Consider the following 55,004-nt stretch of genomic DNA (forward strand, 5'->3'; position numbering starts at 1 on the left):
TGGCCATATAAACTGGTAACGGCAGATGCCTGAATGGGCAAGCGAGATTGTCATTCAGGGGTCATACAATGAAACCACCGTCATTCGCAGTGGCAACGCCGTTCGTGCCGGTAGCGCCAGCAGTCAGGCAGGACTGTCGCGCCCACCACGAATCCGCAAAGCCAGCAAGCCCGACACGCCAGCCTCCTGCAAGGATCGCTTTCTTTTGGTTACTTTTCTTTACGAGTAAAGAAAAGTGACACCTCCATGTGCCCGAGGGCCTGACACCACTCCGCCTTTAGGCCCTGCAGACCAACATCAGGCCCCCACAAACGCAAAAATCCCCAACAAAAATCCCAAAAACAAACACAGCGCTACAATCAACTAATGCGTATCCTCGGCATCGACCCCGGCCTCCGCACCACCGGCTTCGGCGTGCTGGAGAAGCACGGCAACAAGCTGACCTACATCGCCTCCGGCACCATCAAGAGCGACGGTGAGACCGGCCTGCCGGCAAGGCTGAAAACCCTCTTCGACGGCATCAGCGAAGTCACCCGCACCTACGCTCCCGATTGCGCCGCGATCGAGAAGGTGTTCGTCAACGTCAACCCGCAATCCACGCTCCTGCTGGGCCAGGCCCGCGGCGCCGCGATCTGCGGGCTGATGGGCTATGGCTTGCCGGTGTTCGAGTACACCGCGCTGCAGTTGAAGGTGGCGGTGGTCGGCTATGGCCGTGCCAACAAGGAGCAGGTGCAGGAGATGGTGATGCGCCTGCTGAGCCTGTCCGGACGGCCCAGCCCCGACGCGGCGGATGCGCTCGGCATGGCGATCTGCCACGCCAATGGCAGCAATACGCTTGGCGCCCTGACCGGACTGGCCCCGGAGTTGGTGCGCAAGGGCATGCGGGTCCGCCGTGGCCGCCTGATCGGCTGAGCGGCCAGCCAACCGCGCCCGGCCGCCCTTCGGGCTGGCGCCGGCAAGTCCAGGTCCCTTACCTCTTACAATCGAGCGGTTGCCCCGTCAAAGGATGCCGATGTCCCGCTCGCCCCTCTCGTTGCGTTCGCCTCGCCCGTCTCCCCTGGCCTGCCTGCCCGCGCTGCTCGGCGCGATTGCGGTGGCGGTCCTCGCCGGCTGCGCCGCGCCGCCCGTCGGCATGGCGCCGGCGCCTGCCCCCGCGCCAGTCCCTGTGCCCGGCCCGGCGCCTGCCGCGCCCAAGGCGCTGGTGATCGGACACCGCGGCGCCAGCGCGCTGCGCCCGGAGCACACCCTGGCGTCCTACGAGCGTGCCATCGAGGACGGCGCGGACGTGGTCGAGCCGGACCTGGTCATGACCCGCGACGGCGTGCTGGTGGCCCGCCACGAAAACGAGATCGGCACCACCACCAATGTGGCCGAGCTGCCCCAATACGCCAGCCGCAAGCGCATCAAGGTGATCGACGGCGAGCGCCTGGACGGCTGGTTCACCGAAGACTTCACGCTGGCCGAGCTGAAGACGCTGCGCGCGCGCGAGCGCATTCCGCAGCTGCGCCAGGCCAATACCCGGTACAACGACCAGTTCGAGATCCCCACCTTCGATGAGATCATCGAGATGGTAGCCAGGGCCTCCCAACGCAGCGGACGGGTGATCGGGCTGTATCCGGAGACCAAGCACCCGAGCTATTTCCGCAGCATCGGCCTGCCGCTGGAAGAAAAGCTGGTGGCCACGCTGCGGGCGCACGCCTACACGCGCAGCGCGCCGGTCTTCGTGCAGTCGTTCGAGACCGGCAACCTGCGCGAGCTGCACCGGCGCCTGGGCGGCAGCATGCCCAACGTGAAGCTGGTGCAACTGATGGGCGGCGCCAGGAGCCGGCCGGCCGACTGGCGCCTGGCCGGCGATACGCGCACCTTCGCCGACATGATGACGCCGATCGGCCTGCGCGAGGTCGCCAGCTATGCCAGCGGCATCGGCCCGGAGAAGTCCAGCGTGGTGCCGCTCGACGCCAACGGCAACCTTGGCGCACCGAGCGCGCTGGTGCACAACGCGCACGCTGCCGGACTGCTGGTCCATCCCTACACCTTCCGTCCGGAAAACCGCTTCCTGCCGCGCAACCTGCGCACCGGCGGCGACGACGCCACGCGCAGCCCCGCCGGCATGGTGCGCGAGGTGCAGGCCTTCCTCGCCGCGGGCATCGACGGTTTCTTCACCGACGATCCGGCGCTGGGCCGGCAGGCGGTGGACACGCTGGGGCGCTAGCCGCAAAGATGGCCTGGATGGCGGCGCTCACCGGCGTACCGCACGCTGGGCTACACTGGCGGCCTTTGCGATGGCGTGCCCTTCCCGGCGGCGCCATCGCCCCCTCATCTTATCCAGGCGCGCGCGCCGCAATTCGCTGCAGACACCACACCATGATCGGACGCATCGCCGGCACCCTCATCGAGAAGAATCCCCCGCACCTGCTGGTCGATTGCCACGGCGTCGGCTACGAGATCGACGTACCGATGAGTACCTTCTACAACCTGCCCGCCGTCGGCCATCCCGTCACGCTGCTGACGCAGCAGATCGTGCGCGAGGACGCGCACCTGCTGTACGGCTTCGGCAGCGCCACGGAGCGCAACGCCTTCCGCGAGCTGATCAAGATCACCGGCATCGGCGCGCGCATGGCGCTGGCGGTGCTCTCCGGCATGTCGGTCGGCGAGCTGGCGCAGGCCATCACGCTGCAGGAGGCCGGACGCCTGACGCGGGTGCCGGGCATCGGCAAGAAGACCGCCGAGCGCCTGCTGCTCGAACTCAAGGGCAAGCTCGGCGCCGAACTCGGCCATGCGCCCGGCAGCGCGCCGGTGCACGACAACGCCGTCGATATCCTCAATGCGTTGCTGGCGCTCGGCTATTCCGAGAAAGAGGCGGCGCTGGCGATCAAGCAGGTGCCGGCTGGCACCGGCGTGTCGGACGGCATCAAGCTGGCGCTGAAGTCGCTGTCGAAGGGCTGACCGCCGCGCGGCGCCGGGCACGCGCGGCCGGCGCCCTGCCCGGAGGGGCTACAATCGAACCACTTTGCCCGTCTCAGACTCATGATCGAAACCGACAAGCTTGCCCCCGACCGGAGCGGCGACCGCATGATCGCCCCCACCACCGCCTCGCCCAACGAGGAGGCCTTCGAGCGGGCGCTGCGTCCCAAGCTGCTCGACGAATACGTCGGCCAGGAAAAGGTGCGCGGCCAGCTCGACATCTTCATGCACGCCGCGCGCAACCGCCGCGAAGCCCTCGATCACGTGCTGCTGTTCGGGCCGCCGGGGCTGGGCAAGACCACGCTGGCGCACATCATCGCCCGCGAGATGGGCGTGAACCTGCGCCAGACCTCGGGACCCGTGCTGGAGCGCCCCGGCGACCTGGCCGCGCTGTTGACCAACCTGGAAGCCAACGACGTCCTCTTCATCGACGAGATCCACCGCCTGTCGCCGGTGGTCGAGGAAATCCTGTACCCGGCGCTGGAGGACTACCAGATCGACATCATGATCGGCGAAGGCCCCGCGGCGCGCTCGGTCAAGCTCGACCTGCAGCCCTTCACGCTGGTCGGCGCCACCACGCGTGCCGGCATGCTGACCAACCCGCTGCGCGACCGCTTCGGCATCGTGGCGCGGCTCGAGTTCTATACCGCCGAGGAACTGTCGCGCATCGTCACGCGCTCCGCGCAACTGCTCAATGCGCGCATCGACCCGCTGGGCGCACTGGAAATCGCCCGCCGCGCGCGTGGTACGCCGCGTATCGCCAACCGGCTGCTGCGCCGCGTGCGCGATTACGCCGAGGTCAAGGGAGACGGAAACATCACGCGCGCCATCGCCGACGCGGCGCTGGCCATGCTCGACGTGGATGCGGTCGGCTTCGACCTGATGGACCGCAAGCTGCTGGAGGCTATCCTGCAGAAGTTCAGCGGCGGCCCGGTGGGCGTGGACAACCTTGCCGCCGCCATCGGCGAGGAACGCGACACCATCGAGGACGTGCTGGAGCCCTACCTGATCCAGCAAGGCTACCTGCAGCGCACGCCACGAGGCCGCATGGCCACCCCTGCCGCTTACCGGCACTTCGGGCTGGCCGCGCCCGGCGATAGCGGCGACCTGCCCGCGCCATGATCGAGCGGGATGGCCCGCTGCCCGCGCCTGGCGCCGGCAGCGGGCAGGCACCCGGCGCCTCGCATTAAGAAATTTCGCGCCCCGCAGACAATTCTTTTGTCATGCATTGCTGGCCGTTGCCTCCTTGTCCACAATGACTGAGCCCCGACCGCCCCGGGACGGGCGACGGCAGACGCCGAAGCGCCAAAGTACCGGATCGCCAGGCGGCCGGCTTACTTTTCCCCAGACAGGAGAGAGCACATGAATCGACGCCGCTTTGTCACCCGGATGGCGGGCTCGGGCCTGCTCGTAGCCACCGCGTTCGCCGCGGGCTGCACCACAACCGACCGCTATGTGCCAACCGACGCGTCGACCAAGAAGAGGGAGATCGATGCGGGCGTCGACGGCGCGCTCAACCGCCTGTACTCCACGGTCAGCGGCGCGCGCGAGCTGGTCGCGCGCGCCGAGGGCATCCTGGTATTCCCGCGCGTGCTGTCGGCGGGGCTGGTGGTGGGCGGCGAGTACGGCGAGGGCGCATTGCGCTCCAAGGGCGCCACGGTGGGCTATTACCGCACCACTTCGGCCTCGATCGGCCTGACCGCGGGCGCCCAGTCCAGGTCGGAGATCCTGCTGTTCATGACCCCCGAGGCCTACAGCAGGTTCGCCGACAGCAGCGGCTGGACCGTCGGCGCCGACGCCAGCGTCGCGCTTGCCAAGGTGGGAGTCAATGGCTCGATCGACACCAATACCGTGCAGCAGCCGGTCATCGGCTTCGTGCAGACCAATGCCGGACTGATGTTCGATATTTCGCTGGACGGCGCCAAGATCGGCAAGCTGAACCTGTAGGCGGCGGTTCCCCGCCAGCAAGGCCTGCCGCCGTGGCAGGCGCCAGGCATCCCGGCCAGGCCCCGCAGGGCTTCGCCGGGATGTTTCGTCGGCGGACAGTGTGGCGGGCACGGTAGCTGCGTGGCTGGCATAATCGCCCGAAAACCGCCCCCGGAACCGCAATGACCACCTCAGCCGCCACGCCCGTCCACAGCGGGCGCGTCTATCGTTACTATGATCTCGTGATGGTGGCGTTCGTCACGGTCCTGCTGTGCTCGAACCTGATCGGCGCCGCCAAGGCGGCCCAGGTCACGCTGCCCTGGATTGGTGCGGTCACCTTCGGCGCGGGCGTGCTGTTCTTCCCGATCTCGTACATCTTCGGCGACGTGCTGACGGAGGTCTACGGCTACGGGCGCGACCGGCGCGTGGTCTGGGCCGGCTTCGCCGCACTCGGCTTTGCCACCTTCATGAGCCTGGTGGTGCTGAAGATGCCGGTGGCGCCCTTCATGTCGGACTACCAGAAGAGCCTGGAGGATGTCTTCGGCAACACATGGCGCATCGCGTTCGGCTCGCTGGTCGCGTTCTGCTGCGGCAGCTTCACCAACAGCTACGTCCTGGCCAAGATGAAGCTGTGGAGCAACGGCCGCTGGCTTTGGACGCGCACCATCGGCTCCACGCTGGCCGGCGAACTGGTCGATTCCTCGCTGTTCTACGTGATCGCCTTCTACGGCATCTGGCCGCTGGAAAAGGTGATCCAGGTGGCGATTGCCCAGTACATCCTGAAGACCGGCTGGGAAGTGGTGATGACGCCGGTCACCTACAAGGTGGTGAACTTCCTCAAGCGCGCCGAGCGCGAGGACTGGTACGACCGCAATACCAACTTCACGCCGTTCCGCTTGCGCGTCTGAGGCCAGGCCGGCGCGCGGCGGCGCCCTATGGCACGCGGCGATCGACCTCGTCGAGCGTGAGCGCCTCCAGGTGGCCGACATCGGCCCATTGCATCACCGTCAGCCGCACGCTGTCGCAGCGCAGCCGGTTGATGCTGGCATTGAGCAGCTCGTGCCGGCGCGGGGCCTCCAGCGTCATGTCGTTGGCCTCGCGGTAGAGGCAATCCAGCACGCCGCCGTGCGCAACCAGCGCGATGCGCTCGCCGGGATGGCGGCGCGCCAGCGCCAGCGCGGCTTCCACCGCGCGCTCGTGGAACGCCAGCAGGGACTCGCCGCCGTCGGGCGCGTAGTCGGGCACCCGCGCCTGCCAGCGGGCGAAATCCTCGGGCAATTGCTCGGCCACCTCCGCGTAGGTCATCCCCTCGAGCGAGCCGTAGCAGCGCTCGCGCAGGCGCGGCTCCGGCCGCACCGCCATGCCGAGCGCGCCGGCCAGCGGCTCCGCGGTCTGCATCGCGCGCGCCAGGTCGCTGGCGTAGACCGCGTCGATCGGCTCCTCGGCCAGCGCCTGGCCCAGCGCCTGCGCCTGCGCCACGCCGGTGGCGTTGAGCGGGATATCGAGCTGCCCCTGCAGGCGCCGCTCGCGGTTCCAGGCGGTTTCACCGTGACGGATCAGGATCAGGTGGGTGAAGGCCAGCGAATGCGGCCCGGGCAATTGCGACATGCCGTTTCCTTTACGCGCGACGCTGCGCGGTCGTGGCGGGCCTGGCGGGCAGCGCGGTCCGCGCGGCCTGCCAGGGGCTCACCGTGCCGGGTTGCCGGCGAGTTTCGGATTGAGGGTATAGGTGCCGGTGAGCACGGCCTGTGCCAGCACGTGGCCCTGGATCGCTGCGCGCACCTGTGCGCCCGAGAAGGTGCCGTCCAGCGGGAGGCGATCCAGGTCGAGCGCGTAGATCGTGAATACGTAGTGGTGCAGCAGGGTGTCGTTCCACGGCGGGCAGGGGCCGTCGTAGCCGTAGTAGTCGCCCTTCATGTCCAGGTCGCCGGCGAACCAGCCGGTGTAGTCGTTCACGCCGTGGCGCAGGCCGCCCGCGGCGGCGGTGCCGCCGGTGGCCTCGGGGCCGGGCTTGCCGCGCGCGATCACGCCGTCGCTATGGCTGCCGGCCGCGATCGAACGCAGTCCGGGCGGAATATCCGCCAGCACCCAGTGGAAAAAGTCCACGCGCGGCAGCGTGGCGGGGACCTCCCGGCCTTCCTGGTTGACGTCGTCGCCACGGCTGGGCACGTCCGGATCGTGGCAGATCAGCACGAAGGAACGGGTCTCGGCAGGCGCCTCGTCCCAATGCAGGTCGGGATTGCGGTTGCTCGACAGCGCCACGTGGGTAGCGGGATCGATCGCGCCGAAGGCGAACTCGACGGGAATCGGCCCATTGTCGCTGAATGCCTTGCTCCAGAGTTTCATGTTGCTCTCCTTGCTGGTTTGCGCCGCGCGCTGCGCGGCATGCGGGGTCAGGCCATGGCCGGCCCCGGAGGTGAGATGCGCTGTCCCGGGTCCGGCAAGCCGCCGGGGCTGGTGGCGATAGGAAGCGGGACGGTCGGGGTCATGTCCGGTCGGGGCGGTGCCGCATCAGCGCGCGGCCTGGGCAGGCTGGGCGTTGGCTGGCGGCACGCGCAGCCAGAATGTCACCGGCCCGTCGTTGACCAGGCTGACCTGCATGGCGGCGCCGAACTCGCCGGTCTGCACCTCGCCGTGCTCGGCGCGCGCGCGGGCCACGAAATGCTTGTACAAACGCTCGCCGTCGGCCGGTGCCGCAGCCGGCGTGAAACTCGGCCGCGTACCGCTGTTGGTGTCAGCGGCCAGGGTGAACTGCGACACCACCAGCAGGCCGCCGCGCAGGCCGCTGCCATCGATATTCCGGACCGGCAGGTTCATCCTGCCGTCGGCGTCGGAGAACACGCGGTAGGCCAGCAGCTTGGCCAGCAGGCGCTCGGCCTGCGCCTCGGTGTCGCCGCGCTCGGCGCATACCAGGGCGAGCAGCCCGGGGCCGATCTCGCCGGTGGTGCGGCCGTCGACGGTGACGCGGGCCTGTGCGACCCGCTGGATCAGCGCGATCATCGGCAGTTCCTGCCCGGCCTCAAGCCAGCGTCACGCGCGCAAAACGGCGCTTGCCGACCTGCACGACGTAGCTGCCGGCCGCTACCTTCAAAGCCTTGTCGCTCACGGTGGCGCCGTCGATCTTGACGCCGCCCTGCTCGATATTGCGGTTGGCCTCGGAGGTGGACGGCACCAGGTTGGCCTGCTTGAGCAACTGGGCAATACCGAGCGGCGCGCCGGACAGGCTGACCGCGGGGATGTCGTCGGGCACGCCGCCGCGTGCGCGGTGGTTGAAGTCCTCGAGCGCGCGCTCGGCATCGGCGGCGCTATGGAAGCGGGTGACGATCTCCTGCCCGAGCAGCACCTTGCAGTCGCGCGGGTTGCGGCCCAGCGCGATCTCCTGCTTCATCAGGTCGATCTCGCTCATGGGCCGGAACGACAGCAGCTCGAAGTACTTCCACATCAGGTCGTCCGAGATGCTCATCAGCTTGCCGAACATGTCGCTCGGGGCTTCGGTCACGCCGATGTAGTTGCCCTTGGACTTGGACATCTTCTCCACGCCGTCCAGGCCCACCAGCAGCGGCATGGTCAGGATGCACTGCTGCTCCTGGCCGTATTCCTTCTGCAGTTCGCGGCCCACCAGCAGGTTGAACTTCTGGTCGGTGCCGCCCAGCTCCAGGTCGGACTTGAGCGCGACCGAATCGTAGCCCTGCATCAGCGGGTAAAGGAACTCATGCACCGAAATGGGAATCCCAGTGCGGAAGCGTTTGGTGAAGTCGTCGCGCTCCATCATCCGCGCCACGGTGTACTTGGCCGCCAGCTGGATCATGCCGCGCGCACCGAGCGGGTCGCTCCACTCGCTGTTGTAGCGGATCTCGGTCCTGGACGGATCCAGCACCAGGCTGGCCTGGCGGTAGTAGGTCTGGGCGTTGGCCTCGATCTGCTCGCGGGTCAGCGGCGGGCGGGTTGCGTTGCGCCCGGAAGGATCGCCGATGGTGGAGGTGAAATCGCCGATCAGGAAGATCACCTGGTGGCCCAGGTCCTGCAGCTGCCGCAGCTTGTTCAGCACCACGGTGTGGCCGATATGGATGTCGGGCGCGGTCGGGTCCAGGCCCAGCTTGATGCGCAACGGCACGCCGGTGGCTTCGCTGCGCGCGAGCTTGGCCAGCCATTCGGATTCGACCAGCAGTTCGTCGCAACCGCGCTTGGACACCTCCAGGGCGTGCATCACGGAGGGCGTGAGGGGGTAGGAGGTGGCAGCGCCGGAGGAAACTTCAGTCATGACGTAAGTCTTTGAAAAACATGAGAATTCAGACGCGGGCACAAGCGGCACTCGGCCAGCTTTGGTATAATCCGCGCTTCTTGTGCCGGCGGGAACAATCCCGTGGGCCAACCGCCATTCTAGGCGGCAAACCAATATGGCACGCGCCGCACCTCGGGGGAGGAAGGCAGACGAAGCACATCGTCGCGGCAGCGCAGCCCGAACCAAAGAGTGAATTTTACGTGATGTGGTCCAGACTCCGCGAAGTTTTCGCGCGTGAGCTGGTGGTTCTAGTCGATCCGACCAACGCCCTGCACGCCCGCCGGCGCAAGCAGTTGACGGCAGCGGTTGGCACGGTGTTCACGCTGGGCATGGCCGCCGCCATGGGCGTGGCCCCCCGTACCGCCTACGACGACCCCCAGGCTCCGCGCGTCAGGGAGGCCATCCGCCTGCCCGATTTGCGCACCCAGCTCGAACAGCTTACCGACACCGACGCCACCTTCGTGCGCGAAGAGCGCATGCAGCGTGGCGACACCATCGCCAGCCTGCTCAAGCGGCTCGGCGTGGACGACCCCGATGCGCAGGCGTTCATCCGCCGCAACGCCACCGCGCGCGGCCTGTTCGACCTCAACCCGGGCCAGACGGTCCAGGCCGAGGTCGACGAGAACAACCTGCTGGTGTCGCTGCAGGCCAACCTCGGCGGCGACGCCAATGCATCGCGCGAACTGGTGATCGAACGCGTCGACGACCTCGCCGACCCGGTCTACAAGGCCCGCGTCGAATCGGTCAAGAACGAGCTGCACTACGAGATGCTGTCCGGCGCCATCGAGGCAGGCGGCTTCTTCAAGGCCATGGACGCGGCCAACGTGCCTGACGAGATCGTCCAGCAGATGCTGTCGATCTTCTCCGGCGTGATCGACTTCCACCACGATATCGCCAGCGGCGACCGTTTCCGCATCGTCTACGAGGCCGGGTTCCGCGACGGCGCCTTCGTGCGCAACGGCCGCGTGGTGGCGGTCGAACTGATCAACCGCAACCAGCTTCATCAGGCGCTCTGGTATGCCCCCGAAGGCAGCAAGCAAGGCGGCGCCTACTACACATTCGACGGGCGCAGCATGAAGCGGCCCTTCCTGCGCTCGCCGGTGGAGTTCTCGCGCGTGTCGTCCGGCTTCGGCGGGCGCGATCATCCGCTGCATCACCACTGGGCCCAGCACAAAGGCGTCGATTTTGCCGCGCCCACCGGCACCAAGGTGTTCGCGACGGGCGACGGCGAGGTGGATTTCGTTGGCCAGCAGAACGGCTACGGCAACATCGTCATCCTCAAGCACCATAGCGGCTATTCGACCTATTACGCGCACCTGTCCGGCTTTGCCGGCGTGCAGCGCGGCCAGACCGTGGCACAGGGCCAGGTGATCGGCTACGTGGGCCAGACCGGCTGGGCCACGGGCCCGCACCTGCACTACGAGTTCCGCGTCAACGACGTGCCGCAGAACCCGCTGGCCATCGCCGCGCTCGACGCGCCGGCGCTGTCGGGTCCGGCACGCCAGCAGTTCCTGAGCTATACCAGCGACATGCTCAGCCGTATCAACGCGCTGCGCACCTACAACGTGGCTTCCGCCACCAACTGAGCCAGCAAGCCAACCACCGAGCCAGCATGCAGACCGCGCCCACCGAACGCTTTATCGGCATCATGTCCGGCACCAGCATGGATGGCGCGGACGGTGTGCTGGTCGATTTCTCCGGGCCGCGCCCGGCCGTGCTGGCGGCGGCCCACCAGCCGTTTCCGCCCGAGTTGCGGCAAGCCTTCGCGGCGCTGCAACAGCCAGGCGAGGACGAGATCCACCGCGAGGCGCTGGCGGCCAATGGCCTGGCGCGTGTCTACGCCGCCTGCGTGGCAGCGCTGCTGCGGGATGCCGGCCAGGCACCGGCGGACATCGCCGCGATCGGCGCGCACGGCCAGACCGTGCGCCACCGTCCCGCTTTGTATGACGGCATCGGCTACACCCGCCAGAGCCAGCAGCCGGCGTTGCTGGCGGAACTCAGCGGCATCGATGTCGTGGCCGATTTCCGCAGCCGCGACGTGGCCGCCGGCGGCCAGGGCGCGCCCCTGGTTCCGGCGCTGCACCAGGCCCTGTTCGGCGACGCCGCCGAAACGCGGGTGGCGTGCAATATCGGCGGCATCTCCAATATCAGCGTGCTGCCCGCCGCCGGCGCGAACCGGGGCGAAGGCGGCGCGGCACGTCCCGTCACCGGCTTCGACTGCGGCCCGGGCAACGTGCTGCTCGACTACTGGATCGATCGTCACCGCGGCCTGGCCTACGACGCCGATGGCGCCTGGGGCGCCAGCGGCGCCATCGACCAGGCCCTGCTGGCGCGCTTGCTCGCCGAGCCGTACTTCAGCGCGGCCCCGCCCAAGAGCACGGGCCGCGACCTCTTCCATCCCGCCTGGCTCGAAAACCATCTCGCCCACTCTGGCGCATCCCTGAAGCCCGTGGACGTGCAAGCCACCCTGGCCGCGCTGACGGCCGAGGCCATTGCCCGCGATATCCGCGCGTACGCGCCCGACGCGGCGCGGCTGATCGTCTGCGGCGGCGGCGCCCGCAACGGCTTCGTGATGGCAAGGCTGGCGCAAGCGCTGCCCGGCGTGACGGTGCAAAGTTCGGACGACCTGGGCGTGCCGGTCTCGCAGGTGGAGGGCATCGCCTTTGCCTGGCTAGCGCGCCAGATGCTGCGGCGGGCGCCCGGCAACGTCCCCACCGTCACCGGCGCGGTCGGCCCGCGCGTGCTGGGCGCGCTCTACCCGCGATAGACGCCCTCCCCGCCTGCGCTCACGCCGGCTCGGCGTGCCCTGCCTCGCAAGCCCACTGGATAAACGCCTCGGCGACTGGCGACGGCCGCATCGCGGGAGACCGCGCCAGCACCACGCGCTGGGGGGCCACGGTTTCACGCAGCGGCAGGCAGGCGATGGGCTGGCCGTCGTAGCTGTGGTCGCCCGCCGGGCGCGTGCACGATAGCGCCACGCCATAGCCATGCGCCACCAGGCCCCGCTGCATCTCGAAAGTCTGCGTGTACTGGTGCAGCTGGGGGCGCAGGCCGTGGGCCCAGAACAGCGACAGGAAATACTCGCGTGTCTGCGCGATGTCCTCCAGGATCAGCCGTTCGCCGGCCAGTTCCGCCAGGCTTACGCTTTGCTGCCGGGCCAGGGCATGGCCTGCGGGCAGCAGCGCGTAAGGCTCCAGCCTGGCCAGTATCCAGCGCGGGATGCGCTGGTCGAAACCAAGATCGTAGGTCAGCGCCAGTTCCGCCTTGCCGGCGGTCAGCATGCGATGCACCGTGGCCAGGTCGGCCTCGAACAAGGTCACGGCGACGTGGGGATGCAAACGGCGGAAGCCGGCCAGCATCCGCGGCGCGTAGTAGGCGCCGAGATCCTGGAAACAGCTCAGCGACAGCTGCCCGCTCAAGCCCCGCGGGCCTGCCGACTCGGCCCCGTGCGCAGTCAAACCCGCCGCCAGCGCCAGGATATCGCGTGCGCGCCCAAGCAGGCGCTGGCCTGCCGGCGTCAGCTCCAGCCCCCTGCTGACCTGGCGGCGGAACAAGGTCTCGCCCAGCGTCTGCTCCAGCTGCGCCACCGCCAGGGATACCGAAGGCTGGGACACATGCCGCGCGCGGGCAGCGGCGCTGATGCTGCCGTGCTCGGCGGCGGCGACGAAATACTCGAGCTGGCGGAAGGAGAAAGCAATCATGTTTTCCAATACTACAGCATAGGAAATATATACTTTTCCTATCTACGCCTCGCCACGATACTCGTCCCACGCCAGCCATCCCAGGGGATCTTCGTGAATCCGCACCCGCACCGATCGCACCTATGCGCCACCGACATCGAAACCTACCAGCGCGACGGCGCCCTGGTGCTGCGCGGCGCCTTCACGGACTGGGTGGCGTCCCTGCGCGAAGGGTTCGAGCAGAATCTCGCCGCGCCCGGCCCCTTCGCCATCGAGAACGTGGGCACCGGCGAGCGCGGCCGCTTCTTCGAGGACTACTGCAACTGGGAACGCATCGCGCCCTTCGCGGATTTCATCCGGCATTCCCCGGCTGCCGCCATTGCCGGGCAGATCATGCGGGCCGATGCGGTCCAGATCTTCCATGAGCACATCCTGGTCAAGGAGCCCGGTACCGCCAAGCCCACGCCCTGGCACCAGGACCTGCCCTACTACTGCGTGGACGGCCTGCAGACCGCCAGCTACTGGATCCCCCTGGACCCCGTCACCACAGCCAACACCTTGCGCGTGGTGCTGGGCTCCCACCGCTGGCCCAGGCTGGTGCGGCCCAAGCGCTGGGCCAGCAATGAAAACTTCTACGCGGGCAGCGATCTGTTCATGGAAATGCCGGACGTGGAAGACGGCAGCCATGCCATCCTGGTGCCGGAGCTGGAACCCGGCGACGCCGTGGTATTCGACTTCCGCACGGTGCACGGCGCGGCGGGCAATACCGGCACGGGACGGCGACGCGCCTTCTCGGCGCGCTTCCTGGGCGATGACGTACGCTACCTGGAGCGGCCGGGGCGCACCTCGCCACCCTTCCCGGGGATCGGGCTGAGCAGCGGCGATCGGATGCGCGAGGATTGGTTTCCTGTCGTATGGCGCCGGGACCCATAAGCCGGCCAGAGCATCGGGCAATAAAAAAGCGCACCGAAGTGCGCTTTTTTATTGCCTGCGGAAGCCGCGGCGCTCTGGCGAGCCTTACACCGAGAACGAAGATCCGCAACCGCAAGTGGTGCTGGCGTTCGGGTTCTTGATCACGAACTGCGCGCCGTTGATGTCTTCCTTGTAATCGATCTCGGCGCCCACCAGGTACTGGTAGCTCATCGAGTCGATCAGCAGCGTGACGCCGTTCTTGTCCAGGGTGGTGTCATCCTCGTTCACCTCTTCGTCGAAGGTGAAGCCATACTGGAAGCCGGAACAACCGCCGCCCTGCACGAACACGCGCAGTTTCAGATCGGCATTGCCCTCTTCCTCGATCAACTGCTTGACCTTGTCGGCAGCGCTGTCAGTAAAGACGAACGGGGCCGGCATGTCCTCGGTAACGGGTGCCTCTGCGACTGCGTTCATGGGGTTCTCCTATTTAGGTACGCCTGTATTTTAAGCGCTCTGGGAAGATCGTGCCGAAACCCCGCGAATTCAAGGGCTTCTGCTCGTATGGCCAGGCTGCGGGTGCGGTATCAGGCAGATTCCTGCGTACCCGAAGCCAGAGTCAGGTTGGGCAGCGCCCTGGGTTCGGCGCCGGCCAGGGGAACCAGGCGGCCCTCCACCAGCGCGCCCTGGTGCATTTCCAGGGCAGCGTAGTGTACTTCGCCGTGCACGCGCGCGCGCGGCTGCAGTTCCAGCAACTCGCTGGCGTGTACCGGCCCGGTGACGGTGCCGTTGAGGATCAGGTGTCCGACACGGACCTCCCCCTCGACCACGCCCTTCTCGCTGATCACCAGCATGCTGGTCTGGTCGGCCGCTGCCGTGACATTGCCGCGCACCCGTCCGTCCAGACGGAGGCCGCCCGAGAACGTCAGGTCACCCTCGATAACGCTGTGCTGGCCGATCAGGGTATCGATCGCCAGACCTTTTTTCTTGGAAAACAACATAGGTCCCTTATTCCGTTGCTGGCCCAGCGCAACCCTCACGGCATCGCCGTCTGGGTCGCGCGCAACTGACCGTTTTGCAAAATTCGTACCGTTACTGCCCGCACGGTGGCTCCCGCCGGCAGCGCGAAGGCGCCCTCTATTCGTTGGTAATGCGTCAGACGCACGCCTGGCAGGGGGTTGGTGGCCGCCTCGGGCACGGTCAAGGCAACCGGCTTGCCGCCCTGCATCAGCGAAACCACCAACTGTACCTCACCGCGAAATTCCGCTAACGACGAAAAAGCCTTGGATCCACCCTGCATTATCAGCAAACGATAGTGCATCTTCAGTGCATCGGTTTCATCGAGACTGACGCGAAAACTCCGCACGTGGATGCCGGAGGTATTGCCGCCAGCCGGCAGCAGGCTCTCGAAGAACGCCAGGTCCTCCTTGAGCTGGGCGACCTCGGCTTCCGCCGACTTCAATTGCTGGGCCAGCCCCTCCTGTGCTCCACGCGCCATCTGCAGCTGCGCCTCGGCCGTATTGGCCACGGCCTGCAGGCGGTCGCGCTGCGCCGCCATCGCCACCGCCTGCTCGCGCAGCGTCGCGTTCTCGGCCTTGGTGGCCGCCATGTCGGGCACCGCGCCGGTCAGGCGCCGGCCGGCATCGTAGGCCCACCCGGCAGCGCCCGCCACCAGCACCAGCACCAGTACGGCGCCCAGCACGCGCAGCGGCCAAGGCAGATGCGTGCGTACCGCCAGGCGCTGCGACAGCAGTCCGCGGCGGGGACGCAGCAAACGGTACTTCATGCGCCGCCGGCGCGCCGCCCAGTCAGGCAGGCGAGATGCGGTTTGGCTGGCCATTGCATCATGGTCGGGTTCTCCGGACGGCAGGAGCGGGGATTGTATCCGGCAAGAGGCAAAGGATTTGTAAAACCTGTGTTAAAGCGCCTGCTGCCCCATCGCCCGAGTACCTTGCCATCGCCTGCCCCGCCCACTTCCGCGCATTCCAGCCTGCCTGCCATGGCAAAAAAAAACCGCACGGAGAACCGTGCGGTTTTTTTCTGGCGCGGCCAGACCCGGAGACCGGATCCGCCGAACACACATCAACGCTTCGAGAATTGCTTCCGACGACGCGCCTTGTGGAAACCAACCTTCTTACGTTCCACTTCACGCGCATCGCGCGTGACGAAACCGGCCTTGGACAGCGTCGGCTTCAGGGTGGCATCGTAGTCGATCAGTGCACGGGTGATGCCGTGGCGCACTGCGCCGGCCTGACCCGTTTCGCCGCCGCCAGTCACGTTGACCTTGATGTCGAAGGTCTGTGCGTTGGCAGTCAGTTCGAGCGGCTGGCGCACGATCATCAGCGAGGTTTCGCGAGCGAAATACTCATTGATGGGCTTGCCATTGACGATGATGTCGCCCTTGCCCGACTTGATGAAGACCCGTGCCACTGCGCTCTTGCGGCGGCCAGTACCGTAATTCCAATTTCCGATCATGGATGGCCCCCTTAGATTTCCAGCGCTTTAGGCTGCTGTGCTTCATGCGGATGATCGGCTTCGGCGTAAACCTTCAGCTTCTTGATCATTGCATAGCCCAGCGGGCCCTTCGGCAACATGCCCTTCACAGCTTTTTCCAGGGCGCGGCCCGGGAAACGCTGCTGCATCTTGCCAAACGTCGTTTCGTAAATGCCGCCCGGGTAGCCCGAGTGACGATAATACTTCTTGTCGGTTTCTTTGGTACCCGTGACACGCAGCTTGGCTGCGTTGACGATGATGATGTAATCACCCGTGTCGACGTGCGGAGTAAATTCCGGCTTGTGCTTGCCGCGCAGTCGGCGTGCCACTTCGCTGGCAACACGGCCGAGGACTTTGTCCGTCGCGTCAATCACGTACCAGTCGCGCTTAACCTCTGCAGGCTTTGCGGAAAAGGTCTTCATGATTTTTCCTGAGACTTGTAGAACCTGCCCGAAACATGACTTGCGTCGTCGGTCGACCCTTAGGATCTGACCTTCCTGCTTGTGTGTGCAGGCTCTCCCTGAATTTCTTTCCCGCGGGCATGACGGAAAAGCCGACGAGTATACTGCGGATTCCAGCCGAAGTACAAGCAATGTTGGGCGTGAACGTCAAGATGTCGCCATGTGGCGGTCCGCCTTCCCGCCCCGGCACATCGGCGGCGGCGCCAGAAAAGGCACCATGAAACACTTCACGGGACGGCCCGGCGGACGCAGAATAAAAAAAACCCAAGCTATCGAGCTTGGGTTTGAATCCACCAAAGGAGGAGGGTGGAGGAGACACCTGGAGATCGACAGGGCTGGTTGGCGGTGCGGCCGGCGGATCCACCGGGGATTCGCTTTCGCACTCTGGCTCACCGTGTGCGCCGTCGTTCAATGATTCAAATTATACATACGCACGGGCCAGGCGCAAGGAAAATTTGCAGTGCGAAATGGCATTTCGTATTGTAAAAAATTGTGAAGACGTAAGAATACGGCTATTTATTCAACAAAATCAACAACTTGGACGCAATAAAGACTGTCACTACATTGTCATTTTAGAGGAAAGCCTCAGTTTTGGCGGAAAATTGCCGAGGTACGGCATCTTCTGCTTCGTGGCATATACTCAAAAAGCAAGTATCGAAATCGCGTGTTCATGATCGGATACGCACACATCAACACCCAGGATCGAACAAAATGGAATGCAAAGTGACTTGGATGGGCACCGATGGCATGAGCTTCGTCGCCCAGACCGGTAGCGGCCACATCGTTGCCATGGACGGCGCGCCCGAGGGCGGCGGCCACAACCTGGCGCCGCGCCCGATGGAGATGGTGTTGCTGGGCACTGGCGGCTGCACCGCCTACGATGTGGTGCTGATCCTGAAGAAGAGCCGGCAGGACGTGCGCGGCTGCAGCGTCAAGCTGGAAGCGGAGCGCGCCAGCGAGGACCCGAAGGTGTTCACCCGCATCAATTTCCACTTCACGGTAAGCGGCCGCAACCTGAACCCGGGCGCGGTCGAGCGCGCCATCCACCTGTCGCACGACAAGTACTGCTCGGCCTCGATCATGCTGGCCAAGACGGCGGAAATCACGCACACCGTGGAAATCGTCGAGGTATAAGCGCCCGGTGCCTGGCAAGGCAGCAGGCCTGGCCGCCACGCACCCATGCGCAATGGGCGGGCGGCCACGCGAAAGAATCAGAAGCAAAGCAGGCCGATAAGCCGGATTCTGTGCGCGCCGGCTTCCTTGCGGCCGCCCGCGCGTGACAATCATTCCTCTAGGCCGACCGTTACCGGCCGGCTCCAGCTCCCTACCCGCAGGCTCAGCGAGCAGCCTCAATGCCTGCCTATTTGGGATTGCTCCAGGTGGAGGTTACCGCGTTTCACCCTTCCCGCCGGGCGAACCCGATGGCAAGACTCGTCTCTGTGGCCCTATTCCGCACGTTGCCGTGGATGGCTGTTAGCCAACACCTTGCTCTGTGGAGTCCGGACTTTCCTCCCCTCGCCCCTTGACGGTGCGAGCAGCGATTGCCTGGCCTGCTTTGCGGCCCGCAGTCTAACACCGTTTTGACATAAACCGGCCATCCGCGTCCACCCTCGCCCCTATGCATCGCCGGCGGCCGGGGCGCGGCGCCCTTGGCGGAATACGCTGGTATCGGCGTAGTAGGCAGGATCGCGATTGGCTTCGCACCAGCCGGGAATGCCCATCACGGGTAGCGGCGCAAAGCGGCGGCTGTGCAGTTCGGCGGCCTCGAGCGAGGCGCACACGGCATCGTCGAGCGGGCCGGGCAGCGCCACGCCGCCGACCGGCGGGACGGCCAGCGGCCAGGCGTGCGCGGTCAGGGCCTTGTAGGGCCGCGCCAGTTTTTCCAGCAAGGCGTGGCCGAACGGCACCACGCCGCACCGGGTGGCGCCCTTCCCGCTCCCATCCCACGCAGCCCGCCGCGCCACGAACAATGGCTCCCAGGCAAAACCCCGCAGCAAGGACTCCAGCCCGGTATCGGCACTCAGGAAGAGGATGGCGTTTTCGTCGAACAGGGTAGCGGCGTCACGCAGGCTGCCGCGGCGGGCCTGTACGCCCGTGGCGGCGATCGCCTGCGCCTGCAGGCGATTCAAGACGCGCTTGGAACGGGGAAAATGCAGCCACACCAGCGCATTGAAGACATCGTGCAGGTTGTCGCGCGTCGGCACGGCACCGGTGGCAAAGATATGTGCCTCATAAGCCGTGCCGACAGGCAACTCAGCCTGGGGCACGAAACGCAGCGGCAGGCCTCCCGCATTGCGCAGTCCGCGCTGCGCGGCCATCTCGCAGAGCACGGCGCGCAAGTCGGCGCCACCTTGCAGTGCCGCCGCCAGCGCCATGCCAGGCCCGGCGAACGGCCGGAACCAGGGCTGCGACCAGTCGATCCCTGCCACCGCCGCGGCCAGCGGCGCCACGGCCGGGTCCCGGACGTGTATCTCCGATGCCACTGCGCCAGCGCGGCCTAGCGGGCCTTCCAGCGCAGCGTCTCGCCGCCGCGCAGCGGTACCAGCGTGGTATCGCCATAGGGCAGTTCGGCCGGCAACTCCCAGTCTTCGCGCGCCAGGGTCAGCGTGCCGCCGTTGCGCGGCAGGCCGTAGAAGGCCGGGCCGTTGAAGCTGGCAAAGGCTTCCAGCTTGTCGAGCGCGCCGGCCGCCTCGAAGGCCTCGGCGTACAGCTCCATGGCATGCAGCCCGGTGTAGCAGCCGGCACAGCCGCAAGCATGTTCCTTCAGGCCGCGCGCGTGCGGAGCGCTGTCGGTGCCGAGGAAGAAGCGCGGGCTGCCCGATACGGCGGCAGCCACCAGGGCTTCGCGGTGGGTTTCGCGCTTGAGCACCGGCAGGCAGTAGTAGTGCGGGCGAATGCCGCCGGTGAAGATGGCATTGCGGTTGTACAGCAGGTGATGCGCGGTGATGGTGGCGCCGACCGGGCCTTCGGCATCGCGCACGTATTCGGCGGCATCCTTGGTGGTGATGTGCTCGAACACCACCTTGAGCGCCGGGAAGTCGCGGCGCAGCGGCGTCATCACGCGGTCGATGAAGACGGCTTCGCGGTCGAAGATGTCGATCGCCGGATCGGTCACCTCGCCATGCACCAGCAGCGGCAGGCCCACGCGCTCCATCGCTGCCAGCGCGCCCGCGCAGTGGCGCAGGTCGGTCACGCCGGCATCGCTGTTGGTGGTGGCGCCGGCGGGATACAGCTTGACGCCGTGCACGAAGCCGCTGGCCTTGGCCGCGACGATCTCCTCGGCGCTGGTCTTGTCGGTCAGGTACAGCGTCATCAGCGGCTCGAACGCCAGGCCAGCCGGCAGCGCCGCCAGGATGCGGTCGCGGTAGGCCGCGGCCTGCGCCACCGTGGTCACGGGCGGCTTCAGGTTGGGCATGATGATGGCACGCGCAAACTGGCGGGCGGTGTCGGGCAGGACGGCGGCCAGCGCAATGCCGTCGCGCAGGTGCAGGTGCCAGTCGTCCGGGCGGGTGATGGTGAGGTTCTGGGTCATGGCTTTCGGGAGCGCCGGCCGGCAGTCGCAGGCTGGCGCTGATCAGGGATTACAGAATCAGGATGGCGCGGTAGTCATTCACATTGGTGCGCGTGGGACCGGTCACCACGAGATCGCCCGCGGCATCGAAGAAGCCCCAGGCATCGTGCGCGTCCAGCCGGGCTCGCGCCGGTGCGCCCGCGGCCTGCGCGCGCGCCAGCGTGGACGGGTCCAGCAAGGCGCCGGCATTATCCTCGGAGCCGTCGATGCCGTCGGTGTCCGCCGCGATGGCGTACACATTATCGGCGCCATCCAGCTCCAGCGCGAGCGACAGCAGGAACTCCGAGCAGCGCCCGCCGCGAGGCTTTCCGGCCGCCCCGCCACCGCCCTGCGGCAGCGTGACGGTACATTCACCCCCGGAAATCAGCGCCACCGGGACCGCGAAGGGCGCATTGTACGCGCGTATCTCGCGCACCAGCGCGGCATAGACCCGCGCCACTTCCTGCGCCTCGCCGGTCACCGTATCGCCCAGCACCACCGGCTGGATGCCGCGTGCGCGGAAGTGATCCGCAGCCGCCACCAGGCTGCCGTGGGCCGTTGCAATGACGAGGTTCCGCACCCGCGCGAACAGCGGGTCCCCGGGCTTCGGCGTTTCCGCCACCTCGCCGCGCGCGCCGCGCTCGAGGTAGCCCCTGACCACAGGTGGCACGGTAGCGCCATAGCGGCGCAGGATGTCCAGCGCATCGGCGTAGGTGCTCGGGTCCGGCACGGTCGGGCCCGAGGCGATCGCGCTGGGATCGTCGCCGGCCACGTCCGAGACGATCAGCGTGGTCACCGGCGCGCGGCAGGCCTGGGCCAGGCGCCCACCCTGGATGCGCGACAGGTGCTTGCGCACGATGTTCATCTCGGTGATGGGGGCGCCGCAGCGCAGCAGTTCCTGCGTGGTGGCCTTGAGGTCAGCCATGGCGATACCTTCGGCCGGCAGCGACAGCAGGCTGGAGCCCCCGCCTGACACCAGCACGATCAGACTGTCCTCGGGACCCAGCTCGCTCACGCGCGCCAGGATCTCGGCGGCGGCGCGCTCGCCGGCTTCGTCGGGCACCGGATGGCCGGCCTCGATCACGCGGACATGTCCGGTCGGCAGGCCGTGGGCATAGCGCGTGACCACCAGCCCCTCGATCGCATGGGTGCGGTCGAGCGCGGCATAGGCCTGTTCCACGGCCAGCGCCATCGAGGCCGCAGCCTTGCCGGCACCGACCACCAGCGTGCGGCCACCCGGCTGGGGCGGCGGCAGGTGCTCCGCCACGATGCGCAGGGGATCGGCCGCCGCCACGGCGGCGTGGAAGGAGTCGAGCAGCAAGGCGCGCGCATCGGCCGCGCCGGCCGGCAGGGATGGGGCGGCCATGTTCACAGCGCCTCCGCAATGGCCTGGCCGAGATCCGCCGTGCCTGCCTTGCCGCCGATATCGCGGGTCAGCGGCGCATGCGCCGGACCGGCCGCCAGCACCTGTTCGATGGCGCCGAGCACGGCCGCGCCGGCTTCCGGCTGGCCCAGGTGCTCCAGCATCATGGCGCCGCACCAGATCTGGCCGATCGGGTTGGCCACGCCGCGCCCGGCGATATCCGGCGCGGAGCCGTGCACCGGCTCGAACAGGCTGGGGAAGGTGCGGTCCGGATTGATATTGCCCGAGGGCGCGATGCCGATGGTGCCGGTGCAGGCCGGGCCCAGGTCGGACAGGATGTCGCCGAACAGGTTGCTGGCGACCACCACGTCGAACCAGTCGGGATGCTGGACGAAGTGCGCAGTCAGAATGTCGATGTGGTACTTGTCGACCTTCACGCCCGGGTAGTTCGCGGCCATGGCCTCCACCCGCTCGTCCCAGTAGGGCATGGTGATGGAGATGCCATTGGACTTGGTGGCCGAGGTCAGATGCTGCGCCGGGCGCTTTTGCGCCAGCTCGAAGGCGAACTTGAGGATGCGGTCCACGCCGGTGCGCGTCATCACCGTCTCCTGGATCACCACCTCCCGGTCGGTGCCGGGGAACATGCGCCCGCCGATGCTGGAGTACTCGCCCTCGGTGTTCTCGCGCACCACGTAGAAATCGATGTCGCCGGGCTTGCGCGCATTGCCGTCGCGGTCCACCAGCGGGCTGCGGATGCCGGGCATCAGCCGCACCGGGCGCAGGTTGACGTACTGGTCGAAAGAGCGCCGGAATTGCAGCAGCGAACCCCACAGCGAGACGTGATCGGGCACGGCGTCCGGCCAGCCCACCGCGCCAAAGTAGATGGCATCGTACTTGACCAGGGTGTCGAACCAGTCGTCCGGCAGCATCTTGCCGTGCCGGGCGTAGTAATCGCAGCTGGAGAAGTCGAAATGGTCGAACTGCATGCCGATGCCGAACCGGCGCGCGGCGGCGTCCATCACGCGCAGGCCCTCGGGCATCACTTCAGTGCCGATGCCATCGCCGGGGATGACTGCGATCTTGTATTTGCTCATGTCTCGGAAGCCCGCTGGATCTAGGTATTGAATTCGGGGGGGGAAAACGCGATGCGCTTGGCAGATAACCCGGGGAGGCCGGATAATGGGACATTCTATTGCAATCCGGCAGCCCGCTGCCGGTCCGGTGCCCGCCATGTGCCAGCTGCTCGGCATGAACTGCGCCACGCCGACCGACGTGACGTTCTCCTTTACCGGCTTCGCCGCCCGCGGCGGCGTCACGGACCACCACGCCGACGGCTTCGGCGTGGCATTCTTCGAGGACAAGGCCTGCCGCCTGTTCATCGACAACCAGTCCGCCGGCACCTCGCCGGTGGCGGACCTGATCAAACGCTACCCGATCAAGTCCAAGAACGTCATCTCGCATATCCGCAAGGCAACGCAAGGCACCGTGCTGCTGGAGAACTGCCACCCCTTCATGCGCGAGCTGTGGGGCCGGCACTGGATCTTCGCCCACAACGGCGACCTGAAGAATTTCTCGCCCTTCCTGTCCGGGGTCTACCAGCCGGTCGGCGACACCGATAGCGAACTCGCCTTCTGCACCCTGATGCAGGGACTGCGCAAGCGCTTCCCCGGCTCGCAGCCGCCGCTCAACGAGTTGTGCCACGCGCTGGCCGACATCACGCGCGAGATCACGCTGCACGGCGTCTTCAACTACCTGCTGTCGAACGGGCAGGCGCTGTTCGCGCACTGCTCCACGCGCCTGTACTACATCGTGCGCCAGTGGCCGTTCTCCACCGCCCACCTGATCGACGCCGACCTGTCGATCGACTTCGCCCAGGTCACCACGCCCGACGACCGGGTGGCGGTGATCGCCACGGCGCCGCTGACCGACAACGAGACCTGGACCGCCTTCGAGCCCGGCGAACTGATGATGTTCGAGGATGGCCGCGCGGTCATGACGCTGACCGTGCCGATCCCGCCGGAAGTCCAGGCCAAGAACGCCGCCAACAGCGCCTGCACCTGAGCCATCTCCCGGATGGCCCTGGCACACGGCTGCCGGCGCGCCTTCAGTCGAGCGTGAGCTTCTGCACGGCTACCGTACGCTTGTAGATATCGTATTCCTGCACGATTTGCTGGCGGAACTGCTCTGGCGTGTTGGCCACCACCATCGACCCGGTGGCTTCGATCCGGCTGCGCACGCCGGGATCCTGAAGGGATTTCCTGACCGCCAGGTTGATGCGTTCCACCACGGCCTGCGGCAGGCCCTTGGGTCCGTAGATGCCATAGAACGCCATGCGGTTGGCAGGTTCGAGGCCGACCTCCTTGAAGGTCGGAACGTTCGGTAGCTGCGCCACCCGCTCCGGCGCGGACACCACGATGGGAATCAGCCGGCCGTCCTTGATAAAGGGAAGCGCGGACGGCAGGTTATCGAAGACCACACCCACCTGCCCGGCCACGGCGTCGTTCAGCGCGGGGCCCGAGCCCTTGTAGGGCACATGCATGATCGACAGGTGGGCCAGGCTCTTGAAGAGCTCCATCTGCAGGTGCCCGATGGAGCCGGTGCCGGCCGTGCCGTAGCTGTATCTGGTCGGGTTCTTCTTCAACTCGGCAATGAACGCCTGGTAGTTCTTCGCGGGAAACGAAGGATGCACCGCCAGCACGTTGGGGGTCGCCGCGATATTGACGATGGGCGTGAAGTCCTTGAGGGGATCGTAGGGAATCTTCGGGTTGATGGCCGGATTGGTGGCCGTGGTGGACACCGTCGCCACGCCCAGCGCGTAGCCGTCGGGGTTGGCCCGCGCGATCTCGGCCGCGCCAAGCACGCCGCCGGCCCCGGCCTTGTTCTCCACCACTACCGATTGCCCCAGCTCCTTGCTCAACGGCGCCGAAATCACGCGCGCCACGATATCCGTGGTACCACCGGGAGAGAACGGCACCACCAGCCGCACCGGCTTGGTGGGATAGGTCTGGGCGTAGAGCGCCGATGCGCCGGCGGCGCACAGGGAAAGGGTGCACAGCTTGAGGAAAGAAAGCCTGTTCATGTGCGGTCTCCTTGATCGTGGTTCGAAATAGTTTGAAGTTGAACGAAGCGCGGCCATCGGTGGGCGATAAGCGATCAGCGGTCAGCCGCCGCCGGCCGCTTCGTCAGCGGCGGTGCAGCATCGCCGGATCCAGTCCGGCACACTGGCTGACCCCCAGCATGGCCATGTTGCGGTCGACTTCGTCCCGCAGCAGGTTGATCGCATGCGTCACGCCGGCTTCGCCCGCCACGGAAGCGGCGTAGTTGAAGGGCCGCCCGACGAATACCAGCTTCGCGCCGAGCGCCAGGGCCTTGACGACGTCGGTGCCGCGACGGATGCCGCCGTCGATCATCACCGGCAGATCGCCGACCGCCGCCACGATCCCGGGCAGCACCCGCAAGGGCGCCACCGCGCCGTCGAGCTGCCGGCCGCCGTGATTCGATACGACGATGCCGTCGGCGCCCCGGTCGCGGGCCAGCACGGCGTCCTGCGCGCTGAGGATGCCCTTGACGATCAGCACCCCTTTCCAGCGGCGGCGGATGCGCTCAAGGTGGCTCCAGTCGAGATGGTCGCGCGCGGAAAAGTCGCGCAGCACATTGGCCGACAGGATCGGCGCGCCGCGTTCCGCGAAGGAGTTCTCGAAATGCGGCATGCCGTGGCGCAGCAGCGTGCGCGCGAAGGTGCCGACCAGCCACTGCGGGCGCGTGATACCGTCGTACGCCAGGCGCAGGCTGGGCCGCAGCGGCGTCGAGAAACCACTGCGCACGTTGTTCTCGCGGTTGCCGGCGACCGGAATATCCACCGTCACCACCAGGGTGCGGCATCCGGTGGCCTGTACGCGGTCCAGCAAGGCATCGATGCGCGCCGCATCGCCCGGCACATAGGCCTGGAACCAGGCATCGGGGGCGGCTTCGAACACGTCCTCGAGCCGGATCAGCGATGAACCGCTCAGCACCATCGGGATGCCGGCCGCCCGCGCCGCGCGCGCCTGCACGATGTCTCCGCGATAAGCGGACAGCGCGCTCAGCCCCATCGGCGCGATACCGAAGGGCGAAGCGTAGGTCTTGCCGAAGAGTTCCACGCTCTGGGTGCGCCGGGACACGTCCACCAGTACGCGCGTGGTCAGCGCATAGTCGTGGAAGGCGGCACGGTTCTCCTGGAGCGAGCGGTTGTCTTCGGCGGCGCCCGCGATATAGCCGTAGATGGGCCGGGGCAGGCGGCGCCTGGCGGCATGCTCGAAGTCATCCAGGGACAGGATGCGCTGCAGCGCGCGCGAAGCCTGTTTCAGCGGGGCGGCGAAACCGCGGTTGGTGGGCCGGGTGGAGGCAGCGGCATCCGTGGCTGAAGTCATGGTCTGGGTACGGGTATAGGTATGGGTGCGGATCGATGACACGCACTCTATGCCCGCCTCTTGACTCCATAAAGCGAATTTATTTCAGATACTATGTCCTCTTTTTTTCAACTACATGAGGCATCTCCAGACATGGGAACCGCTGCGGAAATGCCCGATCTCATCAAATCATGACCCTCAAGCAACTCGAAGCATTCTATTGGGCGGCCACCTGTTCGAGCTTCGCCATCGCAGCCCAGCGCCTGCATCTTTCCTTGTCGTCGCTTTCCAAGCGCATTGCCGAACTCGAGGATTCCCTGGGCCGGCCTCTGTTCGACCGGAGCGGGCACAAGGCGGTGCTCACCGATGCCGGCAACCGGCTGGTCTCGCGCGCCCATGCGCTTCTGCGCAGCGCCGACGAACTGCGCATCGAGATCGGCACCGTGGCGGGCCTGCATGGCAAATGCCGATTCGGCGTGGGAGAACTGACCGCACTGACCTGGCTGCCACGGCTGGTGCGGCTGATCGGCGAAGCCCACCCCGGCCTGGAGCTGGAGGCCCACGTCAGCATTGGCGAGGCGCTGGAGAAACGCGTCGAAGACGGCGAACTCGACTTCGCCGTGGTGGCGGGCAAGTCCACCCGCGGCACCATCGCGTCCCATGCGATAGCACAGGCGCAGTTCGTGTGGTGCACATCGGCACAGGCAACCGGCCGCGCCACCCCGATCAGCCCGGACACCCTCGGCAACCGGCCCCTGGTGACCTTGCCATCCGGCTCGGGCGTAACGCGCTTGCTCGACGAATGGCTGGACGGCCGCGGCGGGCTGCCGCAACGGCGCATCGTCTGCAATCACTGGGGTGCCGTGGCCGGCATGCTGGTGGAAGGCATCGGTGTCGGCATCCTGCCCCATGGCTGGGCGCAGTCGCTGGCCAAACGCGGGGCACTGCGCGTGCTGCGCAGCGATCCGGCGTTGCCTCCCCTGGCCTACTCGTATCAATGGCGCCGCGACGATTCCCGGCCGCTGGTCGGCGCCATGCGCGAACTGACGTTGCTGGCGGCCGACTTCCAGTCGGCGAGCCGGATACTGTAGGTCCGGGTGGGCTGCCGAACCTGCGGGCCGCGGCAGCCGTCGTCATTCCAGACGGTGTTGGCGCATTCCGGCAGCTTCGTCTGATGCCACCGGTTTACCCCCTCTCCCCATGAGCTGAGGGAGAGGGAGTGACAGCCGTCGTCATGGCTGCCGGGTCTGGCGCGTCATCAGTGATGCAGGATCTTCGACAGGAACTGCTTGGCCCGGTCGGAGCGGGCGTCGATATTGCCGAAGAACTCTTCCTTGGCGCAGTCCTCGACGATCTTGCCCTGGTCCATGAAGATCACGCGGTTGGCCACCTTGCGCGCGAAGCCCATCTCGTGGGTCACGCACATCATGGTCATGCCTTCCTGCGCCAGTTGCACCATCACGTCCAGCACTTCGTTGACCATCTCCGGGTCCAGCGCCGAGGTGGGTTCATCGAACAGCATGCAGATCGGATCCATCGACAGCGCGCGGGCGATCGCCACGCGCTGCTGCTGGCCGCCCGACAACTGGCCGGGGAACTTGGCCGCCTGCGCCTTCAGGCCCACCCGGTCCAGGTACTTCAGACCCTTGGCGGTGGCTTCCTCTTTCGAGCGGCCGAGCACCTTCATCTGGGCGATGGTCAGGTTCTCGGTGATCGACAGGTGGGGAAACAGCTCGAAGTTCTGGAACACCATGCCCACGCGCGAGCGCAGCTTCGGCAGGTTGGTCTTGGGCGAGCCCACCGAGGTGCCATCCACCGTGATGTCGCCCTTCTGGAACGGCTCCAGCGCGTTGACGGTCTTGATCAGCGTGGACTTGCCGGAACCCGACGGGCCGCACACCACCACCACCTCGCCCTTGGCGACCCTGGTGGTGCAATCGGTCAGCACCTGGAAGGTGCCGTACCACTTGGAGACGTTATTGATTTCGATCATACGGCCACCTTTTTCTGGTAACGCTTAACCAGCAGCGATGCGGAGAAACAGATAATGAAATACACCAGCCCGGCAAACAGCAGCATCTCCACGATGCGGCCGTCGCGCTCGCCGATGCCGTAAGACTGGCCGAAAAAGTCCGCCAGCGCGCTCACGTAGACCAGCGACGTATCCTGGAACAGGATGATGCCCTGGGTCAGCAGCAGCGGCACCATGTTGCGGAAGGCCTGCGGCAGGATCACCAGCCGCATCGCCTGCCCGTAGGTCATGCCCATGGCCTGCGCGGCGAACATCTGCCCGCGCGACACGCTCTGGATACCCGCGCGGATGATCTCGGAGTAATACGCCGCCTCGAACAGGGCGAAGGCGACCAGCGCCGAGGTCATGCGCAGGTCGGATGCCTGCGACAGGTTGAACGCCTTCTGCAGGACCTGCGGGATGATCAGGAAGAACCACAGCAGCACCATCACCAGCGGTATGGACCGGAAGATGGTGACGTAGCCCTGCGCGAACCAGTTCAGCGGCTTGACGGAGGACAGCCGCATCATCGCCAGGATGGTGCCCCAGACGATGCCGACCACCACCGCGGTGACAGTGATCTTGAGCGAGACCAGCATGCCCTCGCCGAGCACGCTCAGCGTAGTGGGATTGATCGAGCTGAAATCGAATGAATATGCCATGACGTGTCCCTTTACTTGGTGCCGATGAAGCCGGGCACGCGGGTGCGTCCTTCGACCCAGCGCATGAGCAGCATGACCACGATATTGATCAGCGCGTACATCAGCGTCACCGCGATGAAGGACTCATACGGCCGCGCCGTGTAGTCCACCAGCTGGCGCCCCTGCGCCGCCAGTTCCAGCAGGCCGATGGTCGACGCCACCGCGGAGTTCTTGAAGATATTCAGGAACTCGGAGGTCAGCGGCGGCACAATGACACGGAACGACATCGGCAGCAGCACATAGCGGTAGGTCTGGGCCAGCGTGAAACCCATCGCCAGGCCGGCGTTCCGCTGGCCGGGCGGCAGCGAGTTGATGCCCGAGCGGACCTGCTCGCAGACCCGGGCTGCCGTGAAGGTGCCCAGGCAGAGCATGGCTGCCAGGAACTGCTGCGCGAAGGGATTCATCTGCTTGAAGGTCTCGCCGCCGGGCAACAGCTCGGGCATGACGAAATACCAGATGAACAACTGCACCAGCAGCGGAATATTGCGGAAGATCTCGACGTAGGTGGCGGCCAGGCCGGACAGCCACTTGTTGGGCACCGTGCGCAGCACGCCAAGCACGGAACCGATGATGAGGGCGATGATCCACGACGAAAGCCCCAGCGCAATGGTGACCTTCAGGCCGGAAATCATCCAGTCCAGGTAGGTCTCGTTCTGGGCCGCTTGTTCGAGGAATACACCCCAATGCCAGCTGTAGTTCATGATGTGTCCTCAAAAAGAAACGGAAGGACACGCCTTCCGTTTCACACAACCGGAAGCCCAGGATCAGTCGAGTGCCTTGTCGTTCGGATTCTTGAACAGCGCCTTCATGTCTTCAGACAGCGGGAAGTCCAGGTTCAGGCCCTTGGGCGGAACCGGCTGCTGGAACCACTTGGTGTACAGCGTATTGACCGAGCCATCCTTCATCATGCCGGCGATCACGGTGTCCGACAGCTTCTTGAACGGTGCGTCGTCCTTGCGGATCATGCAGCCATAGGACTCGCGCGATTGCGGCTTGCCCACCACGATCCAGTCGGCCGGGTTCTTGGCTTTGGCGCGTTCGCCGTACAGCAGCGCATCGTCCATCATGAAGGCGACGGCGCGGCCCGACTCCAGCGTCAGGAACGACTGGCCGTGGTCCTTGGTGCTGATGATGTTCATGCCCAGCTTCTGGTCATCGTTCATCTTGCGCAGCAGGCGTTCCGAGGTGGTGCCCGCGGTGGTCACCACGTTCTTGCCCTTCAGGTCGGCCCAATCCTTGATGCCGCCATCCTTCTTCACCATGATGCGGGTGCCGATGATGAAGATGCTGTCGGTAAACGATGCCTGCTTCTGGCGCTCGAGGTTATTGGTGGTGGAACCGCACTCGATGTCGATGGTGCCGTTCTGCAGCAGGGTGATGCGGTTCTGCGAGGTGATCGGGATTTCCTTGACCTGCAGGTTCGGCAGCTTCAGGCGCTCCTTGATGGCCTCGACGATCTTGATATTGATGTCGTAGGAATAGCCGACCTGGCGCACGCCGCCCAGGTTGTAATTGAACGGAATCGACGACTCGCGCACGCCAAGCGTAATCACACCGGTGTCTTTGATCTTCTGCAGCGTGCCCGTCAGTTGCTCGGCGGCTTGCGCGGTGCCGCACAGCACGCCGGCCGCAATCATCAGGGAAGCCAACTTGGCAACATTCATAACATCTCCTTGACCATGAAGAGAAAGGCGGGACTCAGGCAAGATGCCGCCCGCCGACGAGGTAGTATTACGCAGGCAGGCATTCAAGACAACGGGGTTTTTCCCCTAACAAAGTCAATACCAGCACGGCTTGCAGGCAAACCCAAAGCATGCATCAAGCCCTTCCCGCACTGGATTGCCCCGCTCCGTCATGGCCTTCCGTCAAGGGAATGCTCGCCGGGAACCTCTCTTGCGAATCGCTGCGGCACATACGACAACGCGGCTGCCGGGAGGCCCGGCAGCCGCGTTACCAATGCTGGATCGGTTTGCTGCATTGCAGCATCGCTATTCAGCGATACCGCTGCGGCAAACCGCGCTTGTCCACATCAAGCATCAGGGATAGAGACCGCGCATTTCGCGCGCCTGCAGAATCCGCGTGCACGCCACGATGAAGGCGGCGGTGCGCAAGGTAACCTTATTGTCCTGAGCGACCTGCCAGATCGCACGGAATGCCTCTTGCATGATTCGTACCAGGCGCTGGTTGATCTCTTCTTCGGTCCAGAAGAAGCTGGAGAAATCCTGCACCCATTCGAAATAGGAGACCGTAACGCCGCCAGCATTGGCGATCACGTCCGGCGCCACCAGGATATTGCGCTCGCGCAGGATGTCGTCGGCTTCCGGCGTGGTCGGGCCGTTCGCACCTTCGATGACCATGCGTGCCTTGATGTGGGGCGCGTTCTTGGCGGTGATCTGGCCTTCCAGGGCGGCCGGGATCAGGATTTCGCAATCCACCTGCCAGAACTGCTCGGCGGAAATGGTCTCGCCCTGGAAACCCTCGATGGTGCCGCTATGCGAGGCGTATTCCATCATGGCGGGCACGTCCAGGCCGGCCGGGTTGTACAGCGCGGTGCGATGGTCCTGCACCGCCACCACCTTGGCGCCGGCTTCGTGGAACAGCTTGGCAGCCACGGCGCCGACATTGCCGAAACCCTGCACCACCACGCGTGCGCCCTTGATGTCCAGGCCCAGGTTGCGGGCCGCCTCGGAACCCACCACGAAGACGCCGCGCCCGGTTGCCTCGCGCCGTCCCAGCGAGCCGCCCAGCGAGATCGGCTTGCCCGTGACCACGCCGGTGGAGGTGCTGCCGGAGTTCATCGAGTAGGTGTCCATCATCCATGCCATCACCTGTTCATTGGTGTTGACGTCAGGCGCCGGGATGTCCTTGTTGGGCCCGATGATGAAGTTGATTTCGCTGGTGTAGCGACGCGTCACGCGCTCCAGTTCCGAACGCGAGAGCGTACGCGGATCGACGCGGATACCACCCTTGGCGCCGCCGTAAGGCACGTTGACCGCCGCATTCTTGACCGACATCCAGGCCGACAGCGCCATCACTTCCGACAAGGTCACGTCCTGGTGGAAGCGCACGCCGCCCTTGCCCGGACCGCGCGACATGTTGTGCTGTACGCGATAGCCTTCGAAGTGGGCAATGGTGCCGTTGTCCATCTCGATCGGCACATCGACCACCAGGGCGCGCTTGGGGCGCTTGAGGGTCTCGACCCAGCGGGCCAGCGAGCCCAGGTACGGCGTGACACGATCGACCTGCTGCAAGTAGATGCCCCAGGGCCCGAGCGCGTCGGCGTTCAGGTAGGAAGGCAGGGTGTGGTTCTTTACGGCAGGATTGGACGGCGCTGCGGAAGACATCGTTTGGTTCCGGTGTGAAGGTGCCGCAAGCTTAGGGGAGGCGGCACCGCCGAAGCCAATGCCGTTTGATCATCCCGTTATGCACGGATTGCATAACCTTGAGACACGCCGGTGCGCCATCCCGACCGCTACGCCGCCCCGCCCTCCGGACCACGTCCGGCCTTTGGCGGCGCGGGCAGGCTCCGCGCCGCGAGCGACGACCACACGCGGTCCACCAGCTGGCGCTTGCCGCGGACCTGCGCGCTGCGCCGTTCGCTGACGTGTTCGCCCGGCTTCTCCCGGTAAAGCCGGATTTCCATGTCGATCGACAGCGGTGCCCCGCGCGCCGACTCGGCCCGGACCAGCCGGTGCTGGGCCAGTTCCTCTCGCACCGCGCTCTCCGGCAGGAAAGCCATGCCGTGCCCCGCCAGCGCCATCACCTTGAGCGCCTCGGCCATATCGGTCTCGTAGCACTTGTCGAGCCTGAGCGCGTCGGTGGTTTCGGACAGCAGCATGTCGACCATCCGGCCAAGGAAGGCATTGGGCGTGTAGCTGAGGAAGGGCACCGGCTTCTTGTCCGTGCCGGGCAGGCGGTACAGCGGCTTGCCGGCGGCGTCGGGCACGCTGTATGGCGACAGCCGCTCGACGCCCAGCACCATCATGTCGTAGTGCGCCGGGTCGAGCTGGATGGCCTGGCGCGCATGGTGATAGACCATGACCAGGTCGCAGCCGCCGTCCACCAGCGCCAGCACCGCATCGTGCACGTTGAGCGCGCGCAGCCGGCACGGCAGCTTGCCGATCTCGCGCTCCACCGCCTTGAGCCATTCGGGGAAGAAGGTCAGCGACAGCGTATGCGGCACCGCGAACTCCAGCACCTGGGCGTTGGCCGAGCGCTGCCCCCGCATCAGCGCGCGGGTCTCGCTGACCTGGGCCAGCATGGCCAGCGCCTGCTCGTAGAACACCTTGCCAGCCGGCGTCAGGCTGGTGGGATAGCTGGAGCGGTCGATCAGTTCCGTGCCCACCCAGGACTCGAGCGACTGGATCCGGCGCGAGAACGCGGGCTGCGTCACATGACGCTGCTCGGCCGAGCGCGAGAAGCTGTGCGTCTCGGCCAGGCTGACGAAGTCTTCAAGCCACTTGATTTCCATGAGGCCGCATTATCCACCGGCTGTCCGCCGCCATGCCATTGTCAGGAAAAAATTTTCGTTTATTTGCTATTTATTGGAATACGATTACACTTTCAGGCAGATTTGCACGACAAAATGCAGGTGTTTGCTACAAGCCGGACGCTATGATGGTCGCAGACCAACAAGGAGCCCTTCATGGCCACCCAGCAAGCCAGCATCGCGGATACCGCCAGCCATGCACGTAGCGCCGTCTTTGCCGGGCTCGACGCGGCCGATGGCCGGCCGGATCTCTTCGCCCCGCTCTCCGATGGCATGTCGTCGGCCTTTGCCGCCAGCGCGCGCATGGTGGCGCAAGGTATCGAGGCCAGCCTGCCGGATGCCGCGACACTGCTGGCGTTGCTGCCCGAAGCGCTGCGCGAGGGCTCAGCGCAGGGCTATGCCCGTCACCTGGTCCACGCCGATCCGCTGGCGCGCTTCTCCGCCATGCTGATCGTCTGGCGGCCGGGGCAGCATAGTCCGGTGCACGGGCACCAGACCTGGTGCGCCTACCGGGTGCTGCGCGGCACGCTGCACGAGCGCCACTACCGCTGGGACGCGCAGCAGCGGCGAGCCCTGCCGTGCGGCGCGCTCACGCGCACGGCGGGCGATACCTTCAGCGTACCGGCGGGGCTGCGCCATATCCACGCGCTCGGCAACGACAGCGACGAGATGGCGGTGTCGCTGCATATCTACGGGGTGGACCAGGAACACATCGGCAGCGGTGTGAACCTGCTGGTGGACGCGGCCTGAAGCAACGGCCGGCGTGCGGCCAGGCACCGGATACGCTGCATGTGATTGGAATTGCCATGGACCGCTACGACCGCCAGATACTCGCCGCCCTGCAGGAAGATGCCACCGTGCCGGTGGCCGAACTCGGGGAGCGGGTGGGACTCACTTCCACGCCGTGCTGGCGGCGCGTGCAGAAGCTCGAGGAAAGCGGCGTGATCCGCAAGCGCGTGGCGCTGCTCGATCCCGCCCTGCTGAACGTGGGCGTCACGGTATTCGTCTCGGTCCGCACCAGCCAGCATAGCGTCAAGTGGCTCAAGACCTTCCATGAACTGGTCGCAACGATTCCCGAGGTCACGGAGTTCTACCGCATGGCGGGCGATACCGACTACCTGCTGCGGGTGGTGGTGCCGGATATCGCCGCCTATGACCGCGTGTACAAGAAACTGATCCAGGGTGCGGAACTGGCGGACGTGAGTTCCAGCTTTGCAATGGAGCAGATCAAGTACACGACGGCGCTGCCGCTGGACTATGCGTAGCCCGCTGTTCGAGTGAGAGCGACGATCGAGGCTTCATCAGTGGGCACGGTGGCACCAGATTTGGGGCGCTCAGCCTCAAGCCGGGGCCACCGCGCCCACGACGAAACCAGCAAGGATCGGGAGACAGTAGCCATTCGCGCCGGTAACGCAAATGCGTGAACTACCACGGATCATTGCTATCAGGGGCACTACAATAAAACCAATGCCATCCGCAGTGGTGATGCCGTTCGCACCGGTAGCGCCAGCAGTCAGGCAGGACTGACGCGCCCACCACGAATCCGCAAAGCCCCCGAGCCCGACAAGCCAGCCCCCCTGCAAGGGGTCGCTTTCTTTTGGTTACTTTTCTTTACGAGTAAAGAAAAGTGACACCTCCATGTGCCCAAGAGCCTGACGCCACTTCGCCTTTAGGCCCTGCAGACTTGTCTGAAAACCCACCCAAGCCCAAGACCCCGACTCCTTTCCTGACAGCGCGAGCCACTGGCTCACCAATGACAAACCGGGAATCGCCATGCCGTTGGCGCCCCTACCGTTAGGAAAACGTCATCACCCCCGGTGCGCCCACCCCGTCATCCGCTTCTCCACCACCGCGAAAAACTCATACATCACCATCGCCATCACGGCGATCACCACCAGGCCCGCAAAGGCCAGCGGCATCTTCATCGCCGAGCCGGCCGACACCAGCAGGTAGCCGATGCCCTCGTTCGCCGCGCTCATTTCGGACACCGTGGTCCCGACGAAAGCCAGCGTGATGGCGACTTTCAGCGAAGCGAAGAAATAAGGCATCGAACGCGGCAGCCCCACCTTGAGCAACACATCGGTGCGCCTTGCACCAAGCACGCGCAGCACATCTTCCAGTTCCGGCTCCAGCGTCGCCAGTCCTGTGGCGATATTGACCATGATCGGGAAGAACGAGATCAGGAACGCCGTCAGGATCGCCGGGCCGGCACCCAGCCCGAGCCACACCACCAGGATCGGCACAAAGGCCGCCTTCGGCAAGGCATTGAACGCGGTCATCAGCGGATACCCGGCCGCGTAGGCCAGCCTGGACGACCCCATCAGCAAGCCCAGCACTACGCCCACCAAGATGGCAAGGCCGAAGCCGACCATGGTGGTCCAGAAGGTGCGCCACGCATGGCCGGCAATCACGTCCCAGTATTCGAACAACGAAGACACGATCGCACTCGGGCTGGGCAGGATGAAGTCCGAGACGTTGAACGCAAGGCAGGCACCCTGCCACAGCAGCAGGAAGGCGGCCAGCAGCAGCCATGGCGCCACGCGCTGCACGCGGCGCTGCCGGGCCGCGCTCATCGGGGAAGAAAAAGTGCTCATGGTCAGTGCTGCCGTACGTGGCCGATCTTCTCGCGCAGGGCGTGCACGAGTTCGGCAAAGGGTTCGGTATAGGTCAGGTCGAGGTCGCGCGGACGCGGCAGGTCGATCTCCTTGCGCGCCAGGATGCGCCCCGGGCGCTGGCTCATCACGTAGACGGTGTCGGCCAGGAACACGGCTTCGCGCAGGTCGTGGGTGACCAGGATCACGTTGAAGCGTTGCGCCTGCCACAGGTCGCGCAGCACGCACCACAGTTCCTCGCGGGTAAATGCATCGAGCGCGCCGAAGGGCTCGTCGAGCAGCAGCATGCGCGGCTCGTGGATCAGCGCGCGGCAGATCGACGCGCGCTGCTGCATGCCGCCGGAGAGCTGCCACGGATACTTGTCTTCGTAGCCGGCGAGCCCCACCGTGCGCAACAGTTCGCGCGCCCGCGCCGTGTATTCCTCGCGCTTTCGCCGCAGCGTGGAGCGGTAAGGCTCGACGATCTCCAGCGGCAGCATGACGTTCTGCAGCGTGGTGCGCCAGGGCAGCAGCGTCGGCGCCTGGAAGGCCATGCCGACCATCTTGAGCGGGCCCGTCACCTTCTCGCCAGCGATCCTGACCACGCCACGCGTAGCCGGCTTGAGCCCCGTGGCCAGCTTCATGAAGGTAGACTTGCCGCAGCCCGAGGGTCCGACGATGGCGATGAACTCACCCGGCTCGACCTGCAGCGAGATATCCTCGACCGCGAACTCGCTCTTGTGGGCAAGTTCGTCGTTATAGGCAAGCCAGACCCGGTTGAACTCGACGAAGGGTTGCGCCGCCGGCCCGGCTGGCGCAGCGGCACCGACTGCGGGGAACGCGGCCCCCGCGCGCAAGGAAGCATTGGCCATGGTCATCGCAGCACATCCAGTTCGGCGGCCGACGGCAGGTACGCATCGGTCCACAGCATGTCGGGATTGATGCGGCCCTTGGTGCCGAAGGCATCCGCCACCTGCGATGCCATCAGCGACAGGCGCGGCTTGTTGATGCGCCCAAAGCCCTCGGCACGCGCGTCGGGCGACTTGACCACGCTGTCCAGCGCCATCTTCAGGCGCCTGGTTTCCAGCTTCTCGTCGATGATGCCGTCGCGCGCCTTGACGGCCTTGACGCCCTCTTCCGGCCTGGCGATCACATCCCTGGCCGACCTGGCGAAGGCGCGCAGGAACGCCTTGACCGCCTCCGGGTTCTTCTTGAGGAAATCTTCCGACGCGATCACCGCATTACCGTACAGCTTCACGCCGTATTGCGGATAGGGCAGCACCACGATGTCCTCGTCCTTCACGCCGCGCGCATTGAGGTTGAGGATGGAGGTGAAGGAAAAACCGGTGATGGCGTCCAGGTCGCCGCGCGCGAGCATGGTCTCGCGCAGGGTCGGGTCCATCGCCTGCCAGTTGAAGCCCGACGCCTGCAGGCCGTTGGCCTTGGCGAAGATCGCGAAGGCGCGGCGGCCGGCGTCGAACACCGGTGCGCCAAGCTTCTTGCCGGCCAGGTCGCGCGGCGTCCTGATGCCGGATTTCTTCAGCGCCAGCACCGCCGCCGGCGTGTTGTTGTAGACCATCATCACGGCCACCGGCTTGTTCTTCGCGTCGGGGTTGTTGCCGTAGAACTCCATCACCGAGGCCAGGTCGGCGAAGCCCATGTCGTAGGTGCCCGAAGCCACGCGATTGACCACGTTGCCCGAGCCGTTGCCGGCGTCGATCGATACGTCCAGCTTCTCGGCCTTGTAGTAGCCCTTCTGCTCGCCCAGCAGGAACAGCGCGGAAGGCCCTTCGAAGCGCCAGTCGAGCTGGAAGCGGAGCTTGGTCTGGGCGTGCGCCTCGCCAGCGAATTGTGTCGACAGCACCAGGGCGGTGCCGAGCGCCATGCCGGCCTGCAGCAGGCGGCGCCGCAGGGCCGAAGCGGCAATGCCCGCGCCGGTGGCGCAAGCAGCGGTGGCGGCATGGGTACGGCCGGCGCCAGCGCGGGCGGCAACGGCATCGGGTGGGGTGGCGGCACGGAATAGCGGCATGAACTCTCTCCAGTTGATCATCTTCCTGGAGAGTTCGTCCGCAAGGCGCGTGCCACGTGTGCGCGCACCAACACAGGGCGAATACGTCACCTATTGTCGAACCAAATCCGTGCAACCGGATTCGCCGATCCTATTTGCCGAAGCGGATCGTCGACAATCCGCGGCCGCGCCGGGCCGGGCGGTCAGGCGTCCTGGGTGGCGTCGCCCGCTTCGATGGCCAGCACGGCGTCTTCCAGCGCCACCTCCCCCTGCGCCGCGCTGCGCGCCTGGATCTGCCACATCTCGGCATAACGGCCCTCGAGCCGCATCAGCTCGGCGTGGGTGCCGCGCTCGACGATGCGCCCATGGTCCATCACCAGGATCTGGTCGGCGTGCACCACGGTGGAAAGCCGGTGCGCGATCAGCAGCGTGGTGCGGTTCTGGGCCAGCCGCATCAGTTCGGCCTGGATGGCCTGCTCGGTGCGGGAATCCAGCGCCGAGGTGGCCTCGTCGAAGACCAGGACGGGCGGGTTCTTCAGCAGCGTGCGCGCGATGGCCACGCGCTGCTTCTCGCCGCCCGACAGCTTGAGGCCGCGTTCGCCCACCGGTGTGTCGTAGCCCTGCGGCAGCTCGCGGATAAAGGTATCGATCTGGGCCGCGCGCGCAGCCTCGATGACCTCTTCGCGGCTGGCGTCCGGACGGCCGTAGGCGATGTTGTAGTAGATGCTGTCGTTGAACAGCACGGTGTCCTGCGGCACGATACCGATGGCGCGGCGCAGGCTGTCCTGCGTGATCGAGCGGATATCCTGGCCGTCGATCTCGATGCCGCCGCTGCCCACATCGTAGAAGCGGAACAGCAGCCTGGCCAGCGTGGACTTGCCCGAGCCGCTATGGCCGACCACCGCGGTGGTGGTGCCGGCCCCGATGGTGAAATCCACATCGTCCAGGATCACGCGGTTGCTCTCGTAGCCGAAACCCACATGGGCAAAGCGCACGGCGGCGCCGCTCACGCGCAGCGGCTGGGCGCCCGGCGCATCGGCGATTTCGCGACCGGTGCCCAGCAGCACGAACATGCGGTCCATATCGGTGGTGGCCTGCTTGATCTCGCGGTAGATCACGCCGAGGAAGTTCAGCGGCACGTACAACTGGATCATCAGCGTGTTCACCAGCACCAGGTCGCCCAGCGTCAGCTTGCCGGCCGCCACGCCCACGGTGGCGCGCCACAGGATCAGGATCAGCCCGGTGGCGATGATGGCCTGTTGGCCGAAGTTCAGGAAGGACAGTGAGTTCTGCGAGCGGATTGCGGCGGTGCGGTACTTGCGCAGGTTCTCGTCGTAGCGGCCGGCCTCGTACTCCTCATTGCCGAAATACTTGACGGTCTCGAAGTTGAGCAGGGAATCGATCGCCTTCTGGTTGGCGCGCGAATCCAGGTCGTTCATCCTGCGGCGGAAATGCGTGCGCCACTCGGTCACCACGATGGTGAAGACAATGTAGCCCGCCAGCGCGCAGCCGGTGATGACGGCGAACCAGATGTCGTAGTGCAGGATGAAGAAGCCCATCACCAGCCCCATCTCCACCAGGGTCGGCAGGATGCTGTAGAGGGAATACGAGATCAGCGACTGGATGCCGCGCGTGCCGCGCTCGATATCGCGGCTCATGCCGCCGGTTTGCCGCTCCAGGTGGAAACGCAGCGACAGCGCGTGCAGGTGGCGGAACACCTGCAGCGCGATCTCGCGCACGGCGCTCTGCGTGACCTTGGAAAAGAGAATCTCGCGCAACTCGGTAAACAGCGTGCCCGACAGGCGCAGGACCCCGTAGGCCACGATCAGCCCGGCCGGCACCACCAGCAGCGCGGTGGCGCTGCCGGCGGGGACGTTCATATTGTCCACCAGCTTCTTCATCAGCACCGGCACGCCCAGATTGGCCACCTTGGCCGCCACCAGGCACACCAGCGCCAGTATCACGCGCCACTTGTAGTGCCAGACATAGGGCAACAGGTTGCGCACGGTCTGCCAGTCGCTGCGGGGAGCGCCGGACTTGCCGAAAAGAGAGTTGGACGGCTGGGCTGGGGGCGGCTCGGCCGACGTGGAATAGCGTCGCATACGTTAGAATTCGGTCGAATATGCGATTGTGGCAGAGATCGGCTATGTTGGCCGGCGCCACACCGCCTATCCCCGTCGCGGAACCTCCGCGACGCCCGGGCCGCGCGGCGGCACCGTCACTCCGGCCTGCGCATCGTCGCGCCGGGCACCGTGCCGCAGCCCTTGCCACCCCGCCCCAACCCTATCCAGCCTCACGCCATCACCATGAATCAAGCCCAAGACCTCCCCTGCCTGCCCCCTGGCAAGAATCCCGCCCTGCGCGTGGTCCCGATGCCGGCGGACGCCAACGTGCACGGCGACGTCTTCGGCGGCTGGATCATGGCCCAGGTGGACATTGCCGGCTCGATCCCCGCCGTGGAGCGCGCCCAGGGCCGGGTTGCCACGGTGGCGGTGAATTCATTCCTGTTCAAGCACCCGGTCCTCGTCGGCGACCTGGTGAGCTTCTACGCCGATATCGAGAAGACCGGCCGCACCTCGATCACCGTGTCGGTGGAGGTCTATGCACAGCGTATGCGGCACAGCAACGAGATCGTCAAGGTGACCGAAGCCACCCTGACCTATGTGGCCACCGACGATTCGCGCCAGCCGCGCGTGCTGCCGCAGGCAAAGGACGCGCCGCTGGCCTGAGCGCCTGGCGGCGGTGGCAAAGCGCTTTGGTGGCGCTTTGGTGGCGCTTTGGCGGCGCTTTGGCGGCGCTCTGGTTGCGCTTTGGCTGAGCGTCAGTCGAACTGCGAGAAGTCCGGACGGCGCTTCTCGAAGAAAGCCTTGAAAGCCTCCTTGGCTTCCGGCGCCTGCAGCATGCGCCGGAACACCTCGCCCTCCTCCGCCATCTTTGCCTGCACCGCCGCCTTGTCGCCGTCCTTCATCAGCCGCTTGGTTTCCCGCAGCGACGAAGCCGGCAGCGCGGCCAGCTTGCGCGCCTGCTGCAGCACGAAATCGTGCAACTCCGCCACCGGCAGCACGCGCGTGACCAGGCCGATCTGCAGCGCTTCCTGCGCGCCGAAGGCCTCGCCCAGCAGCAGCTTCTCGGCAGCGCGCTGGTGACCCAGCAGGCGCGGCAACAGCATGCTCGAGGCCGCTTCCGGGCACAGGCCCAGTTGCACGAACGGCAGCGACAGCTTCGCCGTCTCCGAGGCATAGACCAGGTCGCAATGCAGCAGCATGGTGGTACCCACGCCAACCGCCGGGCCGCTCACGGCCGCCACCAGCGGCTTGCTGGCCTGGCTGATCTGCTGCAGGAACTGGAACACCGGTGCGGGCTGGCCGCCTTCGCCCGCGGTGGGCGGGCGCTGCATGAAGTCTTCCAGGTCATTGCCCGCGGTGAACACTTCCGGCTTGCCGCGGATCACGATCACACGCACGGCGGGGTCGGCATCGGCGGCGCGCAGCGCGTCGGCCAAGGCCTGGTACATCGCCGCGGTGATCGCGTTCTTCTTGTCGAGGCGATCGAACTCGACGGTGAGGATGCCTTGTTCGATGGTGGTGAGGATGCTCATGAAATCGTCTTCTCCTTACTGCTTGGTTGACTTGCCTGCCGTCCCTCGCCAGGGAAACAAGTCCGCTTATTCGAGCGGCGGCGGATCCTCGCAAAGATAGCTCATCCCGAAGGCTTTTGCTCCCACGTTGAGCGCCACCGTCAGGCTCATCGGCGCCAGCATCAGTTCCACGCCGTGCTGCTGCGCGCTGCGCTCAAGCGACTGGAAGGCAGGCAACGCACGAATCGCCCCGGGCGGCCCCGCATAGCTGAGCGACACCGCGGGGCTCAGCAACCGCCCGCTGCGAATGCACTGCTCGGCATGCGCCATCAGGCGGCGCATGCCTTCGTCCGCGCCCCGTGCCTTGGCCACCGGTTCGGTCTCGCCGCGATGCATATGCACGATGGGCCGGATATTGAACGTGCTGCCAAGCAGGTAGCGGCCCCAGGTGATGCTGTTCTCGCCCTTGTGCTTTGCCCGCGTGTACATGTAGAGCAACGCGTCGGGCACCAGGAACATATGCGCGGCATCGCGCAGGCGCGTCTCGACGGTCTCCACCACCGCCTGCGCGCTGGCGCCGGCGTTCAGCATGCGGGCGGCCTCGCGCACGATCAGCGCCTGGCCCGGGCCGATTGCGCCGGTGTCGATCACCGTCAGCGCGAACAACCCCGTGCGGCCGGCATCCTTGCGCAGCTTGAAGCTCTTTGCCATGGTGCCGACCACGGCCCCCATGGCATGTGCATACAGCTTGCTGCGGCTGCTGGCGATGGTCAGCAGCAGCGCACGGTCGCACGTGGTCACCACGTGCCTGAGCATGTGCTCTTCGATCTCGCGTTCGAGCAAGGGAATGGACTCGGCATAGTGGTCCTGCTTGCCGACCAGGTACTGCGCGTAGAGTGAAGGCAAGGCGGGCTCGTCGCGCACATCGGCAACGAAGCGGTCGCCCGCGCGGATGCGGAACGGCAACGTCTGCACCCCGAGTTCGGCCATCAGCGCGCGCGGCATATCGCACGCGGCGTCGGCCAGAATGACTGTCTCCTGCATCTTGTTGTCTCCTCCCTGTCAGGTGAGCCGCGTCGAGGCGGCAGCTGTCTCCTTGCTATGGCACTGCTTTCTTCACCTGATGGAGAGTCGGGGCAGGCAACACGGGCGCACCCGGCACCTGGGTTGCCTGCCCCTGTGGCGCGTTCAGACGCGCTCGAAGATACCTGCCGCGCCCATGCCCGTACCGACGCACATGGTCACCATGCCGTACTTCAGGTTGTGACGGCGCAGCGCGTGCACCACCGTGGCGGAACGGATCGCGCCGGTGGCACCCAGCGGGTGGCCCAGGGCAATCGCGCCGCCCATCGGGTTGACCTTGGCCGGGTCCAGCTGCAGGTCGCGCATCACCGCCAGCGATTGCGCGGCAAACGCTTCGTTCAGCTCGATCCAGTCGATCTGGTCCTGCGTCAGGCCGGCGGCCTTGAGCGCCGCGGGAATCGCTTCCTTCGGGCCGATGCCCATGATCTCCGGCGGCACGCCGCGCACCGCGAACGACACGAAACGCGCCAGCGGCACCAGGTTGAACTGCTTGAGGATCTTTTCCGAGACCAGGATCAGCGCGCCGGCGCCGTCCGAGGTCTGCGAGCTGTTGCCGGCGGTGACGCTGCCCTTGTTGGCAAACACCGGGCGCAGCTTGCCCAGGCCTTCGAGGGAAGTCTCCGGGCGCGGGCCTTCGTCGAGCGAGATGGTGCGCGTCTTCACGTCAACCTGGCCGCTGGCCAGGTTGGGGAATTTCTCGACGATCTCGACCGGGGTGATCTCGTCCTTGAATTCGCCGGCCTGCTGCGCGCGGATGGCCTTCTGGTGCGAGGCGAGCGAGAAGGCATCCTGGTCGTCACGGCTGACCTGCCATTTCTGCGCGACTTTCTCGGCGGTCAGGCCCATGCCGTAGGCGATGCCGATGTTCTCGTCGCGCTCGAAGATCGACGGTGACATCGACGGCGAGTTGCCCATCATCGGCACCATGCTCATCGATTCAACGCCCGCGGCGATCATCACATCGGACTCGCCCACGCGGATGCGGTCGGCCGCCATCGCCACCGCCGACACGCCGGAGGCGCAGAAGCGGTTGACGGTGATGCCGCCCACCGTATTCGGCAGGCCCGACAGCAGCGCGCCGATGCGCGCCACGTTCAGGCCCTGCTGCGCCTCCGGAATCGCGCAGCCGACGATGGCGTCTTCGATCAGCTTCGGATCGAGATTGGGCACCTGCGCCACGGCTGCGCGCAGGATGGTGGCCAGCAGGTCGTCCGGGCGGGTGTTCTTGTACGCGCCCTTGGGTGCCTTGCCGATGGGCGTGCGGGTCGCGGCAACGATGTATGCGTGTTGCAGTTGTTTCATGATGTCGGTTCCTCGCTTGCCTTAGTTGCGCACAGGCTTGCCGGTCTGCAGCATGCCCATGATGCGTTCCTGGGTCTTGCCCGTGCCGAGCAGCTCGACAAAGGCCTTGCGTTCCAGCGCCAGCAGCCATTCCTCGCTGACCAGCGAGCCGGCCTCCACGTCGCCGCCGCAGACAGCCTCGGCAATGCGGCTGGCGATCAGGAAATCGTGCGCGGAGATAAAGCCGCCGTCGCGCATATTGGCCAGCGACGCCTTGATGGTGGCGATGCCCGAGCGCCCTGCCACCGGCACCAGCGTGCCCGGCACCGGCGCGCGGTAGCCGGCGTTGGCCAGCGCCCGCACTTCGTTCTGGGCCACATACAGCAGTTCGTGCACGTTGAACACGATGGTGTCCGACGGTTGCAGGTAACCCATCTTCTGCGCGTCCAGCGCCGAAGCCGAGACCTTGGCCATGGCAGCGGCCTGGAAGCGGTTGGTGATGAACTGCAGGTAGTTGGTGCTGCCCGCGGCCTGCGCCGCGCGCGCTGCCGCCAGCGCGGCCTCCTTCAGCCCGCCGCCGGCCGGCACCAGGCCCACGCCCACTTCCACCAGGCCGATATAGGTTTCCAGCGCGGCCACGCGCTTGGCCGAATGCAGCATCAGCTCACACCCACCGCCCAGCGCGATACCGGATGCAGCGGACACCACCGGCACCGCGGCATACTTCACGCGCATCATGCCGTCCTGGAACTTCTTGACGAAAGGCTCGATGCCCTTGGCGCCGCCCATCATGAAGGCCGGCATCGCGGCTTCCAGGTTGGCGCCCGCGGAAAACGGACCGCCCGGCGCGCCCAGCTGCAGCGAGGTGGGCTGCCACACCACCAGGCCCTTGTACTCGGCCTCGGCGAGGTCGATCGCGCGCGTCAGGCCGTCGATCACGTCGGGCCCGATGGTGTTCATCTTGCTCTTGAACGACACCACCAGCACGTCGTCCTGGCCTTCGCTCACCCAGATGCGCACCGCATCGTTCTCTTCCACGGTGCGGCCAGCCTTGCGCGGATCGGCAGCAGCCGTGCCCTTGAGCGCAGCGCGGAACACCTGGCGCTCGTACACCGGCAGCGCGTTGCGCTGCACGAAGGCCTGCGCGGCGGGAGACCACGAACCCTGCGCGCCATGCACGCCCTGGTTGTCGGCAACCGGGCCGGCGAACACCCACGCCGGCAGCGCTGCGTTGGACAAAGCCTTGCCCGCGTCGATGTCTTCCTTCACCCACTCGGCCACCTGTTTCCAGCCGGCCGCCTGCCAGTCCTCGAAGGGACCGGAATTCCAGCCGAAGCCCCAGCGGATCGCCAGGTCGATATCGGCCGCGGAGCCTGCGATCTGCTCGAGGTAGACACCGATGTAGTGGAACACGTCGCGGAACACCGCCCACAGGAATTGCGCCTGCGGATTGGTGGACTCGCGCAGCAGCTTGATGCGCTCGGCCGCATCCTTCTTCAGCATGCGTACCACGATCTCGTCGGCCTTCTTGCCCGAGTCGACGTACTGGCCGGTCTTCGGATCCAGCACCTTGATCGCCTTGCCTTCCTTCTTGTAGAAGCCGGCACCGGTCTTCTGGCCGAGTGCGCCCGCATCCACGAGGCCCTTGAGCACCGCGGGCGTCTTGTAGACCGGCGCGAAGGGATCGTCCTGCAGGTTGTCCTGCATGGTCTTGATCACGTGGGCCATGGTGTCCAGGCCCACCACGTCGGCGGTGCGGAAGGTGGCGGACTTGGCGCGGCCCAGCTTGGCGCCGGTCAGGTCGTCGACCACGTCGAAGGGAATGCCGTACTTCTCGGCCTCGGCAAACACCGCCAGGATCGAGAAGATGCCGACGCGGTTGGCGATGAAGTTGGGCGTGTCCTTGGCACGCACCACGCCCTTGCCGAGCGTGGAGGTCAGGAAGGTCTCGAGGCGGTCCAGGATCTCCGGCTGCGTGGTCGCGGTCGGGATCAGCTCCACCAGGTGCATGTAGCGCGGCGGGTTGAAGAAGTGCACGCCGCAAAAGCGCGACTTCAGGTCCGCGTCGAAGCCATCGGACAGCGCGGTGATCGACAGGCCCGAGGTGTTGGTGGCGAAGATGGCGTGCGCAGCCAGGTGCGGCGCGACCTTCTTGTACAGGTCGTGCTTCCAGTCCATGCGCTCGGCGATCGCCTCGATCACCACGTCGCACTCCTTGAGCAGCGCGAGGTCGTCCTCGTAGTTGGCGGCCTGGATCAGGCCGGCTTCGTCCTTGATGCCGAGCGGCGCCGGCGAGAGCTTCTTCAGGTTCTCGATGGCGCGCAGGGCGATGCCGTTCTTGGCGCCTTCCCTGGCGGGAAGATCGAACAGCACCACCGGTACGCGGGCGTTGACGAGATGGGCCGCGATCTGGGCCCCCATGACGCCGGCACCGAGCACGGCGACTTTCTTGACGATGAAATTGGACATGCGCGCCCCTAGGAAAGTGAGCGTTGAGATGAGGTGGGTTGGCTACGCGTGGCGCTGGTCTTGCTGCGGCTCCTGCTGCTGCCGATGGTGCGCTCCCCTCTCTCGCTGCGGGAGAGGGGAGCAAACCATCGGCATTGATACCGACGGCAAATCAGCTTGCACCCGCGCTAAGACAACCGCGTTAAATCAAGGCAACCGATCAGAACAAATCCGCGTCCAGCGCCATCAGCGTCGCCGAACCGGCACGCGCCATGCGGATCTGCGCCGCCGTCTCGGGCAGCAGCTTGGCAAAGTAGAAGCGCGCGGTAGCCAGCTTGGTGGTGTAGAACTTGTCGCCGCCGGCTTCCTTCTCCAGCGCGATCTTGGCCATGCGGGCCCAGAAGTAGGAGAACACCAGGTGGCCCACCACGCGCAGGTAAGGCACCGCGGCGGCGCCGACTTCGTCGGGGTTGCCCATGGCCTTCATGCCGATTTCCATGGTGAGCTTCTGCACCTTGTCGCCCAGGTCCGCCAGCGGGTTGACGAACTCCTGCATGGCTTCGTTGGTGCCCTCCTGCTCGACGAAGTCCTGCACGAGCTTGCCGAAGGCCTTCATCTTGGCGCCCATGTCGCCCAGGATCTTGCGGCCCAGCAGATCCAGCGCCTGGATGGTGTTGGTGCCTTCGTAGATCATGTTGATGCGCGCGTCGCGCACGTACTGCTCCATGCCCCACTCGGCGATGTAGCCGTGGCCGCCGAACACCTGCATGCCTTCGTTGGTGGCGGTGAAGGCGTTGTCGGTCAGAAAGGCCTTGATCACCGGCGTGAGCAGCGCGACCAGGTCGCCGGCTTCCTTGCGCACGGCTTCGTCGGGGTGCGACAGCTCGCGGTCGATCTGCAGCGCGGTCCAGTAGCTGAAGGCGCGGCCGCCTTCGGCGAAGGCCTTCTGCGTCAGCAGCATGCGGCGCACGTCCGGGTGCACGATGATCGGGTCGGCCGGCTTGTCCGGTGCCTTGGGACCGGTCAGCGCGCGCATCTGCAGGCGGTCCTTGGCGTAGGCCAGCGAGTTCTGATAGGCCACTTCGGTCAGGCCCAGGCCCTGCATGCCCACGCCCAGGCGGGCGGCGTTCATCATCACGAACATGGCGTTCAGGCCCTTGTTGGGCTCGCCCACCATCCAGCCGCGCGCGCCGTCCAGGTTCATCACGCAGGTGGCGTTGCCGTGGATGCCCATCTTGTGCTCGATCGAGCCGCACTTGATGCCGTTGCGCTCGCCCGGGTTGCCGCTGGCGTCGGGGATGAACTTCGGCACCACGAACAGCGAGATGCCCTTGGTGCCCTGCGGCGCGTCCGGCAGGCGCGCCAGGACCAGGTGGATGATGTTGGCGGAGAGATCGTGCTCGCCGGCCGAGATGAAGATCTTGGTGCCGCTGATGCTGTAGGAGCCATCTGCCTGCGGCTCGGCCTTGCTGCGCAGGATGCCCAGGTCGGTGCCGCAATGGGGCTCGGTCAGGCACATGGTGCCGGTCCATTCGCCGGAGACCAGTTTGGGCAGGTACAGCTTCTGCAGCTCGGGCGTGCCGTGCGCGTGCAGTGCTTCATACGCGCCGTGCGACAGGCCGGGGTACATGGTCCACGCCTGGTTGGCCGAGTTCAGCATCTCGTACAGCGCGTTGTTGACCAGGATGGGCAGGCCCTGGCCGCCGTATTCCGGGTCGCAGCCCAGCGCCGGCCAACCGGCCTCCACATACTGCTTGTACGCTTCCTTGAAGCCCTTGGGCGCCGTCACCACGCCGTCGCCGACGTAGGTGCAGCCTTCGCGGTCGCCGCTCTGGTTCAGCGGAAATACCACCTCGGAGCAGAACTTGCCGGCTTCCTCTAGCACCTGGTTGATGGTGTCCGCGTCGATGTCGGCGTGCTTCGGCAGCGCCTTGAGTTCGGCTTCGACGCAGAGCAATTCATGGAGCACGAACTGCATGTCGCGCAACGGTGCGGTGTACTGGCCCATCAAAGTCTCCTTGGAGGTTTTGCAAAGCCGCTACGCCGCCCGTGCACGATCCGGCACGGGACGCCGCGGCGGCGTCAGGTACGGTAAGACTGAATCAACTTGTTGAGCGCGACCATGGCAAGCTCGGCACTGGCGGGCAGGCGCAGGAAGCGGGCGTCATGATGCAAGCCTAGTTCAAGGCTGTACATTTCGAACAGCATCAGGCGCGGATCGCAGTCCGCGCGCAGGTGCCCCTGTTCCTTGGCCTGGTCGATGGCGCGCGTGAGCGCGGCGCGCCAGATGGTGACGCTCTTGACGAGTTCGTCACGCACCGGGCTTTCCGCGCGGTCGTCGTACTCCACCGCCCCGCTGATGTAGATGCATCCCGTGGTCACTTCCTGGATGCGCTTTTCCATCCAGCGGCGCACCATGGACTGCAGGCGCGGCAAGCCGCGCGGTTCGTGCAGCGAGGGATAGAACACCTCCTGCTCGAAGCGCCGGTGATACTCGCGCACCACTTCCACCTGCAGGTCCTCGCGCGAACCGAAATGCGCGAATACGCCGCTCTTGCTCATCTGCATACGTTCCGCCAACAGCCCGATGGTCAAGCCTTCGAGCCCGTCGCGGGACGACAGCTCCAGCGCGGCATCCAGAATCGCCACGCGCGTCATCTCCCCCTTGCGCATGGGCGCGGGGGACGCGGAAGCGGCGGATTCGAGACGAGCTGACTGGTGTCGCATGATTTATTTCTCCGTTCTTCGCGGCGCGATCCTGTTCGCGCCGCGTTTGACCCTGACGTAATGCTTTTTTCGCTGCCTGGCTGCCTGTTTCACCGCCTGGCAGACGCGAATGCACGCAGTCTAAGGCAAAAAAGAACGGTCGTTCAGATTATTGTGATCGGACCCGCCGGCAGCAAGCTTTTAATTAGACACGGGTTTCTAAACGCGGCGACCGGTCCTTGCGCACTGCAACATGGGCGAGTGCAGCGAAGTACGGAAGTTTGTCGCTTCGCTTGCCGCAAAGCAACATGGCCGTGCATTTCGCACCTGGGCCGCGCGGCTTGCCCGCTGTCAGTAGCGTCCCGTTACCCCCGCGACGATCACGCCGAGGCGCAGCACCATGTACGCCGCCCAGTTCGCCACACGGCGCAGCGTGGAGCGGCGGGCGTGACTGTCGGCCTTGACCTCCACGCTGCGCATGGCGATAGCCTGCTCCAGTTCCTCGCGCAGCCCGGCGCAAAACGCCGCATCGTACACCGCGACGTTGGCCTCGCGCGCCAGCAACAGGCTGAAGGGGTCCATATTGCTGGAGCCCACGGTGGCCCAGGCTTCGTCGACCACTGCCACCTTGGCGTGCAGGAAACTCTCGGCGTACTCGTAGATCTCCACGCCGGCGCCAAGCAGGGTGGCATAAAGCGCGTGGGTGGCATAGTGCTGCAGCCGGTACTCGACCATGCCCTGCAGCAGCAGGCGCACCCGCACGCCACGCGCGCGGCAGGCCAGCAGGGCGCGGCGGATCTTGTGCCCCGGCAGGAAATACGCGTTGGCGATGATGACCTCGCGCCGCGCGCCACCGAGCGCCTGCAGGTACTGGCGCTCGATGGCGCGCCGGTTGCGCAGGTTATCCCGCAGCAGCAGCGCGGCGCGCATGCCGCCGGCATGATCCTGCCTCGGCAACGGCAGGTCGGTAATCAGCGGGAATTCCGCCGCCACCCCCGCCAGGCCCACGCTGCGCATTTCGCCGCGCAGCGAAAGCTGCCACCACAGGCGCTCGGCGGTCAGCGCGATCTGGTTGACCAGGGGGCCGCGCACCTCCACCGCGAAGTCGTAGCGCGGGCCCAGCCCTGCGCCTTCGAACGGCCCATGGTTATGGTCGTCGATGATATTGATGCCGCCGACAAAGGCGATCTGCTGGTCGATCACCGCCAGTTTACGGTGCAGCCGGCGCAAGTTCCGGCGCGCCAGGCTGAACCCCCGCACGGGACGAAACACCTTGAGCCGCACGCCGCCCGCGCGCAGGCGCCCGGCCAGCGCCGGCGGCATGCCGCCGGCGCCAAAACCGTCCACCACCAGGCGCACGATCACGCCGCGGCCGGCCGCGCGGATCAGGGCATCCGTCACGGCCATGCCGACGTCGTCGCCGGCATAGATATACGTTTCCAGCGAAACGGAGAAGGCGGCCCGGTCGATGGCCGCAATCAAGGCCGGAAAGAACGCCTCCCCGCCGCGCAGCAGACGGACCTGGTTGCCGCCCACCGGCTTGCCGCGGCGCCATTCGGAGCGCAGTGGGCCAGCGTGCCGCGGCTGGCGCGGCGCGGCCGACGCTTCGGCGTCGTCGCGCGCGGCGGCGAGCCCGGAAGGCAGCGCCAGCGGCTGGCGTGGGAGTGGAATCGGGAACATGGGCCACATTATCAGGCACGCCGGTGCGCTGTGCGTGCTGCGGGTCACGCAGGCGGCGTGCCAGCCCGGCTCACGATTGCAGGCCTTTGCGGCGGATCTCTGCTATCGTCGGCGCTTTATCCCGTCACCGCCCCCATATCGTGAAGGTTTTCGGCATCTCCGGGTCGTCCGGCAGCGGCAAGACCACCCTGCTGGACCAGTTGATCCCCCGCTTCGTCGCCGCCGGCGTGCGCGTGGCCGGCATCAAGCACACCCACCACGGTTTCGATCCCGACACCCCAGGCAAGGATTCCTGGCGCATGCGCCAGGCCGGCTGCGCCAATGTCGTGCTGGTGGGCGCGCGCCACCTGACGCTGATGCGCCGCTATCCCGAGTCCGAACCCTCCCCCGAACTGGCCGACGCACTCGCCGTGCTGCCCGCCGACACGGACCTGGTGCTGGTGGAAGGCTACAAGCGCAGCGATTTCCCCAAGCTGGAAGTATTCCGGCCGTCGCTGGGCCTGCCGCCGCTATGGCCGGAGGTGCGGAGCATCGTAGCCGTGGCCAGCGACCAGCCCCAGGCGGTGGCCGCACTCACCGCCCTGCCGGTGCTGGACCTGGCCGACCTCGACGCCATCTACGCCCTTGTCCGCGATGGCGCGTGCCAGTTGCCCCCGCCTTACCAGACCCGATAGACATGGCCGCTCTGCGGCCCTTCTACGCTGCGCTGGAAAGCCAGCGCCACGCGCGCCGCGGGGACTGCCTCGAAGCCGGGGAAGAACTCGCCATAGGCGCCCCATGACTCCTGCACCACGGTCGGGCTGACCACGTTGATGCGCAGGCCGCGCTCCAGTTCCGGGGCCGCGCAGCGAACGAACCCTTCCAGCGCGGCGTTGACGCTGCCGGCATTGGCGCCCTTGCGGATCGGCTCGCTGCCGACAATGCCGCTGGTGAGGGTGATCGAGCCGCCGTCGTTGAGGTAGTGCTGACCGACCAGCGCCAGCCTCACCTGCCCGAGCAGCTTGTCCTGCAGCCCGATCGCGAAATCCTCGGCGCGCATCTGCGCCAGCGGGCCAAAGAACAGGCTCCCCGTGGTGGCAACGATCGCATCCACGCGGCCGGTCGCTTCGAACAAGGCCTGAACCGAGTCCGGCTGGGTCAGGTCGACCCGATGATCGCCGCGCGACTTGCCGACACGCACCACCTCGTGGCGAGCCGACAGGTTCTGCACCACCGCCTGGCCGAGCGTGCCACTGGCCCCGATCACAACAATTTTCATGATATTCCCCGTGAGTCCGGTTGTTTGCGAGCGCGGGATTCCTTCCCTTCGCTATCAGGATGGCATTTTGGAATGCAGTTGCTGGTGAATAAATGGGTTAGGATTTCGCAGATCACTAACTTTTAATTAGCAATCCATGGACAAGCTGCGCAGCATGGAAGTGTTCGCCGCCGCCGCCGAGGCCGGCAGCTTCAGTGCCTGCGCCGATGCGCTGGGCCTGTCGGCGGTGATGGTGGGCAAGCATGTCGGCCAGCTGGAGCGCCACCTCGGGGTGCGCCTGTTGCAGCGCAGTACGCGCCGCCAGAGCCTGACCGAGGCCGGCCGCCTCTTCCTGGACGAATGCCGGCAGATACTGGAGCGCGTCCGCAATGCGGAGACCGTTGCCGAACGCCTGCACAGCCAGCCACGCGGCCGCCTGCGCATCACCGCGCCGGTGACGCTCGGTGAGACCGCGGTGGCCGAGGCGGTATCGGTCTACCTGCTGCGTTACCCGGAAGTTACGGTGGAACTGGTGCTGGACGATGCCTTCACGGACCTGATCGCCGACGGCTTCGACGCCGCGGTGCGCATCGGCGCACTGGCCAGCTCCGACCACCTGGTGGCGCGCCCCTTGCGGCCCTATCGCATGGCCATCTGCGCCGCGCCCGCCTACCTCGCGCGAGCGGGCCATCCGCGCACGCTGGCGGACCTGGCCGGACACCGTTGCCTGAACCACCTGCTGTGGCCGCAAGGCATGGGCTGGCCGGCGTCCGGGGATGGCCCGGCGCCGCTCGCGGCCAACAACGGCCAGGCGCTGCGGCGCGCGGCACTGGCCGGCTGCGGCATCGTGATGCAGCCGGAGGTGCTGCTAGCGGCGGACCTTGCCGCAGGGCTGCTGGTGCCGGTGCTGGAAGACGCCACGCCGCCGCCGCGGCCCGTGCACCTGCTTTATGCGCGCGACCCGCGGCCGCTGCCCAAGCAGGCGCGCTTTGTGGACATCATGCTGGAGAGGATGGGGACCTGACGGAGGCGCGATGCGGACCCGGAGCGCCCCCGGATCCGCACGGCGTTTCAGGACGAGATGCCTGCCGGATGGGCAACCGGCCGTTCCGGCACGGCGATCCGTGCCAGTTCCGCCATCAGCGGCACGTGGTCCGAGCGCTGCGCCCAGTCGCGGCCGGTCAGCGCGCTGGCCCGTTCGATCTCGAAACCGCGCACGTAGATGCGGTCGAGCTGCCACCACGGCATGTGGCTGGGGAAAGTATGCAGACGCGCGCCGCCCGCGTGGGAAACCTCGGTCGCACCCAGCGTGGTGCAGATCAGCGCGTCGAGCCGGTGATTCCAGTCGTTGAAGTCGCCGGCGATCACCAGCGGCGCGTCGGCCGGCACCACGTCGCGCACGCGCTTGACCAGCGCCTCGGCCTGGCGCGCGCGGCTGCGCGCGAACAGGCCGAAATGCACGCAGATCAGGTGAGCCTCGACCCCGTTCATATCGGCCACCGCATGCAGCAAACCGCGCTGTTCGAAGCGATGGTCGGAGATGTCGAGGTTTTCCGACATCAGGATGGGATGGCGGGACAGGATGGCATTGCCGTGGTGGCCGTGGTCGTACACCGCGTTGCGCCCGTAGACCGAATGCGGATAGGCGTCGGTGGCCAGATAGTTGAGCTGGGTATAGTCCGGGTCGAACAGCGCGGCCGCCACCAGGCGGTCGTTGCGGTCCTGCACTTCCTGCAGGAACACGATATCGGCGTCGACCACCTGGAGACCATCGCGCACCGTGTGGATACGCGACTTGCGCTGGATGCCGGTGACGCCCTTGTGAATGTTGTAGGTGACGACGCGCAGTCTCATGAGCCCGCTCCACAGGCAGTGTGCAGCCCCTGCACGCGCCAGCCCAGTTGCAGCACCGCCTCGGCATTGCTGCTGGAGAAGCAGCGCGCGGCGGCCTCCCGCCACGGCAGCCACTGCCACTGCAGGTGCTCGCGCGGCGCCAGCGTCACGGGTACCGGCTGCGCCACCCGCAGGCCAAACCAGTGCTCGGTGTTGCGCGTCACGCCGGGCGCATAACGGTGGCGCCACTGCGGATAGATTTCGTAATCGATGGCGTGCTGCCAGTCGGCCAGTTGGTGGTCGGCGGCGACGATGCCGGTTTCCTCGGCGACTTCGCGCGCGGCCGTCAGGGCGACCGGCTCGTCGGGCGTGTCCAGGCTGCCTGTCACGGACTGCCAGAAACCGGGGCGGTCGGCGCGTTCCAGCAACAGCACTTGCAGGTCCGGCGTGTGTATCACCACCAGGACGGATTCGGGGATTTTGTAGGACATGGGAAGAGGGCGGACAACGTCCTCAAGCTTACCGCAGATGCGCCCTGCCGCCACGGGAAAGCGCGATGCCAGCGCGGTCCCGCCGGCCGTGCCTGACACTTATGCTGCGTGCACGCTGGAGCGCGCCGGCGCTTCGCGCAGCCACGTCTCGAACACGCCGGGCGAATCGCCATGTCCCCACGCGGCGCGGAGTTGCTGCATCAGCGGCGTGAGCGCCCGGGTGTATTCGCGCGCCGCCGCATGCGCGTGCTCGGCAAGGCGATCGGCGCATTGCCGGGCCTGGGCCTGCAGCTGCGCGCGCTCCTGCGCGATTTCCTTCTCGCGCAGGCCGAGTGCGTTGTATTTCTGGATCAGGAAGCGCTGGTAGTCGCCGCCCTCCACGCCCTGGGCCGCCTGCGCATTGACCTGCTCGAAGCGCATGACGATGCTGCCGGTTTCCTGTTCGATATGCGCGGCTTCCGCCACCAGGGCCTGCAAACCGTCCCGCAGGCGCAGCGCCTCGCGGCGTTCGTCGCGCAGGCGCGCGGCGTGCTCTTCGAAGCTGCGCTGGGCCGAGAGGTAAGCCTGCACCACCGGCTGGGGCGCCACCACCAGCAAGGGATCCGCGCTGCCGGCGCGGCTGCCCGGCAGCAGCGCATCGTCGGCCACGCGCAGGTTGCCGAGGTCTTCCAGCCAGCGCCCGCGCGCCATCACGGTTCCCACCGTATCCAGCGCAACCCGGCGCAGCGCTTCGGCACGCTGCATCTCCACTGGCTCGGGCATTGGTGCGGACGCGCCGCCGCCCTGCGCGGCATGGGCGATATCCGGCACGCAGGCCGCCACGGTGGTCGCCACCGATTCCGACATGGCCAC

At 66.4% G+C, this 55,004-nt stretch carries 55 protein-coding genes and 1 other RNA gene (1 of these 56 running past the window's edge); 18 read left to right on the forward strand and 38 right to left on the reverse strand.

The genetic code is table 11. The features are described from left to right. Positions 1-25 precede the first annotated feature (25 nt). From AC3FOF_RS32985 to AC3FOF_RS33015, 7 genes are all read left to right on the forward strand, one after another. Positions 26-229 carry a hypothetical protein gene (locus tag AC3FOF_RS32985; protein WP_488728996.1) on the forward strand — a complete coding sequence of 68 codons (204 nt, stop codon included), beginning with the start codon at positions 26-28 and terminating at the stop codon, positions 227-229. Positions 230-366: 137 nt separating this feature from the next. Beyond that, positions 367-912: a crossover junction endodeoxyribonuclease RuvC gene (ruvC, locus tag AC3FOF_RS32990; protein ID WP_017225963.1), complete on the forward strand. Its 546-nt coding sequence runs from the start codon at positions 367-369 to the stop codon at positions 910-912. Between the two features lie 100 nt (positions 913-1,012). After that, entirely contained in the window at positions 1,013-2,212 is a 1,200-nt protein-coding gene (locus AC3FOF_RS32995) for a glycerophosphodiester phosphodiesterase (RefSeq protein ID WP_488728997.1), read from the forward strand. A gap of 152 nt (positions 2,213-2,364) precedes the next feature. Continuing rightward, positions 2,365-2,946, forward strand: a complete 582-nt coding sequence (ruvA, locus tag AC3FOF_RS33000; protein WP_488728998.1) for a Holliday junction branch migration protein RuvA — start codon at positions 2,365-2,367, stop codon at positions 2,944-2,946. Positions 2,947-3,027: 81 nt separating this feature from the next. Further along, positions 3,028-4,086, forward strand: coding sequence for a Holliday junction branch migration DNA helicase RuvB (ruvB, locus tag AC3FOF_RS33005; RefSeq protein ID WP_017224820.1), 1,059 nt, complete (start codon positions 3,028-3,030; stop codon positions 4,084-4,086). Positions 4,087-4,326: 240 nt separating this feature from the next. Then, positions 4,327-4,911 (forward strand): BPSL1445 family SYLF domain-containing lipoprotein, encoded by a 585-nt coding sequence (locus AC3FOF_RS33010; protein WP_488728999.1) that lies wholly within the window; start codon positions 4,327-4,329, stop codon positions 4,909-4,911. A 161-nt stretch (positions 4,912-5,072) separates the two neighbouring features. Then, positions 5,073-5,798: a queuosine precursor transporter gene (locus AC3FOF_RS33015; RefSeq protein ID WP_488729000.1), complete on the forward strand. Its 726-nt coding sequence runs from the start codon at positions 5,073-5,075 to the stop codon at positions 5,796-5,798. A gap of 25 nt (positions 5,799-5,823) precedes the next feature. Here AC3FOF_RS33015 and AC3FOF_RS33020 read toward each other — a convergent pair whose 3' ends face one another. The 4 genes from AC3FOF_RS33020 to tyrS all read right to left on the reverse strand — a co-directional run bounded on the left by AC3FOF_RS33020 (position 5,824) and on the right by tyrS (position 9,151). Continuing rightward, the gene (locus tag AC3FOF_RS33020) at positions 5,824-6,498 is read right to left on the reverse strand and encodes a histidine phosphatase family protein (RefSeq protein ID WP_276265508.1); all 675 of its coding nucleotides are present in this window, start codon (positions 6,496-6,498) and stop codon (positions 5,824-5,826) included. 78 nt (positions 6,499-6,576) lie between these two features. Further along, positions 6,577-7,236 carry a YbhB/YbcL family Raf kinase inhibitor-like protein gene (locus tag AC3FOF_RS33025; protein ID WP_488729001.1) on the reverse strand — a complete coding sequence of 220 codons (660 nt, stop codon included), beginning with the start codon at positions 7,234-7,236 and terminating at the stop codon, positions 6,577-6,579. Positions 7,237-7,401: 165 nt separating this feature from the next. Next, complete coding sequence (dtd, locus tag AC3FOF_RS33030) at positions 7,402-7,890, reverse strand: D-aminoacyl-tRNA deacylase (RefSeq protein WP_488729002.1); 489 nt, start codon at positions 7,888-7,890, stop codon at positions 7,402-7,404. Positions 7,891-7,909: 19 nt separating this feature from the next. Next, positions 7,910-9,151, reverse strand: coding sequence for a tyrosine--tRNA ligase (gene tyrS, locus AC3FOF_RS33035; protein WP_035805598.1), 1,242 nt, complete (start codon positions 9,149-9,151; stop codon positions 7,910-7,912). A 224-nt stretch (positions 9,152-9,375) separates the two neighbouring features. On the opposite strand from tyrS, the gene AC3FOF_RS33040 reads away from it, so the two are divergent. Further along, positions 9,376-10,758, forward strand: coding sequence for a M23 family metallopeptidase (locus AC3FOF_RS33040; protein ID WP_017224192.1), 1,383 nt, complete (start codon positions 9,376-9,378; stop codon positions 10,756-10,758). Between the two features lie 26 nt (positions 10,759-10,784). After that, on the forward strand, positions 10,785-11,939 hold the full coding sequence (locus AC3FOF_RS33045; protein WP_488729003.1) for an anhydro-N-acetylmuramic acid kinase: 1,155 nt from the start codon (positions 10,785-10,787) through the stop codon (positions 11,937-11,939). A 19-nt stretch (positions 11,940-11,958) separates the two neighbouring features. Here AC3FOF_RS33045 and AC3FOF_RS33050 read toward each other — a convergent pair whose 3' ends face one another. Then, complete coding sequence (locus AC3FOF_RS33050; RefSeq protein ID WP_488729004.1) at positions 11,959-12,873, reverse strand: LysR substrate-binding domain-containing protein; 915 nt, start codon at positions 12,871-12,873, stop codon at positions 11,959-11,961. Between the two features lie 93 nt (positions 12,874-12,966). Between AC3FOF_RS33050 and AC3FOF_RS33055 the strand changes: the two genes are divergently transcribed. After that, positions 12,967-13,785: a phytanoyl-CoA dioxygenase family protein gene (locus tag AC3FOF_RS33055; protein ID WP_488729005.1), complete on the forward strand. Its 819-nt coding sequence runs from the start codon at positions 12,967-12,969 to the stop codon at positions 13,783-13,785. 84 nt (positions 13,786-13,869) lie between these two features. Here AC3FOF_RS33055 and erpA read toward each other — a convergent pair whose 3' ends face one another. The 5 genes from erpA to rplM all read right to left on the reverse strand — a co-directional run bounded on the left by erpA (position 13,870) and on the right by rplM (position 16,676). Then, entirely contained in the window at positions 13,870-14,238 is a 369-nt protein-coding gene (gene erpA, locus AC3FOF_RS33060; protein ID WP_017225530.1) for an iron-sulfur cluster insertion protein ErpA, read from the reverse strand. 110 nt (positions 14,239-14,348) lie between these two features. Further along, on the reverse strand, positions 14,349-14,762 hold the full coding sequence (locus tag AC3FOF_RS33065; protein ID WP_017225529.1) for a bactofilin family protein: 414 nt from the start codon (positions 14,760-14,762) through the stop codon (positions 14,349-14,351). 35 nt (positions 14,763-14,797) lie between these two features. Continuing rightward, positions 14,798-15,601 (reverse strand): DUF6776 family protein, encoded by an 804-nt coding sequence (locus tag AC3FOF_RS33070; protein WP_488729006.1) that lies wholly within the window; start codon positions 15,599-15,601, stop codon positions 14,798-14,800. A 242-nt stretch (positions 15,602-15,843) separates the two neighbouring features. After that, a complete protein-coding gene (gene rpsI / locus AC3FOF_RS33075) occupies positions 15,844-16,236 on the reverse strand; it encodes a 30S ribosomal protein S9 (protein ID WP_017226024.1) in 393 nt (130 codons plus the stop codon). Positions 16,237-16,247: 11 nt separating this feature from the next. Next, positions 16,248-16,676, reverse strand: coding sequence for a 50S ribosomal protein L13 (rplM, locus tag AC3FOF_RS33080; RefSeq protein WP_017226025.1), 429 nt, complete (start codon positions 16,674-16,676; stop codon positions 16,248-16,250). Positions 16,677-17,426: 750 nt separating this feature from the next. Between rplM and AC3FOF_RS33085 the strand changes: the two genes are divergently transcribed. Continuing rightward, complete coding sequence (locus AC3FOF_RS33085; protein ID WP_035809867.1) at positions 17,427-17,849, forward strand: OsmC family protein; 423 nt, start codon at positions 17,427-17,429, stop codon at positions 17,847-17,849. Between the two features lie 81 nt (positions 17,850-17,930). On the opposite strand, the gene rnpB is transcribed toward AC3FOF_RS33085, so the two are convergent. From rnpB to AC3FOF_RS33110, 5 genes are all read right to left on the reverse strand, one after another. Then, positions 17,931-18,272, reverse strand: an RNA gene (rnpB, locus tag AC3FOF_RS33090) — RNase P RNA component class A. A gap of 59 nt (positions 18,273-18,331) precedes the next feature. Next, positions 18,332-19,165 (reverse strand): DUF3025 domain-containing protein, encoded by an 834-nt coding sequence (locus AC3FOF_RS33095; protein ID WP_488729007.1) that lies wholly within the window; start codon positions 19,163-19,165, stop codon positions 18,332-18,334. A gap of 47 nt (positions 19,166-19,212) precedes the next feature. Continuing rightward, positions 19,213-20,247, reverse strand: a complete 1,035-nt coding sequence (gene pyrC, locus AC3FOF_RS33100; RefSeq protein ID WP_276265514.1) for a dihydroorotase — start codon at positions 20,245-20,247, stop codon at positions 19,213-19,215. A gap of 49 nt (positions 20,248-20,296) precedes the next feature. Further along, positions 20,297-21,631: a glycerate kinase type-2 family protein gene (locus tag AC3FOF_RS33105; protein WP_276265515.1), complete on the reverse strand. Its 1,335-nt coding sequence runs from the start codon at positions 21,629-21,631 to the stop codon at positions 20,297-20,299. Between the two features lie 2 nt (positions 21,632-21,633). Then, positions 21,634-22,722, reverse strand: coding sequence for a tartrate dehydrogenase (locus tag AC3FOF_RS33110; RefSeq protein ID WP_017226742.1), 1,089 nt, complete (start codon positions 22,720-22,722; stop codon positions 21,634-21,636). 136 nt (positions 22,723-22,858) lie between these two features. Between AC3FOF_RS33110 and AC3FOF_RS33115 the strand changes: the two genes are divergently transcribed. After that, positions 22,859-23,689 (forward strand): class II glutamine amidotransferase, encoded by an 831-nt coding sequence (locus tag AC3FOF_RS33115; protein ID WP_017226743.1) that lies wholly within the window; start codon positions 22,859-22,861, stop codon positions 23,687-23,689. A gap of 43 nt (positions 23,690-23,732) precedes the next feature. Here the strand turns inward: AC3FOF_RS33115 and AC3FOF_RS33120 are convergent, their stop codons facing one another. Continuing rightward, positions 23,733-24,707: a tripartite tricarboxylate transporter substrate binding protein BugE gene (locus AC3FOF_RS33120; protein ID WP_017226744.1), complete on the reverse strand. Its 975-nt coding sequence runs from the start codon at positions 24,705-24,707 to the stop codon at positions 23,733-23,735. Positions 24,708-24,810: 103 nt separating this feature from the next. Then, positions 24,811-26,037: an alpha-hydroxy acid oxidase gene (locus AC3FOF_RS33125; RefSeq protein ID WP_488729027.1), complete on the reverse strand. Its 1,227-nt coding sequence runs from the start codon at positions 26,035-26,037 to the stop codon at positions 24,811-24,813. A 170-nt stretch (positions 26,038-26,207) separates the two neighbouring features. Between AC3FOF_RS33125 and AC3FOF_RS33130 the strand changes: the two genes are divergently transcribed. Beyond that, positions 26,208-27,107 (forward strand): LysR family transcriptional regulator, encoded by a 900-nt coding sequence (locus AC3FOF_RS33130; protein WP_276265517.1) that lies wholly within the window; start codon positions 26,208-26,210, stop codon positions 27,105-27,107. Between the two features lie 167 nt (positions 27,108-27,274). Here AC3FOF_RS33130 and AC3FOF_RS33135 read toward each other — a convergent pair whose 3' ends face one another. From AC3FOF_RS33135 to AC3FOF_RS33160, 6 genes are all read right to left on the reverse strand, one after another. After that, entirely contained in the window at positions 27,275-28,009 is a 735-nt protein-coding gene (locus tag AC3FOF_RS33135) for an amino acid ABC transporter ATP-binding protein (protein WP_017226747.1), read from the reverse strand. Continuing rightward, positions 28,006-28,689, reverse strand: coding sequence for a glutamate/aspartate ABC transporter permease GltK (gene gltK / locus AC3FOF_RS33140; RefSeq protein WP_017226748.1), 684 nt, complete (start codon positions 28,687-28,689; stop codon positions 28,006-28,008). Before gltK ends, AC3FOF_RS33135 begins: the two co-directional genes overlap by 4 nt. Positions 28,690-28,700: 11 nt before the next feature. Next, entirely contained in the window at positions 28,701-29,429 is a 729-nt protein-coding gene (locus AC3FOF_RS33145; RefSeq protein ID WP_017226749.1) for an amino acid ABC transporter permease, read from the reverse strand. 63 nt (positions 29,430-29,492) lie between these two features. Continuing rightward, the gene (locus AC3FOF_RS33150; RefSeq protein ID WP_488729008.1) at positions 29,493-30,392 is read right to left on the reverse strand and encodes a glutamate/aspartate ABC transporter substrate-binding protein; all 900 of its coding nucleotides are present in this window, start codon (positions 30,390-30,392) and stop codon (positions 29,493-29,495) included. Positions 30,393-30,764: 372 nt separating this feature from the next. Further along, positions 30,765-32,072, reverse strand: coding sequence for a Glu/Leu/Phe/Val family dehydrogenase (locus tag AC3FOF_RS33155; protein WP_276265518.1), 1,308 nt, complete (start codon positions 32,070-32,072; stop codon positions 30,765-30,767). Between the two features lie 128 nt (positions 32,073-32,200). Beyond that, positions 32,201-33,199 carry a LysR family transcriptional regulator gene (locus tag AC3FOF_RS33160; protein ID WP_276265519.1) on the reverse strand — a complete coding sequence of 333 codons (999 nt, stop codon included), beginning with the start codon at positions 33,197-33,199 and terminating at the stop codon, positions 32,201-32,203. A gap of 174 nt (positions 33,200-33,373) precedes the next feature. On the opposite strand from AC3FOF_RS33160, the gene AC3FOF_RS33165 reads away from it, so the two are divergent. Both AC3FOF_RS33165 and AC3FOF_RS33170 read left to right on the forward strand, forming a co-directional pair. Then, complete coding sequence (locus tag AC3FOF_RS33165) at positions 33,374-33,967, forward strand: cysteine dioxygenase family protein (protein ID WP_017226753.1); 594 nt, start codon at positions 33,374-33,376, stop codon at positions 33,965-33,967. 56 nt (positions 33,968-34,023) lie between these two features. Then, a complete protein-coding gene (locus tag AC3FOF_RS33170) occupies positions 34,024-34,482 on the forward strand; it encodes an Lrp/AsnC family transcriptional regulator (protein WP_017226754.1) in 459 nt (152 codons plus the stop codon). Between the two features lie 543 nt (positions 34,483-35,025). Here AC3FOF_RS33170 and AC3FOF_RS33175 read toward each other — a convergent pair. The 4 genes from AC3FOF_RS33175 to AC3FOF_RS33190 form a co-directional block, all read right to left on the reverse strand. Next, positions 35,026-35,811, reverse strand: coding sequence for an ABC transporter permease (locus AC3FOF_RS33175; protein ID WP_276269538.1), 786 nt, complete (start codon positions 35,809-35,811; stop codon positions 35,026-35,028). A gap of 2 nt (positions 35,812-35,813) precedes the next feature. Further along, positions 35,814-36,680 (reverse strand): ABC transporter ATP-binding protein, encoded by an 867-nt coding sequence (locus AC3FOF_RS33180; protein WP_488729009.1) that lies wholly within the window; start codon positions 36,678-36,680, stop codon positions 35,814-35,816. A gap of 2 nt (positions 36,681-36,682) precedes the next feature. Beyond that, positions 36,683-37,837, reverse strand: a complete 1,155-nt coding sequence (locus AC3FOF_RS33185) for an ABC transporter substrate-binding protein (RefSeq protein WP_430869729.1) — start codon at positions 37,835-37,837, stop codon at positions 36,683-36,685. Between the two features lie 182 nt (positions 37,838-38,019). Continuing rightward, entirely contained in the window at positions 38,020-39,918 is a 1,899-nt protein-coding gene (locus tag AC3FOF_RS33190) for an ABCB family ABC transporter ATP-binding protein/permease (protein WP_276269540.1), read from the reverse strand. Positions 39,919-40,122: 204 nt separating this feature from the next. On the opposite strand from AC3FOF_RS33190, the gene AC3FOF_RS33195 reads away from it, so the two are divergent. Then, positions 40,123-40,545, forward strand: a complete 423-nt coding sequence (locus AC3FOF_RS33195; RefSeq protein WP_035811516.1) for an acyl-CoA thioesterase — start codon at positions 40,123-40,125, stop codon at positions 40,543-40,545. Positions 40,546-40,637: 92 nt separating this feature from the next. On the opposite strand, the gene AC3FOF_RS33200 is transcribed toward AC3FOF_RS33195, so the two are convergent. The 7 genes from AC3FOF_RS33200 to clsB form a co-directional block, all read right to left on the reverse strand. Beyond that, complete coding sequence (locus AC3FOF_RS33200; RefSeq protein ID WP_017226760.1) at positions 40,638-41,414, reverse strand: enoyl-CoA hydratase; 777 nt, start codon at positions 41,412-41,414, stop codon at positions 40,638-40,640. A gap of 66 nt (positions 41,415-41,480) precedes the next feature. Further along, entirely contained in the window at positions 41,481-42,437 is a 957-nt protein-coding gene (locus tag AC3FOF_RS33205) for a DegV family protein (protein WP_276269541.1), read from the reverse strand. 144 nt (positions 42,438-42,581) lie between these two features. Further along, the gene (locus AC3FOF_RS33210) at positions 42,582-43,781 is read right to left on the reverse strand and encodes an acetyl-CoA C-acyltransferase (protein WP_488729028.1); all 1,200 of its coding nucleotides are present in this window, start codon (positions 43,779-43,781) and stop codon (positions 42,582-42,584) included. Positions 43,782-43,799: 18 nt separating this feature from the next. Further along, positions 43,800-46,226, reverse strand: coding sequence for a 3-hydroxyacyl-CoA dehydrogenase/enoyl-CoA hydratase family protein (locus tag AC3FOF_RS33215; protein WP_488729010.1), 2,427 nt, complete (start codon positions 46,224-46,226; stop codon positions 43,800-43,802). 199 nt (positions 46,227-46,425) lie between these two features. Further along, complete coding sequence (locus tag AC3FOF_RS33220) at positions 46,426-48,213, reverse strand: acyl-CoA dehydrogenase C-terminal domain-containing protein (protein WP_488729011.1); 1,788 nt, start codon at positions 48,211-48,213, stop codon at positions 46,426-46,428. A 74-nt stretch (positions 48,214-48,287) separates the two neighbouring features. Further along, positions 48,288-48,878 carry a TetR/AcrR family transcriptional regulator gene (locus tag AC3FOF_RS33225; protein WP_017226764.1) on the reverse strand — a complete coding sequence of 197 codons (591 nt, stop codon included), beginning with the start codon at positions 48,876-48,878 and terminating at the stop codon, positions 48,288-48,290. Between the two features lie 384 nt (positions 48,879-49,262). Beyond that, positions 49,263-50,591, reverse strand: a complete 1,329-nt coding sequence (gene clsB / locus AC3FOF_RS33230) for a cardiolipin synthase ClsB (RefSeq protein WP_488729012.1) — start codon at positions 50,589-50,591, stop codon at positions 49,263-49,265. Between the two features lie 140 nt (positions 50,592-50,731). On the opposite strand from clsB, the gene mobB reads away from it, so the two are divergent. Beyond that, positions 50,732-51,265, forward strand: a complete 534-nt coding sequence (gene mobB, locus AC3FOF_RS33235) for a molybdopterin-guanine dinucleotide biosynthesis protein B (protein ID WP_276268828.1) — start codon at positions 50,732-50,734, stop codon at positions 51,263-51,265. Here the strand turns inward: mobB and AC3FOF_RS33240 are convergent. After that, entirely contained in the window at positions 51,250-51,849 is a 600-nt protein-coding gene (locus AC3FOF_RS33240; protein ID WP_488729013.1) for a short chain dehydrogenase, read from the reverse strand. The genes mobB and AC3FOF_RS33240 overlap by 16 nt on opposite strands. Before the next feature lie 136 nt (positions 51,850-51,985). Between AC3FOF_RS33240 and AC3FOF_RS33245 the strand changes: the two genes are divergently transcribed. Further along, positions 51,986-52,852: a LysR family transcriptional regulator gene (locus AC3FOF_RS33245; RefSeq protein WP_276268830.1), complete on the forward strand. Its 867-nt coding sequence runs from the start codon at positions 51,986-51,988 to the stop codon at positions 52,850-52,852. 47 nt (positions 52,853-52,899) lie between these two features. On the opposite strand, the gene AC3FOF_RS33250 is transcribed toward AC3FOF_RS33245, so the two are convergent. The 3 genes from AC3FOF_RS33250 to AC3FOF_RS33260 all read right to left on the reverse strand — a co-directional run. Beyond that, positions 52,900-53,682: an endonuclease/exonuclease/phosphatase family protein gene (locus tag AC3FOF_RS33250; RefSeq protein ID WP_488729014.1), complete on the reverse strand. Its 783-nt coding sequence runs from the start codon at positions 53,680-53,682 to the stop codon at positions 52,900-52,902. Then, a complete protein-coding gene (gene nudB / locus AC3FOF_RS33255; RefSeq protein ID WP_017229613.1) occupies positions 53,679-54,152 on the reverse strand; it encodes a dihydroneopterin triphosphate diphosphatase in 474 nt (157 codons plus the stop codon). Before nudB ends, AC3FOF_RS33250 begins: the two co-directional genes overlap by 4 nt. Before the next feature lie 99 nt (positions 54,153-54,251). Then, positions 54,252-55,004 carry the 3' portion of a hypothetical protein gene (locus AC3FOF_RS33260; RefSeq protein WP_488729015.1) on the reverse strand. It continues 135 nt past the right edge of the window, so the window shows 753 of its 888 coding nt (coding positions 136-888); its start codon lies beyond the right edge, outside the window; it ends in the stop codon at positions 54,252-54,254.

The organism is Cupriavidus sp. 96C5-1, assembly GCF_057798855.1.

Excerpts from the sequence above, each read along its gene's own strand:
- rplM (WP_017226025.1), bottom strand. The coding sequence starts at position 16,676 with ATGAAGACCTTTTCCGCAAAGCCTGCAGAGGTTAAGCGCGACTGGTAC.
- AC3FOF_RS33190 (WP_276269540.1), bottom strand. The coding sequence starts at position 39,918 with ATGCGACGCTATTCCACGTCGGCCGAGCCGCCCCCAGCCCAGCCGTCC.
- AC3FOF_RS33045 (WP_488729003.1), top strand. The coding sequence starts at position 10,785 with ATGCAGACCGCGCCCACCGAACGCTTTATCGGCATCATGTCCGGCACC.
- ruvA (WP_488728998.1), top strand. The coding sequence starts at position 2,365 with ATGATCGGACGCATCGCCGGCACCCTCATCGAGAAGAATCCCCCGCAC.
- clsB (WP_488729012.1), bottom strand. The coding sequence starts at position 50,591 with ATGTTCCCGATTCCACTCCCACGCCAGCCGCTGGCGCTGCCTTCCGGG.
- ruvC (WP_017225963.1), top strand. The coding sequence starts at position 367 with ATGCGTATCCTCGGCATCGACCCCGGCCTCCGCACCACCGGCTTCGGC.
- pyrC (WP_276265514.1), bottom strand. The coding sequence starts at position 20,247 with ATGACCCAGAACCTCACCATCACCCGCCCGGACGACTGGCACCTGCAC.
- AC3FOF_RS33120 (WP_017226744.1), bottom strand. The coding sequence starts at position 24,707 with ATGAACAGGCTTTCTTTCCTCAAGCTGTGCACCCTTTCCCTGTGCGCC.
- ruvB (WP_017224820.1), top strand. The coding sequence starts at position 3,028 with ATGATCGAAACCGACAAGCTTGCCCCCGACCGGAGCGGCGACCGCATG.
- AC3FOF_RS33105 (WP_276265515.1), bottom strand. The coding sequence starts at position 21,631 with ATGGCCGCCCCATCCCTGCCGGCCGGCGCGGCCGATGCGCGCGCCTTG.
- AC3FOF_RS33220 (WP_488729011.1), bottom strand. The coding sequence starts at position 48,213 with ATGGGCCAGTACACCGCACCGTTGCGCGACATGCAGTTCGTGCTCCAT.
- AC3FOF_RS33225 (WP_017226764.1), bottom strand. The coding sequence starts at position 48,878 with ATGCGCAAGGGGGAGATGACGCGCGTGGCGATTCTGGATGCCGCGCTG.
- dtd (WP_488729002.1), bottom strand. The coding sequence starts at position 7,890 with ATGATCGCGCTGATCCAGCGGGTCGCACAGGCCCGCGTCACCGTCGAC.
- AC3FOF_RS33185 (WP_430869729.1), bottom strand. The coding sequence starts at position 37,837 with ATGCCGCTATTCCGTGCCGCCACCCCACCCGATGCCGTTGCCGCCCGC.
- AC3FOF_RS33180 (WP_488729009.1), bottom strand. The coding sequence starts at position 36,680 with ATGGCCAATGCTTCCTTGCGCGCGGGGGCCGCGTTCCCCGCAGTCGGT.
- AC3FOF_RS33205 (WP_276269541.1), bottom strand. The coding sequence starts at position 42,437 with ATGCAGGAGACAGTCATTCTGGCCGACGCCGCGTGCGATATGCCGCGC.
- gltK (WP_017226748.1), bottom strand. The coding sequence starts at position 28,689 with ATGGCATATTCATTCGATTTCAGCTCGATCAATCCCACTACGCTGAGC.
- AC3FOF_RS33170 (WP_017226754.1), top strand. The coding sequence starts at position 34,024 with ATGGACCGCTACGACCGCCAGATACTCGCCGCCCTGCAGGAAGATGCC.
- AC3FOF_RS33020 (WP_276265508.1), bottom strand. The coding sequence starts at position 6,498 with ATGTCGCAATTGCCCGGGCCGCATTCGCTGGCCTTCACCCACCTGATC.
- AC3FOF_RS33040 (WP_017224192.1), top strand. The coding sequence starts at position 9,376 with ATGTGGTCCAGACTCCGCGAAGTTTTCGCGCGTGAGCTGGTGGTTCTA.
- AC3FOF_RS33165 (WP_017226753.1), top strand. The coding sequence starts at position 33,374 with ATGGCCACCCAGCAAGCCAGCATCGCGGATACCGCCAGCCATGCACGT.
- AC3FOF_RS33175 (WP_276269538.1), bottom strand. The coding sequence starts at position 35,811 with ATGAGCACTTTTTCTTCCCCGATGAGCGCGGCCCGGCAGCGCCGCGTG.
- AC3FOF_RS33155 (WP_276265518.1), bottom strand. The coding sequence starts at position 32,072 with ATGTCTTCCGCAGCGCCGTCCAATCCTGCCGTAAAGAACCACACCCTG.
- AC3FOF_RS33200 (WP_017226760.1), bottom strand. The coding sequence starts at position 41,414 with ATGAGCATCCTCACCACCATCGAACAAGGCATCCTCACCGTCGAGTTC.
- AC3FOF_RS33065 (WP_017225529.1), bottom strand. The coding sequence starts at position 14,762 with ATGTTGTTTTCCAAGAAAAAAGGTCTGGCGATCGATACCCTGATCGGC.
- rpsI (WP_017226024.1), bottom strand. The coding sequence starts at position 16,236 with ATGATCGGAAATTGGAATTACGGTACTGGCCGCCGCAAGAGCGCAGTG.
- AC3FOF_RS33115 (WP_017226743.1), top strand. The coding sequence starts at position 22,859 with ATGTGCCAGCTGCTCGGCATGAACTGCGCCACGCCGACCGACGTGACG.
- AC3FOF_RS33125 (WP_488729027.1), bottom strand. The coding sequence starts at position 26,037 with ATGACTTCAGCCACGGATGCCGCTGCCTCCACCCGGCCCACCAACCGC.
- AC3FOF_RS33110 (WP_017226742.1), bottom strand. The coding sequence starts at position 22,722 with ATGAGCAAATACAAGATCGCAGTCATCCCCGGCGATGGCATCGGCACT.
- AC3FOF_RS33215 (WP_488729010.1), bottom strand. The coding sequence starts at position 46,226 with ATGTCCAATTTCATCGTCAAGAAAGTCGCCGTGCTCGGTGCCGGCGTC.
- nudB (WP_017229613.1), bottom strand. The coding sequence starts at position 54,152 with ATGTCCTACAAAATCCCCGAATCCGTCCTGGTGGTGATACACACGCCG.
- AC3FOF_RS33250 (WP_488729014.1), bottom strand. The coding sequence starts at position 53,682 with ATGAGACTGCGCGTCGTCACCTACAACATTCACAAGGGCGTCACCGGC.
- AC3FOF_RS33010 (WP_488728999.1), top strand. The coding sequence starts at position 4,327 with ATGAATCGACGCCGCTTTGTCACCCGGATGGCGGGCTCGGGCCTGCTC.
- AC3FOF_RS33015 (WP_488729000.1), top strand. The coding sequence starts at position 5,073 with ATGACCACCTCAGCCGCCACGCCCGTCCACAGCGGGCGCGTCTATCGT.
- tyrS (WP_035805598.1), bottom strand. The coding sequence starts at position 9,151 with ATGACTGAAGTTTCCTCCGGCGCTGCCACCTCCTACCCCCTCACGCCC.
- AC3FOF_RS33160 (WP_276265519.1), bottom strand. The coding sequence starts at position 33,199 with ATGGAAATCAAGTGGCTTGAAGACTTCGTCAGCCTGGCCGAGACGCAC.
- AC3FOF_RS33195 (WP_035811516.1), top strand. The coding sequence starts at position 40,123 with ATGAATCAAGCCCAAGACCTCCCCTGCCTGCCCCCTGGCAAGAATCCC.
- AC3FOF_RS33150 (WP_488729008.1), bottom strand. The coding sequence starts at position 30,392 with ATGAATGTTGCCAAGTTGGCTTCCCTGATGATTGCGGCCGGCGTGCTG.
- AC3FOF_RS33050 (WP_488729004.1), bottom strand. The coding sequence starts at position 12,873 with ATGATTGCTTTCTCCTTCCGCCAGCTCGAGTATTTCGTCGCCGCCGCC.
- AC3FOF_RS33025 (WP_488729001.1), bottom strand. The coding sequence starts at position 7,236 with ATGAAACTCTGGAGCAAGGCATTCAGCGACAATGGGCCGATTCCCGTC.
- AC3FOF_RS33070 (WP_488729006.1), bottom strand. The coding sequence starts at position 15,601 with ATGGCCAGCCAAACCGCATCTCGCCTGCCTGACTGGGCGGCGCGCCGG.
- AC3FOF_RS32995 (WP_488728997.1), top strand. The coding sequence starts at position 1,013 with ATGTCCCGCTCGCCCCTCTCGTTGCGTTCGCCTCGCCCGTCTCCCCTG.
- AC3FOF_RS33240 (WP_488729013.1), bottom strand. The coding sequence starts at position 51,849 with ATGAAAATTGTTGTGATCGGGGCCAGTGGCACGCTCGGCCAGGCGGTG.
- AC3FOF_RS33130 (WP_276265517.1), top strand. The coding sequence starts at position 26,208 with ATGACCCTCAAGCAACTCGAAGCATTCTATTGGGCGGCCACCTGTTCG.
- AC3FOF_RS33135 (WP_017226747.1), bottom strand. The coding sequence starts at position 28,009 with ATGATCGAAATCAATAACGTCTCCAAGTGGTACGGCACCTTCCAGGTG.
- AC3FOF_RS32985 (WP_488728996.1), top strand. The coding sequence starts at position 26 with ATGCCTGAATGGGCAAGCGAGATTGTCATTCAGGGGTCATACAATGAA.
- AC3FOF_RS33245 (WP_276268830.1), top strand. The coding sequence starts at position 51,986 with ATGGACAAGCTGCGCAGCATGGAAGTGTTCGCCGCCGCCGCCGAGGCC.
- AC3FOF_RS33085 (WP_035809867.1), top strand. The coding sequence starts at position 17,427 with ATGGAATGCAAAGTGACTTGGATGGGCACCGATGGCATGAGCTTCGTC.
- AC3FOF_RS33145 (WP_017226749.1), bottom strand. The coding sequence starts at position 29,429 with ATGAACTACAGCTGGCATTGGGGTGTATTCCTCGAACAAGCGGCCCAG.
- erpA (WP_017225530.1), bottom strand. The coding sequence starts at position 14,238 with ATGAACGCAGTCGCAGAGGCACCCGTTACCGAGGACATGCCGGCCCCG.